The organism is Marinicellulosiphila megalodicopiae (genome assembly GCF_045862395.1).
Taxonomy (GTDB): Bacteria; Pseudomonadota; Gammaproteobacteria; order Pseudomonadales; family Natronospirillaceae; genus Marinicellulosiphila; species Marinicellulosiphila megalodicopiae.
Window position 1 is genome coordinate 403,701 of record NZ_AP023087.1, and the last position, 57,671, is coordinate 461,371.

Annotated in this window: 52 protein-coding genes and 1 pseudogene (1 of these 53 only partly in view); 22 read left to right on the plus strand and 31 right to left on the minus strand. The window is 35.5% G+C overall.

The window, feature by feature from the left end; translation table 11 throughout:
• A protein-coding gene (gene traF, locus TYM08_RS01695; RefSeq protein ID WP_422381245.1) for a conjugal transfer protein TraF crosses the window boundary here: on the minus strand, window positions 1–1,057 show its 5' portion. Its footprint begins 704 nt before the window's first position; 1,057 of the gene's 1,761 nt are visible here — the first part of the coding sequence; it begins with the start codon at window positions 1,055–1,057; the stop codon falls past the left edge of the window.
• A 405-nt stretch (window positions 1,058–1,462) separates the two neighbouring features.
• On the opposite strand from traF, the gene TYM08_RS01700 reads away from it, so the two are divergent.
• From TYM08_RS01700 to TYM08_RS01760, 13 genes are all read left to right on the plus strand, one after another.
• Window positions 1,463–2,062, plus strand: a complete 600-nt coding sequence (locus TYM08_RS01700; protein WP_422381246.1) for an LPP20 family lipoprotein — start codon at window positions 1,463–1,465, stop codon at window positions 2,060–2,062.
• Between the two features lie 80 nt (window positions 2,063–2,142).
• Complete coding sequence (locus TYM08_RS01705; RefSeq protein WP_422381247.1) at window positions 2,143–3,360, plus strand: flagellar assembly protein T N-terminal domain-containing protein; 1,218 nt, start codon at window positions 2,143–2,145, stop codon at window positions 3,358–3,360.
• 162 nt (window positions 3,361–3,522) lie between these two features.
• Window positions 3,523–5,358, plus strand: a complete 1,836-nt coding sequence (locus TYM08_RS01710; RefSeq protein ID WP_422381248.1) for an extracellular solute-binding protein — start codon at window positions 3,523–3,525, stop codon at window positions 5,356–5,358.
• The gene (locus TYM08_RS01715; RefSeq protein WP_422381249.1) at window positions 5,359–6,444 is read left to right on the plus strand and encodes a microcin C ABC transporter permease YejB; all 1,086 of its coding nucleotides are present in this window, start codon (window positions 5,359–5,361) and stop codon (window positions 6,442–6,444) included. It abuts the gene before it with no gap.
• A complete protein-coding gene (locus TYM08_RS01720) occupies window positions 6,444–7,472 on the plus strand; it encodes an ABC transporter permease (protein ID WP_422381250.1) in 1,029 nt (342 codons plus the stop codon). Before TYM08_RS01715 ends, TYM08_RS01720 begins: the two co-directional genes overlap by 1 nt.
• Window positions 7,469–9,052 (plus strand): ABC transporter ATP-binding protein, encoded by a 1,584-nt coding sequence (locus TYM08_RS01725; protein WP_422381251.1) that lies wholly within the window; start codon window positions 7,469–7,471, stop codon window positions 9,050–9,052. The genes TYM08_RS01720 and TYM08_RS01725 overlap by 4 nt, the downstream gene beginning before the upstream one ends.
• A 10-nt stretch (window positions 9,053–9,062) precedes the next feature.
• Window positions 9,063–9,806 (plus strand): sulfate transporter CysZ, encoded by a 744-nt coding sequence (gene cysZ, locus TYM08_RS01730; protein WP_422381252.1) that lies wholly within the window; start codon window positions 9,063–9,065, stop codon window positions 9,804–9,806.
• 101 nt (window positions 9,807–9,907) lie between these two features.
• Window positions 9,908–11,500: an ABC-F family ATPase gene (locus TYM08_RS01735; RefSeq protein WP_422381253.1), complete on the plus strand. Its 1,593-nt coding sequence runs from the start codon at window positions 9,908–9,910 to the stop codon at window positions 11,498–11,500.
• A gap of 82 nt (window positions 11,501–11,582) precedes the next feature.
• Complete coding sequence (locus TYM08_RS01740; RefSeq protein ID WP_422381254.1) at window positions 11,583–12,071, plus strand: AAA family ATPase; 489 nt, start codon at window positions 11,583–11,585, stop codon at window positions 12,069–12,071.
• 154 nt (window positions 12,072–12,225) lie between these two features.
• A complete protein-coding gene (locus TYM08_RS01745; protein WP_422381255.1) occupies window positions 12,226–13,812 on the plus strand; it encodes a cation:proton antiporter in 1,587 nt (528 codons plus the stop codon).
• A 91-nt stretch (window positions 13,813–13,903) separates the two neighbouring features.
• On the plus strand, window positions 13,904–14,875 hold the full coding sequence (locus TYM08_RS01750) for an IS1595 family transposase (RefSeq protein ID WP_422381256.1): 972 nt from the start codon (window positions 13,904–13,906) through the stop codon (window positions 14,873–14,875).
• A 148-nt stretch (window positions 14,876–15,023) separates the two neighbouring features.
• Complete coding sequence (locus TYM08_RS01755) at window positions 15,024–15,305, plus strand: helix-turn-helix domain-containing protein (RefSeq protein ID WP_422381257.1); 282 nt, start codon at window positions 15,024–15,026, stop codon at window positions 15,303–15,305.
• Between the two features lie 370 nt (window positions 15,306–15,675).
• A complete protein-coding gene (locus TYM08_RS01760; protein ID WP_422381258.1) occupies window positions 15,676–16,224 on the plus strand; it encodes a 1,2-dihydroxy-3-keto-5-methylthiopentene dioxygenase in 549 nt (182 codons plus the stop codon).
• 161 nt (window positions 16,225–16,385) lie between these two features.
• Here TYM08_RS01760 and mtnA read toward each other — a convergent pair whose 3' ends face one another.
• The 7 genes from mtnA to TYM08_RS01795 form a co-directional block, all read right to left on the minus strand.
• Window positions 16,386–17,408, minus strand: coding sequence for an S-methyl-5-thioribose-1-phosphate isomerase (gene mtnA, locus TYM08_RS01765; RefSeq protein ID WP_422381259.1), 1,023 nt, complete (start codon window positions 17,406–17,408; stop codon window positions 16,386–16,388).
• Between the two features lie 191 nt (window positions 17,409–17,599).
• Complete coding sequence (locus TYM08_RS01770; RefSeq protein WP_422381260.1) at window positions 17,600–18,595, minus strand: adenosine deaminase; 996 nt, start codon at window positions 18,593–18,595, stop codon at window positions 17,600–17,602.
• 148 nt (window positions 18,596–18,743) lie between these two features.
• Window positions 18,744–19,379: a flavin reductase family protein gene (locus TYM08_RS01775; protein ID WP_422381261.1), complete on the minus strand. Its 636-nt coding sequence runs from the start codon at window positions 19,377–19,379 to the stop codon at window positions 18,744–18,746.
• A 226-nt stretch (window positions 19,380–19,605) separates the two neighbouring features.
• On the minus strand, window positions 19,606–20,811 hold the full coding sequence (locus TYM08_RS01780) for a hypothetical protein (RefSeq protein WP_422381262.1): 1,206 nt from the start codon (window positions 20,809–20,811) through the stop codon (window positions 19,606–19,608).
• A 558-nt stretch (window positions 20,812–21,369) separates the two neighbouring features.
• Complete coding sequence (locus tag TYM08_RS01785) at window positions 21,370–21,990, minus strand: hypothetical protein (RefSeq protein ID WP_422381263.1); 621 nt, start codon at window positions 21,988–21,990, stop codon at window positions 21,370–21,372.
• A gap of 237 nt (window positions 21,991–22,227) precedes the next feature.
• Window positions 22,228–22,356, minus strand: a complete 129-nt coding sequence (locus TYM08_RS01790) for a hypothetical protein (protein WP_422381264.1) — start codon at window positions 22,354–22,356, stop codon at window positions 22,228–22,230.
• The gene (locus tag TYM08_RS01795) at window positions 22,341–23,333 is read right to left on the minus strand and encodes a hypothetical protein (protein ID WP_422381265.1); all 993 of its coding nucleotides are present in this window, start codon (window positions 23,331–23,333) and stop codon (window positions 22,341–22,343) included. The genes TYM08_RS01790 and TYM08_RS01795 overlap by 16 nt, the downstream gene beginning before the upstream one ends.
• A 417-nt stretch (window positions 23,334–23,750) precedes the next feature.
• On the opposite strand from TYM08_RS01795, the gene TYM08_RS01800 reads away from it, so the two are divergent.
• Genes TYM08_RS01800 through TYM08_RS01810 form a run of 3 tightly spaced genes read left to right on the plus strand, consistent with a single transcriptional unit; the run spans window position 23,751 to window position 25,175 of the window.
• A complete protein-coding gene (locus TYM08_RS01800; protein WP_422381266.1) occupies window positions 23,751–23,897 on the plus strand; it encodes a hypothetical protein in 147 nt (48 codons plus the stop codon).
• A 32-nt stretch (window positions 23,898–23,929) separates the two neighbouring features.
• Window positions 23,930–24,244: a helix-turn-helix domain-containing protein gene (locus TYM08_RS01805; RefSeq protein WP_422381267.1), complete on the plus strand. Its 315-nt coding sequence runs from the start codon at window positions 23,930–23,932 to the stop codon at window positions 24,242–24,244.
• Entirely contained in the window at window positions 24,222–25,175 is a 954-nt protein-coding gene (locus TYM08_RS01810; RefSeq protein WP_422381268.1) for a reverse transcriptase family protein, read from the plus strand. Before TYM08_RS01805 ends, TYM08_RS01810 begins: the two co-directional genes overlap by 23 nt.
• A gap of 118 nt (window positions 25,176–25,293) precedes the next feature.
• Here the strand turns inward: TYM08_RS01810 and TYM08_RS01815 are convergent, their stop codons facing one another.
• The 15 genes from TYM08_RS01815 to metE form a co-directional block, all read right to left on the minus strand.
• On the minus strand, window positions 25,294–26,082 hold the full coding sequence (locus TYM08_RS01815; protein ID WP_422381269.1) for a sulfite exporter TauE/SafE family protein: 789 nt from the start codon (window positions 26,080–26,082) through the stop codon (window positions 25,294–25,296).
• Complete coding sequence (gene cmoB / locus TYM08_RS01820; protein WP_422381270.1) at window positions 26,075–27,100, minus strand: tRNA 5-methoxyuridine(34)/uridine 5-oxyacetic acid(34) synthase CmoB; 1,026 nt, start codon at window positions 27,098–27,100, stop codon at window positions 26,075–26,077. Before cmoB ends, TYM08_RS01815 begins: the two co-directional genes overlap by 8 nt.
• Window positions 27,097–27,822, minus strand: a complete 726-nt coding sequence (gene cmoA, locus TYM08_RS01825; protein WP_422381271.1) for a carboxy-S-adenosyl-L-methionine synthase CmoA — start codon at window positions 27,820–27,822, stop codon at window positions 27,097–27,099. Before cmoA ends, cmoB begins: the two co-directional genes overlap by 4 nt.
• A gap of 14 nt (window positions 27,823–27,836) precedes the next feature.
• The gene (locus tag TYM08_RS01830; protein WP_422381272.1) at window positions 27,837–28,880 is read right to left on the minus strand and encodes an FAD-binding oxidoreductase; all 1,044 of its coding nucleotides are present in this window, start codon (window positions 28,878–28,880) and stop codon (window positions 27,837–27,839) included.
• A gap of 1 nt (window position 28,881) precedes the next feature.
• Complete coding sequence (gene ribA / locus TYM08_RS01835; protein WP_422381273.1) at window positions 28,882–29,487, minus strand: GTP cyclohydrolase II RibA; 606 nt, start codon at window positions 29,485–29,487, stop codon at window positions 28,882–28,884.
• Between the two features lie 183 nt (window positions 29,488–29,670).
• A complete protein-coding gene (locus TYM08_RS01840; protein WP_422381274.1) occupies window positions 29,671–30,207 on the minus strand; it encodes a thioredoxin domain-containing protein in 537 nt (178 codons plus the stop codon).
• A gap of 181 nt (window positions 30,208–30,388) precedes the next feature.
• Window positions 30,389–30,982 (minus strand): hypothetical protein, encoded by a 594-nt coding sequence (locus TYM08_RS01845; RefSeq protein ID WP_422381275.1) that lies wholly within the window; start codon window positions 30,980–30,982, stop codon window positions 30,389–30,391.
• A gap of 175 nt (window positions 30,983–31,157) precedes the next feature.
• Complete coding sequence (locus TYM08_RS01850) at window positions 31,158–36,410, minus strand: DNA repair ATPase (protein ID WP_422381276.1); 5,253 nt, start codon at window positions 36,408–36,410, stop codon at window positions 31,158–31,160.
• A 144-nt stretch (window positions 36,411–36,554) separates the two neighbouring features.
• Complete coding sequence (locus TYM08_RS01855; RefSeq protein ID WP_422381277.1) at window positions 36,555–38,609, minus strand: hypothetical protein; 2,055 nt, start codon at window positions 38,607–38,609, stop codon at window positions 36,555–36,557.
• Between the two features lie 117 nt (window positions 38,610–38,726).
• Complete coding sequence (locus TYM08_RS01860; RefSeq protein ID WP_422381278.1) at window positions 38,727–39,338, minus strand: SPFH domain-containing protein; 612 nt, start codon at window positions 39,336–39,338, stop codon at window positions 38,727–38,729.
• A 25-nt stretch (window positions 39,339–39,363) separates the two neighbouring features.
• A complete protein-coding gene (locus TYM08_RS01865; protein WP_422381279.1) occupies window positions 39,364–40,002 on the minus strand; it encodes a hypothetical protein in 639 nt (212 codons plus the stop codon).
• Window positions 40,003–40,024: 22 nt separating this feature from the next.
• Window positions 40,025–40,336 (minus strand): hypothetical protein, encoded by a 312-nt coding sequence (locus TYM08_RS01870; RefSeq protein ID WP_422381280.1) that lies wholly within the window; start codon window positions 40,334–40,336, stop codon window positions 40,025–40,027.
• Window positions 40,337–40,392: 56 nt separating this feature from the next.
• Entirely contained in the window at window positions 40,393–41,088 is a 696-nt protein-coding gene (locus tag TYM08_RS01875) for a PspA/IM30 family protein (RefSeq protein WP_422381281.1), read from the minus strand.
• A 35-nt stretch (window positions 41,089–41,123) separates the two neighbouring features.
• Window positions 41,124–41,558 (minus strand): DUF2170 family protein, encoded by a 435-nt coding sequence (locus tag TYM08_RS01880; protein ID WP_422381282.1) that lies wholly within the window; start codon window positions 41,556–41,558, stop codon window positions 41,124–41,126.
• Window positions 41,559–41,807: 249 nt separating this feature from the next.
• Window positions 41,808–44,126, minus strand: coding sequence for a 5-methyltetrahydropteroyltriglutamate--homocysteine S-methyltransferase (metE, locus tag TYM08_RS01885; RefSeq protein ID WP_422381283.1), 2,319 nt, complete (start codon window positions 44,124–44,126; stop codon window positions 41,808–41,810).
• 124 nt (window positions 44,127–44,250) lie between these two features.
• On the opposite strand from metE, the gene TYM08_RS01890 reads away from it, so the two are divergent.
• Complete coding sequence (locus TYM08_RS01890) at window positions 44,251–45,135, plus strand: LysR family transcriptional regulator (protein WP_422381284.1); 885 nt, start codon at window positions 44,251–44,253, stop codon at window positions 45,133–45,135.
• Here the strand turns inward: TYM08_RS01890 and TYM08_RS01895 are convergent.
• Window positions 45,132–46,532, minus strand: coding sequence for a coniferyl aldehyde dehydrogenase (locus TYM08_RS01895; RefSeq protein ID WP_422381285.1), 1,401 nt, complete (start codon window positions 46,530–46,532; stop codon window positions 45,132–45,134). The two genes, TYM08_RS01890 and TYM08_RS01895, sit on opposite strands and share 4 nt — an antisense overlap.
• 89 nt (window positions 46,533–46,621) lie before the next feature.
• On the minus strand, window positions 46,622–48,217 hold the full coding sequence (locus TYM08_RS01900; RefSeq protein WP_422381286.1) for a methyl-accepting chemotaxis protein: 1,596 nt from the start codon (window positions 48,215–48,217) through the stop codon (window positions 46,622–46,624).
• A gap of 231 nt (window positions 48,218–48,448) precedes the next feature.
• Here TYM08_RS01900 and TYM08_RS01905 point away from each other — a divergent pair, with 231 nt between their 5' ends.
• The gene (locus tag TYM08_RS01905) at window positions 48,449–50,479 is read left to right on the plus strand and encodes a histidine kinase dimerization/phospho-acceptor domain-containing protein (RefSeq protein ID WP_422381287.1); all 2,031 of its coding nucleotides are present in this window, start codon (window positions 48,449–48,451) and stop codon (window positions 50,477–50,479) included.
• Entirely contained in the window at window positions 50,480–51,637 is a 1,158-nt protein-coding gene (locus tag TYM08_RS01910) for a response regulator (RefSeq protein WP_422382802.1), read from the plus strand.
• Here the strand turns inward: TYM08_RS01910 and TYM08_RS01915 are convergent.
• The 5 genes from TYM08_RS01915 to TYM08_RS01935 form a co-directional block, all read right to left on the minus strand.
• Entirely contained in the window at window positions 51,627–52,124 is a 498-nt protein-coding gene (locus tag TYM08_RS01915; protein WP_422381288.1) for a tyrosine-protein phosphatase, read from the minus strand. The two genes, TYM08_RS01910 and TYM08_RS01915, sit on opposite strands and share 11 nt — an antisense overlap.
• A gap of 83 nt (window positions 52,125–52,207) precedes the next feature.
• Window positions 52,208–53,281: an ACR3 family arsenite efflux transporter gene (arsB, locus tag TYM08_RS01920; RefSeq protein ID WP_422381289.1), complete on the minus strand. Its 1,074-nt coding sequence runs from the start codon at window positions 53,279–53,281 to the stop codon at window positions 52,208–52,210.
• A gap of 2 nt (window positions 53,282–53,283) precedes the next feature.
• The gene (locus TYM08_RS01925; RefSeq protein WP_422381290.1) at window positions 53,284–53,757 is read right to left on the minus strand and encodes an arsenate reductase ArsC; all 474 of its coding nucleotides are present in this window, start codon (window positions 53,755–53,757) and stop codon (window positions 53,284–53,286) included.
• A gap of 25 nt (window positions 53,758–53,782) precedes the next feature.
• Window positions 53,783–54,118, minus strand: coding sequence for a metalloregulator ArsR/SmtB family transcription factor (locus TYM08_RS01930; RefSeq protein ID WP_422381291.1), 336 nt, complete (start codon window positions 54,116–54,118; stop codon window positions 53,783–53,785).
• A gap of 150 nt (window positions 54,119–54,268) precedes the next feature.
• Window positions 54,269–54,718: an MBL fold metallo-hydrolase gene (locus TYM08_RS01935; protein ID WP_422381292.1), complete on the minus strand. Its 450-nt coding sequence runs from the start codon at window positions 54,716–54,718 to the stop codon at window positions 54,269–54,271.
• Window positions 54,719–54,849: 131 nt separating this feature from the next.
• On the opposite strand from TYM08_RS01935, the pseudogene TYM08_RS01940 reads away from it, so the two are divergent.
• Window positions 54,850–55,775, plus strand: a pseudogene (locus TYM08_RS01940) (IS30 family transposase).
• On the opposite strand, the gene TYM08_RS01945 reads toward TYM08_RS01940, so the two are convergent.
• Entirely contained in the window at window positions 55,754–56,125 is a 372-nt protein-coding gene (locus tag TYM08_RS01945; protein ID WP_422381293.1) for an ATP-binding cassette domain-containing protein, read from the minus strand. The pseudogene TYM08_RS01940 and the gene TYM08_RS01945 sit on opposite strands and share 22 nt — an antisense overlap.
• Window positions 56,126–56,391: 266 nt before the next feature.
• Here TYM08_RS01945 and TYM08_RS01950 point away from each other — a divergent pair, with 266 nt between their 5' ends.
• Both TYM08_RS01950 and TYM08_RS01955 read left to right on the plus strand, forming a co-directional pair.
• Complete coding sequence (locus TYM08_RS01950) at window positions 56,392–56,610, plus strand: hypothetical protein (RefSeq protein ID WP_422381294.1); 219 nt, start codon at window positions 56,392–56,394, stop codon at window positions 56,608–56,610.
• Window positions 56,611–56,901: 291 nt separating this feature from the next.
• Window positions 56,902–57,324 carry a tetratricopeptide repeat protein gene (locus tag TYM08_RS01955; RefSeq protein ID WP_422381295.1) on the plus strand — a complete coding sequence of 141 codons (423 nt, stop codon included), beginning with the start codon at window positions 56,902–56,904 and terminating at the stop codon, window positions 57,322–57,324.
• The last annotated feature ends 347 nt before the right edge of the window (window positions 57,325–57,671 follow it).

A 57,671-nucleotide genomic window follows, 5' to 3' on the forward strand; every position in this document is an offset into this window, starting at 1 on the left:
TATCTTCAGATAAGGTAAGTTCACCGCCAGAAATATAGTTGCCATCATAGTTTTCAATCTGTTCAGAACTTTGTTGAGCAGCAGTGACTTGCAGGTCAACTTCCGTTGCTTTTGCTGCAAGTTCATTTGCGTAATCTTCTAGTTCGGTTACTGCTGCATCACGTTCAGCTGGAGTTTTGGAGAACCACGTTGCTTCATCCCAAGATGCAGACTCTGGCGGGTTTAACATGATTTCATTAAGTTCAGCAGTCAAAACTACAACTCCTGACAATTCAACGGTAACATCCGATGCAATTTCGACCATATTTTCAAAATCATCAATAACATCTAACAAAATCTGGGTATCTTGACCGCTTAAATCAATTTTGACACCCGTTAAAAGGTCGTTGTGGATAAATGCAGAGGCTCCCCATTTTTTAGAGGGTACAGCTGCAGCAACCGCAACGCCTGCATTTGCAATTAATGGTCTACCTGATAATGCAAGTAATCCGACATTTGCGTCTGACACTACCACTCTGGCTCTGACGATTTCGGTATTCATCAAATCCATGTTGGCTTGTAAATTGTCATTTGCACTAATTAATGCCGCTATTTCAGCATCAATATTGACCACTTCATCATCGTCTCGGTCTTCGGCTAATTTAGCGCCAACGGCTATAGAAGCATCAGAAACCGCTGCAAAGCTGCCTGTAATTGAAGCGTCGCCTTCACCAGAGATTAAAGTCGAAACAATGGATACATCATAATTTGAAAAAATTTCATAAGATGACTCAAAATAGTCTCTGGACGTTTGCAGCAATCTTGATGAGTCATCAAATGAGACTGTAGCAGAGGGAAGCATGAACCCAATTCCTTTATTGCCAGCATCCGCTGCTAATAAGGAGGGGTTGAAATAACTTGATGCATAGGTTTGCGCTGACGCAACACCTGTGCCGCCCATTGCTCTTGACGCACTGTCGTTTGAAGCAAACGGCGTAGCAAGCGAATTGGAAATCAATAAGGAACAGCAGCTAAAAATTAAACTGATTCGTAAAGACATTTTAAGAATACTCGACATAAATATGGCCTGTGGAAACAAAGATATTACTCTAAGACTAGTGCTGTTTTGCTCGATGTAAACTGCTTAAAAAAAGCAAATTTGAGTACTAGTGTCGGTAAAATAAATTTTGAAACACTAATAAAGGCATTACGACGACAGATTGACTCTAACAGTTTAATCAACGTCAATTCCTTCATAAATACAGGCCGTTAAAATTTCAGACTAACACTTTTGAAAAATGCTGTATCAAAATGTTACAAACCCAACTCACATAATTACAAAGAAATATATTTAGTTGTGCATTAGGTAACATTGTAACTTCGAATTTAATCAGAAATCATCGAAATTAACCCTAAATCATTTGGCTAACTGGCCGATACAAATAAAAATAATGATGCAAATTTAATCACTAGGGAGTGATCCATGTTTCAAATTCGAATAATCAGCCTAATTGGCATGGCATTGATACTGACTAATTGCAGTTTCTTTAACGCCAAAAAGAAAAAACAAGAATCCTTAAATAGCATCGTTCAAGAGGTGCAGATGATAAATGAGAAATTGCCAGATATGGAGCCAATGGTGATTCGGGTCGTAGGTTATGGTGCAATAAATAAAATGACCAAAAATGTCTCAGACGTTCAAATGCGATTATTGGGTATGCGTGCATCAAAACTTGATGCATTAAGAACCATGGCAGAGCGAGTATATGGTACTCAAATTTACGGTACATCTACTGTTGAAAATCTAGTAATTAAAAATGATCAATTTCGATCTTATGTAGACACATACATTTTAGGTGCTCGAGTAGTGGCCCAAGAAGACATGGCAGATGGCAGTTTTCAAACCATTTTAGAGATGGTGCTTGATCAAGGATTTAGAAACTGTATTACTTCAGAGCAACATTGGAAGAAAAACGCAACCTGTGCATCTGAAATGGTTCATGACGTCAATGTGTTAAACAGCGATCGATTAAAAGAGCAGGGTGTAAATACAAAGGATTCGGGTTTGTATTTTATTGAATGACTAAAAAGCAATATTATTGGATAAAAGTGCAATTCAATTCGATTTAATGAATCAGCGATTTAACGTAAAAGGTGAAGGCAATGTGGCGAGTAATAACAGGATTGTTAGCGCTAAGTGTTTCGTTTTTAGCAATGACGAAAGAAGATGATTCCTATAAATGGGTTGAAGCACAAGGCATGGCAGCTATTGAGTTAAATCAACTACAAAGTGCGAAAAATCGAGCCTATCGAGATGCGTTAGCCAATGCATCATTGCAGGTAAATGCCAATATCAAAGGCAGTCAAATACTAGAAAATTCAAGTATTTCGGTTAATTCTTTGACCGTCAATTCAAGCGCTAAAATAGAAGAAGTACAAATCCTTGAACAGTATGAGTCTAATGGTGTGTACATAGTAAGTATTCGCGCAAAAGTAGCCAAAGCTCAATATTGCCATACCCATGTGGCCAATAATTATTCTAAATCAGTTGCCATCACGGGTTTTGAATTGATTGATCCAAAACAAACCACATTGGGACACCTTGGAAACGTCGATCAACAACTAGCCAGTGCCATCAGTAATCAACTTAATCAAAGCGGCAAAGTACAAGCGTTAAATGCAAACCACCTTAAAATTAATCCTAATATCCAAACGGCTCCTTCAAACTTTAATGCCCAACTTCAATTAACCCAAAGTCAAGACGCTGCAACCATGCTAGGTACACAATACGTAGTGTCTGGTGTGATTCGTGATTTAAGTATGGACAATCAAGATGCGCCATATGCGCGCAAATGGGATAAATTACTAAGCAAAGTCAAAATCAGCAAAGCATCACGCACACGACATTTTGTGTTTGATTTGTATGTGCATGATGGCTACAGCGGCGCATTGTTGTTTCAATCTCGCTACAGCGCCCAAGGTATTTGGAATATAAAGCATAATAAAAAAGTCGGGTTTGCCACGGGGGTGTTTAATAAAACCGATTATGGTCAGCAGGTTACGGCATTAATTTCAAAGGCCAGTGACGACATAGCGCAAGTGATTGCTTGCCAGCCTTATGTGGTTAAAATTGAAAACACCAAACAAAATCTTTTGTATTTAGATGCGGGCGCGCAATCTGGTTTAAGACCAGGAGATGCCGTGAGTGTGTACAAAACTTCGCAAATATTTGATCGTGATCAAAATGCCCAATGGCAATTGACAGACACAAAAGTCATGGCGGTGATCAAACAAGTACAACCACACTTTGCCATTGCAGAATTACCCATGGATGCAAGACAGTTAAATATTCAAATGGATGACGTGATTTTTGCGTGGTAGTGCAACAACTACGCATTGATGATTTTATAAATATTTACGTTTCTAATCATTTCACATATAGTTTGAGCGCTTAAAGTTGCTTTGAAATGTATGTGAGTGATTACTTCGCTTTGCAAATCACATTCAAAACAATCTCAATAATCTTAACGGGAGGGTGTGAAATTGAAACTGATTCATCAAATTACTGCGACAATATTTACAATTGTACTATCTACCAATCTTCTAGCTGAAGAATTCCACGACATAAGAATCTTCAAAGGTAAATCCATCGCGCTTCGTGGCGAGCCGCTTTATCAAGAGGATTTTACTCACTGGCAATATGCTAATCCTGATGCACCCAAAGGCGGTGAAATGCGTTTGGGGACAACTGGCACATTTGATAATTTCAATCGTTATGCCCAGCGAGGCTCAACACCAGCAAATATAGATGATTATTTGTATGATACGTTGATGGTAGGCAATAACGATGAATATTCCGTGTTATATGGATTAATAGCAGAATATATCGAATATCCGTCTGACTTTTCTTGGGTGATTTATCACATCAATCCTAAAGCAACGTTTCAAGACGGCAAAGCCATAACTTCAGAGGATGTGGCTTTTTCGTTTAATTTATTTATGAGTGATGGTGTCCCGCAATTTAAAACTTATTATGAAGGCGTAACTGTTGAGGTATTAGATGAATTAACCGTTAGGTTTAATCTGCCTAAAAGAGAAAAATCACTACTGTTTAGTAATGCTGGGTTGACTATCTTACCTAAACATTTTTACCAAGATAAAGATTTCTCGGAACCATTTAGCGAGCCTCCATTAGGCAGTGGTCAGTTTAAAGTCAAAGAGTATGAAATGGGCTCATATATTATTTATGAACGTGATAAAAATTATTGGGCAACCAATCATCCTACTAATAAAGGCTTGTCTAATTTTGATTTTTATCGATACGATTATTTTTTAGATGCTGATGTATTATTTGAAGCTTTTAAAAAAGGGGAATACGATTTTAGATCTGAAAGTATTGCAAAAAAATGGGCAACCGGTTATGTCGGTGATCAATTTGAGAATGGCCTAATTGTAAAAGAAGAGATCACACATCAAACACCCATGGCGAATCAATCTTTTGCATTTAATATAAAAACAGAAGTATTTAAAAATAGTAAAGTTCGTGAAGCGTTAGGATTATTATTTGATTTTGAATGGTCCAATAAAAATTTATTTTATAATGCTTATGAGCGAAACTATAGCTTATTTATGAATACAAAATATGCCGCCAGTGGCTTACCAAGTGCTAAAGAATTAGAAATTTTATCGCCTTTTAAAGATCAATTACCTGCTGAACTTTTCACAGAAGAATTTAAGAATCCTATCACTAAAGGCGATGGCAATATTCGCGATAATATGCGAAAAGCGTTAGAGCTTTTAAAAGAAGCGGGTTATTCATATACAGAGAGAAAATTAGTAGACAGTAACGGTAAGCAGTTTGAGTTTGAATTAATTATATATGGCAAAACCATGGAGCGAGTGGCAATACCCTTTAAAGAAAACGTTGAAAAAGTCGGCATTAAAATGAATATCCAAGTGATGACCGATAGTGCGCAATACATTAACAGAATGCGTGAGCGAAAATATGACATGGTTGTGGCCCATTTAGGTGGTGGCGCTTTTCCGTCAGAAGATTTATTTTTTGAATGGCATACTGACTATTTAGATTCTACTTATAATGCAGTCGGCACCACCGATCCGTTAATTGACAACTTGATACAAGGCATTGCAGATAATCAAAACAACGAAGAAAATTTATTGGCATACGGTCGGGCGTTAGATCGTGTGGTAATGTGGAGGCATTATTCAATTTCGCAATGGCATATTTCAAAATATCGAGTGGCATATTGGAATAAATTTTCACGTCCTGATGTGACACCAAAATATGCATTAGGATCGGAGTCTTGGTGGTATGACACTCAAAAAGTAAAAGCATTAGAACAAGCGAAATCCAATTAAATGTTAGCGTATTTACTTCGTCGATTAATGCTGGTGATTCCGACTTTTTTTGTAATCATCAGCATTAATTTTTTTATCATTCAAGTAGCCCCTGGTGGCCCGGTTGATCAATACATTGCACAGCAACAAGGTATTGGTGATATTAATTTACTAAAAGATCGGCTTTCAGGTGAAAATGCTGATGAAGTAGTAAGTAATACTAAAACAGATGGATATCAAGGCGCAGGTGGTTTAACCGATGAAGAGTTGTTGTTAATCAAACAGCGTTTTGGATTTGATGAGCCGTTGCTTGTTCGTTATGGCATTATGTTAAAAGATTACATGACATTTAATTTTGGCGACAGTTTATTTCGTGGCAGTTCTGTTGTTGAATTAATTGTCGACCGTTTGCCTGTTTCAATCACATTAGGTTTATGGTCAATGTTAATTGTGTATTTAATTTCCATTCCATTAGGCATTAAAAAAGCCTTAACTAACCAAACTAAATTTGATTATTACAGTACGTTGGTATTGTTAGTTACCAGTGCGATTCCTAGTTTTATTCTGGCGATTTTATTAATTGTGTTATTTGCAGGTGGCTCATACTGGGATTGGTTTCCGCTACGTGGATTGGTGTCTAATAATTTTGATGAATTAAGCACCTTTGCACAAATCAAAGATTATTTTTGGCATATAACCTTGCCTGTTATTGCGATGGTGTTAACCAGTTTTGCAGGGTTAACGATGCTGACTAAAAATTTATTTTTAGAAGAGATTTCAAGACAGTATGTGTTAACAGCGCGCGCAAAAGGGTTAACGGAATCCGCAATTTTATATAAACATATTTTTAGAAATGCGATGTTATTAATTACCTCAGGATTACCTGCAGCGGTTGTGAGTATTTTCTTTGGCAGCTCGCTTATTATTGAAATTATTTTTTCGTTAGATGGGTTAGGTTTATTGTTTTACGAAACTACGATACAGCGAGACTATCCCGTTATTTTTTCTACATTATTTGTATTTACATTATTGGGTTTAATTTTAGGTATTATTAGCGACTTTATGTACGCAGTGATTGATCCTAGAATTGATTTTGAGGCTAAATAATGAAATTAAGTGTCATTAATCAAAAGCGTTGGCAAACCTTTAAAAATAAAAAAATCAGCATGATCTCGTTATGGGTATTTGTTGGTTTTTTTGTTTTAACATTGTTTGCAGAGTTAATTGCAAATGATCAGCCGTTATTTATTTCAACGGATAACGGTACGTTTTTTCCAATGTTTAAAGAGTATAGCGAGTTAGAATTAGGCGGCGAGTTTGAATTTCCTGCGGATTATACCGACCCTTATTTATTAGATATTATTCAAGAAAATAACGGCAGGATCATTTGGCCGTTAGTGCGTTTTCATTATTCAACTATTAATAAAAATACACCCACAGAAGTGCCCAGTCACCCAACAACCGATAACTGGTTAGGTACTGATGATAAAGGTCGAGATGTATTTGCGGTGATACTGTACGGATTTCGCTTAAGTGTATTGTTTGGTTTTAGCGTGACGATTTTATCGGCAATTATTGGTATTTCGTTAGGTGCATTACAAGGATATTACGGCGGTTGGTTTGATTTGATTTTTCAAAGATTTATGGAAATTTGGTCAAGCATGCCAACATTATTTATGTTGATTATTTTAGTCAGTATTATTACCCCTTCGTTTGGTTGGCTGATGTTTATCACTTTGTTATTTGGCTGGATGGGGTTTGTGGGTGTCGTGCGTGCCGAGTTTTTTAGAAGCCGAAACTTTACTTATGTGTTAGCTGCAAAAGCCATGGGCATGAAAGACTCGCGTATTATTTTTAAACACATTTTACCTAATGCGATGGCGGCCACAATGGCGGGAATGCCATTTGCTTTGGCAGGTTCCATTACTATTTTAACGTCCCTTGATTTTTTAGGATTTGGTTTGCCGGTGGGCTCTGCTTCATTGGGCGAATTATTATCTCAAGCCAAAGCAAACTTACACGCACCGTGGATTGCATTTGCCAGTTTTGGCTCGTTAGGTTTGATGTCAATTTTATTAGTGTTTATAGGTGAAGGGGTGCGCGATGCGTTTGATCCAAGGAATAAAATTTTATGAAATCGATATTAACATTTGAAAATTTTTCCTTAGCGTTTTCTCATCAAGCACCTGTTGTGGATGATATTTCATTTAATGTCGAAACAGCAAAAATTACAGCCTTAGTAGGCGAAAGTGGTTCAGGTAAATCGGTCACTGCTATGAGTGTGTTGCGATTATTGGAAAACGCCAATCATATTAATTACCAAGGCCGTATCGATTTTGATCAACACAATATTTTAGAATTATCTAATAAGCAACTGCGTGGGATTCGAGGTAACGATATTGGTTTTATTTTTCAAGAACCGATGATGTCGCTTAATCCGTTACACAGAATTGAAAAGCAAATTGGTGAAACGTTAATGATTCATCAAGGGTTAACAGTTAATCAGTCGCGTCCTAAAATTATACAATGGCTAGAAAAAGTAGGCATTCGTGATGCGAGCGCAAGGTTACAAGATTTCCCGCATCAATTTTCTGGAGGCGAACAGCAACGCATAATGATTGCCATGGCATTAATTAATGAGCCTAAATTATTAATTGCTGATGAACCTACAACCGCATTAGATGTCACGATCCAAGCGCAAATTATTGAATTATTACAATCATTACAACAAAGTTTAAATTTGACTATTTTATTTATTACTCACGATTTATCTGTGGTGAAACGAATTGCTGATAAAGTGGTAGTGATGCAAAAAGGTAAAATAGTCGAACAAGGCAATACCGATGAAATTTTTAACCATGCGCAAAATGCTTACACACAAACATTAATTAATACCCGATTAATTGATTCGATATTTGATGTTGATAAAAAACAAGACAACTTAATAAGTTGTGACAACTTTAATGTGTGGTATCCCATTAAAAAAGGAATTTTTCAAAAAATAGTTGCACATAACAAAGCGGTAAATGATATTCAAGTCACCATTGAAAAAAATACGTCAGTCGCGATTATTGGCGAAAGTGGTAGTGGTAAATCAACCTTTGCAAAAGCATTAATTGGCTTAGAGTCCTTTGATGGCATCTATCAATTTGAAGACAGACAAATTGAAAATAAAAACAAACAGGACTTTGCTGATATTCGTAAAAATATGCAAATGATGTTTCAAGACCCGTTTGGTAGTTTGTCTCCAAGAATGTTGGTGGGTGATATTATTGCAGAAGGTTTGTTAATACATAAAATAGGAGACACACAAACTCGCGCAGAAAGAGTCAAACAAGCATTAATAGATGTTAAGTTAGATCCGCAAATGGCAACGCGATATCCCCATGAGTTTTCAGGTGGGCAGCGCCAGCGTATAGCATTGGCGCGAGCGTTAGTGATGCAGCCTAAATGTTTGATATTGGATGAACCCACTTCAGCACTAGATAAAACCATTGAAAAAGATATCATCGTTTTACTCAAACAATTACAAGATAAGTATCAACTAAGTTATGTGTTTATTAGTCACGATTTAAGTGTCGTTAAAGCCTTTTGTGAATATATTTACGTGATGAAACAGGGTAAAATTATTGAACACGGAAAAAATCAAACATTGTTTGATTCGCCGCAACATCCTTATACACAAACTTTATTACAAGCTGCGTTTTTAAACTGAAATTTTTATTATGAATCAATCTGCACTACACGTTTTTCTTTCGTCTTTTTCTTTAGCCTTTCACAAACCATTACGGATTTTTGTGTGGTTGCCACTTTTAATTAATATTATCTTATTAGCTACTGCGACATATTGGCTGATTGACTGGATCTCTGATTTTAATCCGTTAGCCAGTTTTGCAACCGATAACTGGTACGGCTGGATTGTAAAAATTGCTCAAACAGCGATTCAGATTTTGCTTTATATTTTATTAATTCCCATGATGTATTATTCATTCACGATTTTAGCTGCCATTTTATTAAGTCCATTTAATGGTTTGTTAGCAGAAAAAACAGCCGTTCATATTGTTGAACATCAAAGTGAATCCACGTTTAGTCCATCGGATATTGCGCAAATTACTGTGCAATCTTTTGCCCGAGAAATGCAAAAAATTATGTATTTTTTACCTCGTGCGATCGGAATTTTAATTTTAGGTTTTATTCCTATTATTGGATTGGCCGCTCCATTTTTATGGATTGTTTTTGCTATTTGGATGGCTGCTTTACAGTTTTTAGATTACGCCGCTGATAATGAAAATATTCAGTTTAATCACATGCGAATCATATTAAACGAGAAACGCGCTAAAACGTTTTCATTTGGTTTGATCATTTGGGTGACCATGATGATCCCTATATTAAACTTTATATTAATCCCAGTTGTTGTCATCGCAGCGACGCGTTTTTGGTTTATGCACTTTCATCCAAAAAATCAGTAAATATCAATCCTTCTTTAACTTTGTAATATAAGCAAGGATGCTTTAAAATTGCGCGCATTTTTAAACCCTCTAATCTTAAACTCTCTAAATAGGTCCTTCTTGTGATTTCAACCGCTAATGTCACCATGCAGTTTGGCTCAAAGCCATTATTTGAAAATATCAGTGTTAAATTTGGTAACGGTAATCGTTATGGTTTAATCGGCGCAAACGGTTGTGGTAAATCAACCTTTATGAAAATCCTAGACGGATCGTTAGTGGCGTCTTCTGGTAACGTTTCCATCAGCCCAGACGAACGTGTGGGTAAGTTGAATCAGGATCAGTTCGCTTATGAAGAATTCAGTGTTTTAGACACGGTAATCATGGGGCACAAAGAGCTTTGGGCAGTCAAACAAGAGCGCGATCGCATTTACGCTTTGCCTGAAATGAGCGAAGAAGACGGCATGAAAGTCGCCGATCTAGAATCTGAATTTGCTGAAATGGACGGTTACAGCGCAGAAAGCCGAGCGGGTGAATTATTATTAGGTGCTGGTATCGAAATTGATTTGCATTACGGTTTAATGAGCCAAGTCGCTCCTGGTTGGAAGCTACGTGTATTATTGGCACAAGCGCTTTTCGCAGAACCTGATATCTTGTTACTTGATGAGCCAACCAACAACTTGGACATTAACAGTATTCGTTGGTTAGAAGACACATTAAATCAGCGTAAATCCACAATGGTAATTATTTCCCATGACCGTCACTTCTTAAATTCCGTCTGTACAAACATGGCTGATATCGATTACGGTGAATTACGTGTTTACCCTGGTAACTATGACGATTACATGATTGCATCCACGGCTGCTCGTGAAAAATTAGTGAACGAAAACGCGAAGAAAAAAGCACAGATTTCTGAATTACAACAATTCGTATCGCGCTTTTCTGCAAACGCATCAAAAGCAAAACAAGCCACGTCTCGAGCTAAACAAATTGATAAAATTCAATTAGATCACATCAAACCATCAAGTCGTGTTAACCCATACATTGTTTTCCAACAAGAGAAAAAATTACACCGTTTAGCTGTGACAGTTGAAGGGTTAACTCATGGATTTGACGGCGAAACATTATTCTCAGGTACCGACCTGATGATTGATGCTGGCGAACGAGTTGCGATCATAGGTGAAAACGGCGCAGGTAAAACCACACTAATGAAATTGTTAGTGGGCGAATTAGAACCCAATGGCGGAACCATCAAGTGGGCTGAAAATGCAACAAAAGGGTATTACGCACAGGATCACGAACATGAGTTTGACGCGACTAAGAATCTACAAGAGTGGATGGAACAATGGCGTACAGAAGAGCACGACGAACAAATCGTTCGCTCAATTCTAGGTCGTTTATTGTTTAAAGGTGACACCATCGAGAAAAAATCTACCGTTTGTTCGGGTGGCGAAAAAGGTCGTTTATTATTTGGTAAGTTAATGATGCAAAGCGATAACGTTTTAGTACTGGATGAGCCAACTAACCACATGGATATGGAATCCATCGAGTCCATTAACCAGGCGTTAGACAACTACGAAGGCACATTGTTTTTCGTATCTCATGACCGAGAATTTGTATCGTCACTTGCAACCAGAATTTTAGAAATCAAAGACAATAAAATTCACGATTTCAAAGGTACATACGAAGAATATTTAAAATCTCAAGGCATTAATTAAAAACTACTTTTAATTAATACTAAATAAGGCTGCTTAATCATTTAAGTGGCCTTTTTTTATATTTTATAAAAAGGAAAATATTATGACAAAACTTTATATTTTAAACGGGTTTATAGGATCTGGAAAAACAACATTTGCCAAAAAAATTGAAGCCCAATCCAATGTACAAAGGTTCACAGTTGATGAATGGATGTTGCCATTGTTTGGTGAGGCTGATATGGAGCGTGATGTATTTGATTCAAAAATTGAATTTTTAGAGGCGCAATTTAAAAAAATGGCTGAGAAATTTTTAAATAATGGCGTGGATGTTATTCTTGATTTTGGCGGATGGAGTAAAAACGAACGTGACCAAATGCGACAATGGGCAAATACAATTGAATGTGAATTAAATATGGTCTATATCGATACTTCATTTGAAATATGTAAAGAGCGCGCTTTAAAACGTACCGAACAAAAAACAGAAAACAACTATATGTTTGATGAACAAACTATTGATACTTTATTCGGTTTTTTTGAAACGCCAAAGGCAGATGAAAAATTTCATAAAATCGTTCAAACAATTTTGAAATAATAAATCCGTTTAAGGCTGATTTAATTAAATTCTTGATCAATAAATAGACTCTGATTATTGCTAGGTACCTATAAATACTTTCGATCAAACCTAGCTCATCTCTAGATCCATTGTTACACTGTAGTTACTTCAAATTCCTTCTCTTGAGTTTTCTATGGATCTATACCTAATCATTTTAATTGCATTTATTGCTGGATTTGCTGTTAAGCAAATTGGTTTGCCCCCTATGCTTGGGTATTTGTTTTCTGGATTTGTGTTATTTAGATTTTATGGTGAGCAAATAGATGCCAGCTTGTTTGACGTACTGGCAGATTTGGGTATCACGCTTTTATTATTTACTATTGGTCTTAAAGTTAAAATTAAGGATTTAGTCAGTACACCTGTTTTAGCAGGTGCCATTGCCCCAATGGGTTCAATTATTGTAATTATAAGTGGCTTATTTACTTTAGCCAGCACTGCAACTGCATGGTTATTGTTTGATGTCTCAATTGGTATGCTTGCATTAATTGCGTTTAGTTTGAGTTTTTCATCAACCATTTGTATTGCAAAAATATTTGAAGAAAAAGGCGAGTTAAAAACCCGTCATGGAAAAGTTTCATTAGGTATTTTAGTTATTCAAGATTTTGCAGCGGTTATTTTTTTGGTTGTGGCAAAAGGCTCTATTCCTGAAATTTGGGCAATTGGGTTATTGTTGATTATTCCTGGTCGGATATTGATTTCTGAAATTTTAAACCGTGCAGGTCATGCCGAATTATTACCCTTAGCGGGGTTCTTTTTGGCGCTAGGTTGTTATTCATTATTTGAGTTTTGTGGAGTAAAAGGAGATTTAGGTGCTTTATTGGTGGGTATGTTAATCAGTGGACATCCAAAATCTGCCGAGCTTTATAAATCATTAATGAATTTTAAAGATTTCTTTTTAATTGGATTTTTCTTAGCAATTGGATTTAGTGCGCTTCCAACTGGTGAAACCTGGTTATTAACGGGTCTTCTAGTAATGATGATTCCGGTGAAATTTGTGTTGTTTTTTTCCGTTTTGATTTTAGTAGGCCTACGTGCAAGGGCGGCATTTTTATCCTCTCTAGCATTAATGAACTTCAGCGAATTTGGTTTAATCGTGCTTGATATTGCGACGGATAAAAACTGGATAAGCGATCAATGGTTGGTTGCTATGGCATTATCGATCAGTGTGTCGTTTATTATTACAAGTGTGGTATTTAAATTTGCCCATGTGATGTTTGTTAAATATAAACCTTTGATTGTGTTTTTTGAAAGAAAACAAACCATTACCGATATTTGTACTAATCCACCTATTGGTGCAAATGTTTTGATTGTGGGAATGGGGCGTGTCGGCAGCTCAAGTTATGATTCATTAAAAATTGTATTGGGAAATAAAGTGTGGGGTGTGGATGCGGACTCTGATCGTGCTCAGTCTCACAAAGAAGCTGGTAGAAATGTGGCCTTAGCCGATGCGGAAGATGGAGAATTTTGGGGAGTGATTAACCTCAATGAGGTTAAATTAATTATGCTTGCATTACCAAGTATGGAAGACATGAAAAACGTCATTATCCAACTTAAAATGAAAAACTATACAGGTAAAATTGCAGCAGTAACACAATACAGTGATGATGCGAAAAAACTTGAGCAATATGGTGCTGATACAGTTTTTAATTATCAAAAAGAAGTTGGGCAGGGTTTTGCTCAGGAAAGTATCGCATTATTGGTTCATGTGGATAACCAATAATAATTTTGGCTATGTTTAACATTTTTGTTGCTACTAGCAAAATTCATTTCACGATCTATCCTAAAGTTATACCTTAATGATAGATCGAAGTATGAACCGCCAACAATTTCAAAAATTAATTAAACAAGCCGCTAAATTAGACCCGGTACAAAAACAAAAGCTTGCCCAAACACTAACATTGCAAGAAAACCCCATTTTAGAGCGCCTAGCAAAAGAGTGCATTTCTCATGGAAAATGCATTCATTGCGAAAGTGAGCGTTTGCGAAAATACGGCAAAAGCAACGGCCGCCAGCGGTTTTATTGTAATCATTGTAAAAAGACTTTTGTTTGCACAAGAGGCAGCGCGTATTTTTATCAGCATAAAGCCGATGACTGGCAAGCCTATTTAGAGCACATGTTGGATCAAGACAGCATTCGGGTTTGTGCTAAAAAAGTGGGCATCAGTTCGGTGACGTCTTTTAACTGGCGCCACCGTTATATGAATGCAGCCGAAAACACCTTTGAAGACAGGCTTGAAGGCATTATTGAGGCTGACGAAACATACTTTCGAGAATCTAAAAAAGGCGACAAACATCTTAATCGACCAGCGCGAAAACGCGGCACAAAAACCTCAACAAAAGGGCTTAATAATACAGATTGGGTGGCAGTGTTGACCGCTATGGATCGGAATCATCACGAGTTTGATCATGTTTTAAAACAGGTAACCGGTGACGAAATCGAGATGAATTTAGGCTCAAAAATTGTGGATGAATCCATTTTATGTACTGACGGCCAGCCTGCGTATCATCAAATTTGTGAAAATCATCATTTGCATCATATTGTGTTAACTAATGCGCGCACTAAAGAAGGCGTGTTTCATATTCAAAATATCAACAATTATCACTCACAATTGAAGCAGTGGTATTTAAAAATGCATGGGGTGGCGAGTAAGTATTTACCGAAATATTTGGGGTGGTTTAGGATGTTGGCTTGGCATAAATATCAGGTGTTTTCTGAAAATTTAAATGAGCAGGAAAAATTGTTAGAATTCAAGCTGTTGCAGATACAGCAACATAATTTTTAAACATAGCCATAATTTCGTTCTAAAATGTGGATAAGCAAATAAAATCTAAGTTTATCCACAGTATTTCCTATCTCACAAACTATTTAAAACAGACTATACTCATTAAGAGTTTAATTTAAATATCTATCTACATAAAAAGGGAATCGTTATGTTGCCACAAGTTACGTCCATTGAGTTGCAAGAAAATTTAGCCCAGTTTTTAAAAAAACAGCGTAAAACTCAAAATATATCAAGACGAGAGCTTGCTTTGACAAGCCATGTACCAGAATCCACAATAAAACGTTTTGAAAATACTGGAAATATTTCTTTAAGACAATTTTTAATGCTATGGAATAGCTTAGATAAGCTCGATCGCATTGACTTATTGTGCATCAATCAAGTGTTTGAACCACTTAGTGCTCAAGATGTGTTACGTGGGAATTTTCAGTAGTAATTAATTAACTTAGATTTAAGAAGCCCATTCATCTTCTTAAGTGTAATTGAATAAATTTTCCATCGAGGGATAGTCCTGTAAATTTTGCTCGGCCTAAATTAATTAAAACTTGCCGTTTCACGTATTATATTTATCGCCCTGTTAAAATTAATAAATAAAAACAAGTTATAATTTTCCACAACTCACAACTCACAACCCATAATGAACAGCCAGTTCAAATCTAATCCTATAAATTCTTTGAGTTAATCCATTCGTTTTAATCAGTCTGTTATTTAGCCTATGCGATTGGTCGTTATATTTAGTACTATAGACAAATACAATTTCGAACTGCAAAATTATGCAATTGCAGTATTTACAGGAAAAGCCAATGAGCGAATTAACCATTTTTAACGACAGCGACATTCAAGCTGACACACAATCTTCTATTTTTAACAGCACTGATTCTTTAGAAATTAAAGAACAATTACATAAAGTGGGTGTCACTTTTGAAACTTGGGACACTTATCAAGTAGATGTTAATAACACTGATGCTGTGTTGTATGCTTATAAGGCCGATCTAGATCGAATTCAAGGCAGTGGCGGATATCAAACTGTTGATGTGATTTCATTGGATAAAGGCAATCCAAATGCAGCGATGATGCGAGCTAAGTTTTTATTTGAACATCAACATAGTGAAGATGAAGTTCGCTTTTTTGTGAAAGGAGAAGGGTTATTTTGTCTGCATATTGGCGAGAAAGTTTTTCAAGTTTTATGCACCCAGGGGGATTTGATTTGCGTACCTGCTAATACCAAACATTGGTTTGATATGGGAAGTGATCCAATGTTTACAGCGATTCGCTTTTTTAATAATGAAGCAGGTTGGGTGGCAAATAGTACCGAATCAGACATCGCAACAAAGTTTCCTCTTTTGGATTAGTGGTTTAAAAATGATAAGCGTGACACTTTTAAAACCTTAGGTTTATATTTAGCTGTCCTTGACTATATTTTTATCAGGGATTCAGCTAATGGTGTTTTAACTTAGGTCGTTTTTTCTATTATCTCTAACCTCTAACCTATCACTTCCCTGTGAGCGGTATTTTATAATGTTTTTAAGCAACCATTTAATACATCTTGCGGATAATAAACCCCAGTATCTAACACCCAGCCAGTAACCAAATTAGCAGGAGTCACATCAAAAGCAGGATTATAAACTTTGGCTTGTTTGGGAGCCCATTGGCAAGATCCAAAGCTTCCACTTACACCGGTGACTTCAGAAGAGGCACGCTGCTCAATTGGAATATGTGTCCCACTTTCACAATCTATATCAAGTGTTGTCACTGGTGCGACTACATAGAATTCAACGTTATGAAAGTTAGCTAAAACCGCTAAATTATAAGTGCCAACTTTATTAGCAAAATCGCCATTTGCAGCAATTCGATCAGCGCCGACAAATATTTTATCCACTTTACCTTTTGCCATTAAACTGGCCGCCATATTGTCACAAATTAATGTGTAATCTATTTTCCAATTGCCTAATTCATAAGCGGTTAAGCGGCCACCTTGTAATAGTGGTCGGGTTTCATCTACCCAAACATGAATGTTTTTACCTGCTTGATGGGCGTGTAGAAACACTCCTAAGGCTGTACCTACACCTGCTGTAGCCAGCGCACCTGTGTTGCAATGGGTCAGTAAATTATCGCCATCGTTAATTAATTGCGCGCCAAACGTAGCCATGGCGTCACACATTAAGCGGTCCTGTTCAAAAATACTTTCTGCCGTGATAACAAGCGCATCAACAAATTCCGATTGTTCTAAAGCCTGTTGCATGGCATCCATACAATTCATTAAATTTACAGCAGTAGGGCGGGCAGCGCGACAATCACTGATGGCTTGAGTTAATTCCATTTTGGATGTTCCTCGTTCAGCTAGCATAGCAATTAATATACTGGCAGCAATGCCAATGGCAGGTGCGCCTCTGATTTGCAAAGACTGAATCAAATGAATCATTTCTCTTATTGATTCGCATTCATGCCAAACTTGTTCGTGAGGCAAAAGGTATTGATCCAATATTAATAATTGGTTGTCTTGATATTTAATACTTGCAGCAATCAAAGCTTTCACGATGGTATATTCCCAAATAAACAAAGCAGAGATTTTAAGGATTTGTTAGTTAGATGTATAGGCGAATACAGACGTTTGGGAATAAATTAATTTTTCTAAGGAAGTGTTGGTGAATGAGCGCTTGTTTTTAATATTAATTTTTAAAACAAGCGCCTTATTTTTTAGAATTGTTGAGTTTAGAATTGTTGAGTTTAGAATTGTTGAATTTTGCGTATCCATTTTGATTTGTCTGCATCACTTAAAAAACTTGCATTAAAACTGTTGATTGCAAGTTGTTTAATTTGTTCATCACTTAAACACAAAGCCTCATCTAGGGCGTAAAAATTATCGTTTAAATAACCACCAAAATAACTGGGGTCGTCTGCATTAACAGTGACGCACATACCTTTATTTAACAAAGAAATAATATTATGTTGTTGCATATTATCAAATACACATAATTTAATATTTGATAATGGACACACAGTTAAAGGCATTTGAGTATTAATTAAATGCTCAACTAATATTTCATCTTCAACACAGCGTACACCATGATCAATACGTTGAACGTTTAAGTCATTTAATGCGCTCCAAATATATTCAGCAGGACCTTCTTCGCCTGCATGTGCTACACAGTTTAAACCTAATGTTTTTGCCTGTTTAAATACAGTTTGAAATTTTTCAGGGGGATTACCTGCCTCGGAACTATCAAGCCCTACAGTGCTAATCATATTTAAAAAGGGTTTTGCTTGTTCTAATGTTTTTATCGCATCATCTTCATCTAAATGACGTAAAAAACACATAATTAATTGGCTTGATATGCCCATTGTTTCTTGGGCTTCGTTCATTGCTTTTTTAAAACCATTCATAAATACTTTAAATGGAATATTACGATGAGTATGGGTTTGCGGATCAAACATTATTTCGCAATGTTTAATATTATCTTCTTGGCATTTTTTAAAATAAGCAATCATCAGTTGATAAAAATCGTCTTCGTCTTGTAAAACCGCAGCTCCCAAATAATACAAATCTAAAAACGATTGTAAATTATCAAAATTATAAGCCGCTTGAATTTGCTCAATGCTATTGTAAGGCAGTGGTACATTGTGTTTTTTTGCAAGCTGCATCATCAAAGCAGGCTCCAGTGATCCTTCAATATGTAAATGTAATTCTGCTTTAGGAATGTTTTGAATCAGTGAGTTTTTCATCGGTGTCTCTTTTTTAATATTTCCTTAAGTATTATCGTATTTAGCTTATTATTCAACCTCCAACCTCCAACCTCCAACCTCCAACCTCCAACCTCCAACCTCCAACCTCCAACCATTAACCTTTAACAACGTAAATTAAAGTGAAAGATTAAATAATTAATGGTTTTGGCTGAACCCCAGATTTTGCATAAGCTAATCGTTCTAAACGATGTGTCGTGTGGTAATTATCCAACCCTGAAACAGCAACTGTGTTTAACTGTTCAATATCAATGTATCCATCATTTTGAATAACATTATCTTGCACAATCACTTCTACAATTTTACCAATAACTAAATGGGTGTTGTTGTATTTTATTTGAGATTGCTCTACTAACTCTAAACCAATTCTGACTGTTGATTGTTCAACATAAGGGGCGGCAATAGTATTACTAAAAATCGGTATTAAACCTGTTTCATCAAATTCAGATTCTGTTTTAGCATATCGCGCCGAGGTTTGATGGGCCTGTTTGTACATAGATTGGGTGACGTTATTTAACGTAAAAAATCCAGTTTCAATAATATTGCTTAACGTATGACGCTCAACACTGTCAGGTCGATTTATAAAACCCATCAAAGCAGGGTCAGCACCTAAGTGAAATACCGAACTAATAATGGCAAGATTATGCTGATCGTTTTTATCGATGCTACCAACTAAATTGGCGGACTTAAAACCTGAAAGAGAATTAATGAAATTCACTTTAAAGCGATGGTCCATGTTTTCGATGTCAGGTAGTGAAAAGTGCATAGTGAAAGCCTATTTGTATGTGAAAGTGGTTATTATTTTAGTCATTTTGTTTTACGTGGAATTTTGAGTATTGGATGTGATATAGCTAAATCCATTAAGTTTTGAATGGTGGAGTATGTTTATTTTGATTTTGATTTTGATGTAGAGTCGTTGTTTGTATATTCCAGCTAATTGAAAAATTCAGAACTAAAAAGCGACGCATTCATAAATACGTCACTTCTATTATTTATTTATCTAATTTTCTAATCCATTTAATAATTTTTCTATCGAGTATTTTTTTACGAATCTGACTATCAATTAAATAATTATCAGCCTCGCCACCGTCAATGGGATTATTCACAACTTTAACATTGGCCTGTGTAAATAAATCACCTGTATCAACTAACATTGGTGTCATCGCGCCGCCACCTCCGAGCAATAATACATCGCCGTTAAAATATTCTAGTTGATCGGTAAATGTGCGCTCGCCTGTGAATGCACAATTAATATCTAAGTGATGTTGTACGCTAGCTAAATGACCAAAGGTATCGTAATCACGATAAAATAATTCGATATCGACATATTTAAAATCAGATAAATCGGTTTTTGCTAAGCCAAATACATAGCTGGCACTATAGGCATTTTTACCCAAAAATCCGGGTACACCTAAAATGGTGAGTAATGTTTGTTTATTAGTGAGTCCCATAAAAATAGGGCTGTCTTGTTCTGGATAGTATCGTGCTAATGATATGACTGGGTCGAATCCTTCAAGCACATTTAAATAATCGACACCTTGGGATTGAGCCATTTTAAAATCATCACAACTTTGCATATTATGAATTTGAGTTTCTATATCATTGGAATACAAAGCGCCCGTTGAAAACACACCTACAAAATCATCAGGATAACGATTAACCGTCGCAATAGCCGCCATACCGCCACCTGTTATGCCTCCGACTACCACCTCTTGATTACCTGCATTAATCACATGATCTTTTAACCATTTAATATCTTCAACGCGTTGATCCAGTCCCCATGTTTGCATAATTGAACAGTCATTTTGTTCACAAATACTCGCATCGCCAAACAACATACGATCTTCAATGACCCACACTTCAAACCCTGCTTTTGCCAACACAGCTTCAAAGCTGTCTAAATATTTTCCTGTACTGCTGATACTTAAATGATCAATCGTCACATTAAATGATGAGGCTAAAATCACGATAGGTAATGCTTTTTTGTGTTTATGCTTATATTTATTTTTATGTTCGCGTTTAATTTGTTTAGTGCTGAATTGATTCAACACATTATCGCCATCTTGCCAATTTTGCTCGACAATAGTGAGAGGCCCTTCTTTAGTTTTGAATTCGTCAATCAGAACAGGTTGCGCCATTGCAGATAAACTGACAAAACATAATGTAGCTATTGAACTTATAAGATTAATTTTTCGCATAGTTGGTCCCTTTTGGAAAATAATGAATGAATGCATAAAAGTGAATAACAGCTTTTATATAACAGTTTTTATACACCTAAACATCCTAGCACAGGTTTTTTGATTTTTTCTGAAATTTTTATTGTGCTAGTTAAAACACAATAAGTTGGTTTAATAGTTATTGAACTCTATTTCAATTGAGTATTTGCAACGCAATGGAGGGTTATGAACGTTTCACATAAATATACTTAAATGTTTATTCACAGCAAAAAAAGATGCGCTTATTATTTAGTTTTTAACTTCTTTTGTTCCAGAAGTGATCACAAAAACCAAAGGTTTAGGGATTATCGTATCGTTAAAAAACGAATGCCCGACATGCTGTAAGTAAACGATGCCGCCTGTTTTATGGATGGCGACACCACAACCCGCCCCCGGTACTTCCGTGCTGTTTGGGTTTGTGTGAATTTATTAGTTATGGATTTGATTGAATATTAAATTTATTTTTTATAGCGATAATGTTTAAATCAACAAGTTTAAAACAGATTTTGTAGAGAATAAATTTTAATTTTATTGTGTATATTACTGATATTCATGAGTTAAATAATTACTAAAATTTAATAAATCTGAAATTAGATCAGTTAAGTAACTTTGCTCAATAGTAATATGTGTTCTTGCAAAATACTCAATATCTAAATTTTTATTTTCTGAAATTATTTTCAACTCTTTGATTTTTTTATCTAAATCAATGTGTCCTCCAGCATGAATAATTAAATTCCTAATAGATTGTGCTTTTTTTATATTTTGCCATTCTTTTGAGTTAGATGGGAAGTTGATTTTTGAGAATTTTGAAATGTATTTTTTTGCACGATCAATTCCTTTTCCATCAATATCGAATGGATTATCCACTATATTTTCATCCTCCTTAATGCTGTCACTAAGTTGATTTAGAAAATCCTCAAATAACGCTAAAAGCATAACAAGGTATGAACGTCTCTGAAGTTGAGGGAATTCTGTAGATAGTTTGCCATATAAATCTGTTCGATTATTAAATCTATCGTCAACATCTGTATCTTCGACTTTTAGACTAGCTTCATATCTATTCAGTTCCTCTGGCCATAATCGTTGTGAAAAATTAATTAATTCAGAAAAATCTATAATGTCATTATAAAAGTACGCTATTTCTTGGATGGGTGTTTTCATTGAAATTCCTTGAAAAATAAAAAATGAATAACTATCAATCTACTATTGGAATACAGTCCTGGCTAAAATTTTGAAGGCAGTTATCAATCACATTAAAATATCCACAATTTGATCGCATGCTGGCCTGTAATGGGATAATTTAATTCAAAAAATAATGCCGAATTTTTTGGCAATACAATGGGGGTTATGACGAGCTAAAGCTCGGCCTACGAAATGATCCAAAACCGTAGGTCTGCCTCAGGCTGACAAACCATCCAACTCAAATTTCTGCAATCGATTATTCTGCAATTCCGCCACATAAATACTGCCCTGTTTATCCACCGCAATATCATGGGGGACTTTTAACTCACCTAACGCGCCCCCCAAACACCCCAGCGTTTTATTATTTCACCTGTCAGTGACATCACAATCACCTGACTTCTAAGATCGTTTTTTTGACCGTGAAGAATGTCGCCACCATCCACCACATACAGTAATTGATCAGGCCCAACTTGCACTGAAAACGGCCTACCAAGGGCTACATCATCCCATGATGCCACCCAGTCACCCTCTTTTGAAAACACTTGAATACGAGCATTAGCGCGATCAGCAATGTATAGCTGTCCTTGATTATCTTGAGCAATGCCATGAGGTAAGTGAAACGATTGTTTGTCGATGCCCAGTTTACGTACTTGCCAAATTAACTTTCCCTTGGCATCAAACTTAGCAACACGACTATTTATATAACCGTCCGCCACGGTAAAGTCGCCGTTGTCACTCACCACAATTCCCGTTGGCATGGCAAAATAATAAGGGTTGTTTAAAAAGGGTAAATTAAAATAGTTAAAAATATTCAAACGATTACGAATTTTAGCAAGCTTCGGTCGGTGTAGGGTAATGCTTCGGTTAAGTTGTTTTATCAATGAATAGTCTTTGCCAAAGCTCATTAAAAGTGTGCCGTTACTATCAAATTTAAACACTTTGTTTAAGGTGGTATCACTGATCCACACATTGTCTTGGTTATCAATTGTAATACTATGAGGCGCTTTAAACTGGTTGGCTCCCCATTTAGTTTTGACTTTTTGCGTTTGCACATCAATCACAAATACCACAGGCTCAGGGATGATTGTATCGTTAAAAAACGAATGCCCGACACGTTGTAAATAAACGACGTCGCCTGTTTTATTAATGGCCACGCCACAACCTGCACCCGCTACTTCTGTGCTGTTTGGGTTGGGCCAGATGATACTGGCTTTGCCTTGCGTGAATTTCTTTATGCTTGGCTTTTGTTTGAATATTGATTTTGTTTTTTTTGTTGGCCAGAGTAGAAGTAGGGTTGTGATAACTATTAAGGTGTAGATCATCTTGGTCTCTTTAATATTAATTAAGCTTAAATGTAATAATTGGAATACCTAATAACACTGAGTTTTTTGATAAACAACTATACAACTTTACATTTTGACTCTGTCCATTTAGTATCGTCTTATTGCTAAGAATGAGAGCGATGCCCATTACTGCTGAGCTTTATAGCTCGAGGAGATTTAATTCTCTACCGACATCACCCACAGTTGTTCATACGCTACACAGTTAACTTGAATATAATTGCACAGTATATTGTGTAAGTTACTTGAGATATACCTTGAAGCATATGTAACGCATTTGTGAGTACCACGCAGTAGGCGAGAATCCACTGCGTGGAAAACGAGGATCATAGCCAAATACTCTCACTACTAATCACGGGCGAGCCAGACCAATTCGGTTTGGATGATTAGGAGAAAAGTATGAAAAGTACAATTAGCAATATTTGGCTGGCACTTGTCCAGAAAAAACCAAAAAAAGACTCTATGTGGAAATGGTTTAAGCTTGCGATAGTAATCGCGAAACTAATCGTTAAAATAGTAGAGTTGATTATGGGGGATGACGGATGAGTGTTTCCTTAGTTTTTAATTTGGAATAGAAAATGATAAATAGAGCTGTAAAAATCATAAGGCAATATAATGAGTATACTCAACTTGAGCTTTCTGAAATTTTAGGTGTTTCCAAACTGTATGTATCTGAAATTGAATCAGGTAAAAAGCCAATGGATAGTGATATCCTCTTAAAGTATTCAAATTTCTTTGATGTTCCCGTTTCTTCATTAATATTTTTTTCTGATTCAATAAAAAATAAAAAAAAGAATAATATTTCTAATAAAGTGCGTGTTGGTTTAGGAAGTAAGTTGTTAGATGTAATGGAATGGGTAGTTGAACGAAATGAATCAAAAAAGAAAGTATAAACTTAAAATTGACTCTAAAAATAAATCGTACGCTATTAAAGATTCTATATTTTATAAGCTAAATAGCAAAAAGAAATTGGCAGAAATATTACATACTACTTTGCCTAAATTGAATGCATTACGTAGTAATGAAAATTATCATGAGTTTATGGATCATAGTGGTAAAAAACCTAGATTAATACAAAAACCAATTAATGATTTAGAGGTTATACACACAAGGATAGCAAGTCTATTAGTCAGAATTACTACACCATCATATTTACATTCAGGTGTTAAATTAAGATCCCATATTACCAATGCTTCAAGTCATCTCGATTCTGAAGATGTAATGACTGCTGATATTAGATCATTTTATTCTTCAACTAAAAAAACACATATCTATAATTTTTTTCATAAAACATTAAAAGCTTCTCCTGATGTATCGGGGTTATTAGCTATAATCTGTTCATTTAATGAATTCGTTCCAACTGGAAGTAGATTGAGTATGCCTATAGCATTCTGGGCTAATTATCCAATGTTCACAAAGATTAACAATTTGGCATTGTTACATAAATTGAATTTTTCTTTATATGTGGATGATTTGACTTTTTCGGGCTCTACGATACCTCAAGATTTTGAATTAAATATTAGAAATATTGTTAAATCATACGGTCATAACCTACACCCAAAAAAAACAAATTTTTATAATAAAACACAATTTAAAATAGTCACTGGTGTTGCTATTAAAGATGGTAAGCTATTTGTTTCAAATAAACTGCATAAAAGCATTTTTCAAGATATTGAGTTATGGAAGGCAGGTGGGATGTGCTATTTTGAGGATTTGCATAATAGATTAGTTGGTAAGCTTAATTCTCAGGCGCAAATTGATCCGAAATTAAAAAATAAAATAATATCAATTAGAAAAAAAATAAGAGAAGAGGAAGGGGCTTAATTTTTGGATGATACTGATTCAATTCAACCAACTATGTAATACTGTGACGAGCTAAAGCTCGACCTACGAAATAATCCAAAACCGTAGGTCAGCATTTATGCTGTCAAACTATCAACTCTTAAACCACAACCTTAATAATCAAAGCAATCCCAGTCAAAATCGTCACGATCTCAAAACTGCGTTTTATAAACTGGTTGTTTTTAATTTGTGACAACCTTGCACCTGTATAACCTCCAATGAGTGATCCTATAATTAGGGCAGGCAACCATGTGTATTGAGGCTCTGTGGTGATCGCTAATGTTACGGCGCCACTGGCATTCCAGAAGATGCCCACTAACACTAATGAGAACGCGACAGCTTGTTTGTAGCTTAAACCAAACCATGACACCAACCAAAGTGTGACAAATAATCCTGTACCGCTGGTGAGTGATCCATTTAAAAATCCTAAAAAGAATAACCCCAAACCACCTAATAAAAACCCAAAAAAATGTTGGTTTTTTAAATCGGCGGTTAAACCTAGTTTGGGTTTGAATATTGAGTAAACCCCTAAGCCTATGGTTAATATGCCTAATAAAAATTGCGCGAGTTGTTCGTCGATCTTTACTATGGTGAACGCACCTAACATGACGCCGGGTATGCCGAAGGCTAACATTAATATGGTGAGGGTTTTGGTTAGGTGTCCACTTTTTAAGTGGGCGATGCTGGCGCCGAGCCCTAAAAAGACGGAGGCTATTTTATGGGTGGCAAGAGCCGTTTGAAATGAAAGCCCTAAAAATAAAAGCGCGGGTAATTGAATTAAGCCTGCACCACCGCCTGCTAATGCAGATAGTGTATTGGAAACAAAAGCGACTATTAATAAAATAATAGAATCGAATAAAACCACAGAATCAAATGCAATCTCAAGCATAGCGCTTTAATCGTCCGCTGGATTTTTTTGCAATTAATGTTGCACGCTTTGGCGCTGGGTGACCTTCAATTGTTAGATCGGGATTAGTTGGATCTAAATAATCTTGTAACGAGGTGCCAGGTTTAAATTCTGTTGAGCGTTGTTCGTCGGTGCTGGTTTGATTTAAATCAATACACTGCACGTCTTCAAAGCCCATTTTTTTACACCAGCTGATTAGTGTGGGTACGCTTGGTAAAAACCAGATGTTATTCATTTGCGCGTAACGACCTTCAGGCACTAATACTTCACCAAGTTGCCCATCGATTACCATGGTTTCTAACACAAGCGTACCGCCTGTTTTTAGTGTGCTGTGTAAGTGTGCGATATGATCAAGGGGCGAACGTCTGTGATATAAGACACCCATTGAAAAGGTCATATCAAATAAATTTAAATTCTGTGGAATTTCTTCAAGGGTAAACGGCAACACACTGACTGTGGGTTCTTGTAAGAAGTGGTTAATCAATTGAAATTGGCAAACTGATAACCAAGCAGGATCAATGCCCATTACGGTTTTTGCACCGGCGGCTTTCATGCGTAAACAATGATAACCATTTCCACAACCTACATCTAAAATATTCAGATGAGACAAATCACCCAACTGATTTACAATGCGCTCCCATTTAAAGTCAGAGCGCCATTCGGTGTCGATCTTTTTGTCGAACAACTCAAACGGCCCCTTACGCCAAGGCATTAATCCTTGAATGTAAGTATCTAGGGTGTGTGTGTCTTGTTCATTTAAATCAGTTTGTTTGCCTACACTTACCCAAGACTGATCTAGTAGTTTGTGATCGGTAATTTGTGTAAATGGATTGTCTAATAACTTCATCCAACGACGTAGGTTGCCATCATTATGGGTGGCCATTTTATTGTTAATGGCGATTTCTAATTCTGGTTTGTAATTGTCGTATTCTTCTGGAAGTGCGTCTAAAAATTTTTGAAAACTGATCATGTTGGACTGGGTCATATTAGAGTGGCTCATTTGATGGCCATGATTGAACAAAAGTTAAGGCTTTGAAACCAAATATGAGGGTGCGCAAAACCAATGGTTTGTAATCGGCTTTCGTGTGTTTGCCAAGTCTCGGCAATTAATACGTTTTCAATGGCGCTGCGTTTTTGTGCAATTTCTAAATCGCTATATCCATTTGCGCGTTTAAATTGATGATGGTTTTCAATCATTAATTCATTTAACGACGAGTCTGCAAAATCTAATTTTTCAGAAATAATTAACACACCACCTTTTGGCATGGCGTGATAAATTTTTTCTAACAACGCTTGGCGTTTTTCAAGTTTGATAAATTGTAATGTAAAATTTAAGACAACCACACTTGCATTGATAATTTCTATTTCAGAAATGTCGGCCAATTTAAATTGCACCGGTAACATCGACTCTTCGCTGTTGATGTTCACTTCGCACTTATCAAGCATGGCTTGTGAGTTATCAACCGCAATGATGTTACAGCCAGTTTGTTTGACGTTGTGACGCATTGATGCAGTCACCGCACCTAATGAACAACCCAAATCGTAAAGATTGGAATTGGGTTGGGCATATTTTCCCGCCAGTAATCCGATCATGGCAATAACATGACTGTAGCCTGGCACCGAACGTTGAATCATATCAGGAAACACATTGGCGACTTTTTTATCAAACGTAAAATCTGCCACCTGTGTGTGAGCATGTTGATAGATGTTGTCTTTACTCATAATCGATTGCTCTTTTAAACTTGAATATCTGATTCATAGGGTAGGTCTTCAAAACTATCAACACGAATATTGCTGCGATCCATTTGACTTAATATGCATTGAATTTGCATGTTGCGCACCATGTCAGGCGCACCACAAATAAACGCGCCAAATGGTTTTAAACTTAAGTGGTCTTGTTTGATGATGTCTTCTAATTCGCCGACACGCATGGTGTTGTCTAACTCAATATTTAGGCTGTTGCGTCTGCAAATGTAATTTAGTTTTAAATTGTCGTGTTTTTTAGCAAGGCGGTTAAGTTGTTTTTGATAATAATGAAACTCAGGTTCACCTTGAGCAATATACAAATGCATGTCTTGTTCGTGTTTGTTTTTTATGGCCTGTTTTAAAATGCCCACTAAAGGCGCTAATCCTGTGCCTGTCCCAATTAATATTAATGGCTTGTCGTAAATAAACGGATGATAAAAGCAATCGCCGTTGGCATTTGATATGGCAAATTTACTGCCGACTTTTGCGTTTTCAAATAAATAATTGCTGACTTTACCATTTAGTTTTTTACTAATATGCAATTCAATGACACCTTCATCTTGAATGCTTGCAATGGAATAACTGCGCTCACCAAGTGGTGAATGAATATTAATAAATTGGCCAGCTTGCCATGTTATGTTGCAGGTAAATTTAATACTAAACACACGATCATTTAAGGATTTTTTCTCAATGACGCTTGCGCTGTTTACATTTACTTTTGCCGCTCGCATGGTAAGGTTTGTATCTTTTGAAAAATCAGAGCCTTTGCATTGGCAGCTTAAAAATAATCCCATTGAAACCTGTTTGGCATCTAATCCATAGATGGAATTATCAGGCGCGCTGACATTAGCTTGTGCATTTGAATCAGATCGCTGGTGATTAAAATCAAACTCATCGCATTGTAAAACACAGGCATGGCAATTACCTTGGCGGCAACGACTTTGAATGTTTAGCCCTTGGCTTTCAATGGCTTCTAAAGCTGTTTTGTCGTCACTAAATTCAATACTGTGATCTTGATAATTTATGGTGCGCATTTTACCAATTCATTTTGTGGCCAGAATCGGTTTTGGCTTTTAAGTACGATTCGTTATCGTGTTTTAAATGCACATGCGTCTGGCGAATCTGGTTTAAGGTAATCGGGCTATTTGCAAAGATTGCTGCTTTTTTAGGATTGTTGGTCATCAAATCAATTTTGCTGACATTTAATGCGCTTAGCATATCAATAGCACATTGAAATTCACGCTGATCTTCTTCAAAGCCTAGTTTTTTATTGGCCTCGAAAGTGTTTAAGCCTTGGCTTTGTAATACATACGCATCAATTTTGTTATATAAACCAATGCCACGACCTTCTTGGCGCAAATATAAAATAATTCCGCCAGATTGCGCCATTGCATCAATGGCTTCATCTAACTGTTCACCACAATCGCAACGTGAAGAATGAAAAACATCACCTGTTAAACATTCAGAGTGAATGCGCACTAACGGGCAATCTTGCGCAGAATCGGCTTGCTTAAAAATTAAAGCAACATGTTCTTCATGTGATTCAAATCCGGTAAAACTCACGATTTGCGCATCAACATGGCTTTGTTTGCCCACTTTTAATGCAACGCGGGCTCTAACTTCGACTTTTGAGGGGATCATAACGACCTAAGAATAAGTGAATAGAGTGATAAATGGGGGGAATTTCAACAAATTATAGCCCCAAATAAAAAGGCGCGTATTTTAGCAGTGTGAGCGCTGGGCGTATAGTGACTTATCGTAACTGGAGGATATGAAGATTAGGCTGCTTTGTGGGTTGCCCTAAAGGACAGTCCACATGGAAAATCACTCACGATCATAAATCGCTGTGCGTACCAGTAAGCTCGGCAACCCGCTAATGCCTGTCGTATGACCCAAAACTTGACCATTTTTAATAAACAAAATTGTCGGTGTCACCTGCACACCCCATAATTTAGAGATGATCTGGTCGTCATCATTAATGGTTTTAATGTTGGATTGCTCGCCAAAATGTCCAACCAACTCCGAGTTTTCACCGGACGCCATAGCAATCGAAACAACCGGATAGGTTTTGACTAACTGTTTCATAGACAAGGTGGTGACTTTACAAGGAGTGCACCAAGTGGCCCAAAAATACACAACCACTAATTGGTCTTTTGACAGCAAAGTTAAATCAATTGAGTTGCCTTCAATATCAATATATTCACTTTGCGGAATATTAGCAGTAGGTAAAGTTTGGCCACGCCAATAATCTAAAGCGAAGGCAATTGAGAAAAAAACCAATGCAAAGATCAGAAAGTGTTTCATCACTTTTAATAGTTTGGTTTTAAATGATGGTGATTTTGGTTGTGCTGATTTATTCATAAGTCTGGATTGATTCTTTGTTTAATCATGATTAGATATTTGAATGTGGATAATATTACATTTGAGTTTTAATTGCTTTTTATCGCAGGATTAATATTCAATTAAACTCGGATACTTTTTAGAATATTTAATTGAAAAATTGAAACTAGTAATCCTAGTTATGTATATTGTTGTCACTTGATTATTTTCGCGCGAACGGAAATTTGTGGTTTAATTCTTCATAAAATGAATAACTCTCTGCATATCCTGAAAATGTAGACTCATCTTTTAAACAAAATCCCATAATATAGAGTTCATTTGACTTAAGTGAGCTTTGAGGAGGTGATGATGATTTAACCTTATAAGGCATTTTAGGGTGAGACTCACTAAATATATTATTAAAGTCTACAGAACCATAATCAAAAGACTCATCGTTTTTATTTAATCCCTCTGGATATAATTTTTTATAATCCACTTCTGATAAAATTAGATAATTTTCTTGTCTAATACCGGTTTTGTGTTTTTTTAATGTCATATAATTATTACCAGAATGCGAAAAATGACAATATCCCAATAAGAATCGATCATCCTTATATTTAAAATCTAAATCGAAGTGACCATATTTTTTTAAAGGTAATTTTAAAATATTGTCATAAAATTCAATCAGTTTCGTTTCTCCTGTTTCGTTATCAATATAAGTAACAGACTCAGGCTTCTCTGTTAAAAACTCAATATAGACAGCACCTTTACAGCTTGTTAGTAGAGCAATGTATATTAATAGGCTTAGTTTTTTCATTGTGTAAATCCGTATTTTTTAAATTTGAATAGTTCAAGGAATTGTTAATGTGATGAATTAACTAGGGTGCTAGATAGTGGATAAAGTTCCGTGAAGGTAGGATTGTTTTTAAAGTAAGAAATGAACTTGCCTACATGACTGTAGGCAAGAGTGGAGTTTTTTTTCAAAAAACTAACTAGTCAGGTTTTTTAGGTTTTTTCTCCCCCAAGAAAAAAGCATCCGCCTTTGTCTTGCTCGTTAAACTTTTTTCTAAACTAGAGATCTGTTCTCCTAAATGTTTAACACGTTCCCAAATATCATGGTCCATATCTAACTTATGCTTCATGGCACTAACCACTGGTAATAAAGACGTGGTAATCGCATCGCCCATAGAATTTAAAACTTTGTCCATTCCAGGTACGGGTTGATTGATTACTTCTACGTGCATGCTTGCTGCGCTTAATAATTGTGTTAAGTGTTTAAGCTCTTGAGTGATGGGCAATAAATTATTTGGTTTTTCAATTAACATTGATTGATTAATATTAATTAAGCCATCGTTAATTTTAGCCACTTGGTTAGCAAGTTTGGTGGCTGAGTCAGCTTCGTCGCCACCCATACTTTGAATGCGTGCATAATCTTGTTTGATTTGCTTCCAACGAATTTTTTCGTCATCAGTCAAACTATTATTAAGCTCGCCTAACTTTAATAAGTTTTCTTCAGCGCCTGTGGTTAGGGTTTGTGCTTCACCTACATAATGATCTCGAATCAAGTCGTTTAATTCTTTCTCATTCATAATGCCGCTTATTTTCTCGGCCATTTTACTCATGTTTCGATAACTGCCTTGTAATTTAAACGAAGGCTCTATTCTATATTTGTCATCTTGAGCGGCTGAAATAATATATTGCTGATTGACTTTTAGTACCACTTCTTGCACTTTATATAATTTTTTAAGCACGTCTAAAATTTCTTTTACTTCTGCTGAACTATATCCGTGTTCTAATTCAGTGGTGGCTATATTTTCACCTTCAGCCATACGCATAAACTTGTATACGTCTTCTAAATTACGCGTGGCTAATGGTGCTAATATTGAGTTGGCGGTTAAACAGTTTTCGATGTAACTCATTGAGAATTGTTTTTCGCGTCCACTTAATACATCACCTAAGTTATAAATGTCGGCACGGTTAGCCAGCATGTCAGGAATTTTAAATGACTCACCCGATTCTGTATAAGGGTTGCCTGCCATAATCACACAGAATTTTTTACCGCGTAAATCGTATGTTTTACTTTTACCTTTCCATACACCGTCGATACGACGTGAGCCATCACATAAAGAAATAAATTTTTGTAAAAATTCAGGATGCGTATGTTGAATGTCATCTAAATACAGCATGACATTGTTACCCATCTCTAAACCTAAATTGATTTTTTCTACTTCTTGTCTGGCGGTGGCATTGGGTGCTTGTGCAGGGTCAAGTGACATCACATCGTGACCTAACGATGGGCAGTTGATTTTCATAAAAATCAAACCCATTCTGCTGGCTACGTATTCCATTAATGTGGTTTTACCGTAACCCGGAGGAGAAATCAGTAATAATAAACCCATTAAATCGGTGCGTTTGTTCTCGCCGACTGTGCCCATTTGTTTGGCTAAGTTATCGCCAATAATCGGTAAGTACACATCGTTAATTAATTTGTTACGCACAAATGAGCTTAGCGGGCGTGCTTTAAAGTCTTCTAAGCGTAATGCTTTACGTTCATGCTCAATGACATTTTGACGTAACTGCAAAAAGTTTTGATAGTTAGGCGCGGTAATATTTGTATGATGATTTAAGCGTTGAGTAAATTCGTCAAGAGACAAATCAATGGATTGCTCCTTGATTAATTTATGCTCGCCCATTAAACCTGATACTTGTTGCTGTAAATTAATTGAGTCAGCTTTAAAACTTAACTGTGCTCTGCAAATAATTATCGCAATGGCTTCGGGGATAAATCTTTTTAAGCTGTTTTGTTCCGTTGAATCAATAAACGCGGTTAACCAAGTTGCTAATAACGCCCACTGCTTATCAAGTGAACTTGATAATTCACCTAATGTTTTTTGGTATACATCTAAATGTTTGATGCGTTTTAAGTGCGCTTCTAAATCATTAACCAGTGATTGTGCATTTTGGCTACAGCTAAATATTAAGTCAGGTTTGGATAATTCATAAGACAAATAATCAGCAGTTAACTGTAAGTCTTGATCGTTAATATCTAATTCATAGTCTGAAAAATAAGCGTGTAAATTCGTGAGAATTTCTTCGCGAATTTTTATGTAGGCTTGGTTACTGCTAAATGTTTTAGATAATAACTCGGCGCTTTGTGCACGTACTGGCCATAAAAAATCCACAGACTCTGTTTGTTTTGCAAAGTGATGCCAAAAAATAATAGCCAATGCACGAGGTTTAGGCGGGTAACGTAATAACCCACAATCTTTACGAATGGCTAATAGTGCAAATAATATTTTAGATGCATCATAATCGTGAATGCCTTTTTCGTAACCTTCTTGGTAGCGTGTGGCGCTAAATTGTTTAACGATTTTTAAAAGTGTGGCTTCATCGGCATCAAATAATTTATTTAAATTTAAATCATTCTGCTGTAGTTCGGCCGCATTCAAAATTGTATACGCTAAATATTCAGCACGATACACTTCTTTGGTTTCAGACACATAAGACTGATCCCAAAACGATTGTAATTCAATTAACGACTCGTCAGTAACCGGATCAAAATAATCAGTGCCTGTTAAGTGTAAGGTCATTTCATCATTTTTAGGAATAATCGTTAAATCCACATTTTGTGTGTTGACACTAAAACGATGTTTGCCTAATTTGATGATGTTGCCACCATCTTCAAAAATATCTTGTTTGTCACGTTGGCTACGCACAGACTGATCTTTGGCAAACTTAAGTTTACTGTCGATATCGTCTGCTCGAACACTGTCGCCTAAGTCCCGTAATTGTTCACAAAGACTGCGACACTTAGATACCATCGAGTCAGAGGCAAAAAACGTGTTGATTTCGTCTTGAGAATTGAACTTGGTGCTTCGACGTTGTACCGACTCAACAATACGTTCAGCGGCATTAGACAAATTATGAATTTTACGCTGTTGTTCATCTAGCAACGATTGTTTTAACGCTTCAAAGGTTTCATAAACCTGTTCGCGTTTTGACAAAATGTCAGACAAAAATTCATCGTATTCACTAAAGCGTGTTTCTAACTCTTCTAACTGTGCAAGTAATCGAGTTAATTGCTCATCACAATTTTGCGGTGTGGTAGCTAGCGTTTGAGCATTGGCAATAGATTGTGAAAACAACGTAAATTGCGCTGAAAACTCAGAAATGGTTTCGGCAGAACCTAATGTTTTTAGATGTTGTTTAGCCAACGCTTTGCTTTGGTTTAACTTGCCGTACACTTCAGAAATCGATTCTAAAATAGCGGTGCGAACGGTCGCATCGTCTACTTTTAATGAGCTTAAGGTTGAGGTTAATAAATCTAACCCTTTGGTCATTTCGTCTAATTCATCTAATACCGGTTGTAATTGCACAACGGTTTCAATGGATTTTAATTCAGCAGAAAACTCTGCTAAACGAGTTGTATATTGATCAAATGCATTGTCTTGACTTAAAAAACGCACTGCTTTTTTTGAAATGTCATTTTGTTGTGTGTCTAGTTTTTTATCAAAGCTGTTTATTTGATTCACATCAATATAACGTAATTCTTTGATTGTGATTAAGTGTCCTTTAAAGGTACTTAACTGATCTAATGCTGTGACAAAATCCGAAGGTTTATTCCAATTAAATCCTCTAATTTTAACAAGTAACGATTCAAGTTTTGTTTTAGCTGAAACAATCGCTTCGTTTGCTTTATTACGAATGGTCTCAACTTTTTCAAACTCGTCTAATACTAACTCTGACGTGCCTTGTATTTCTTTTATTTTTTTATAAAGTGGCGGTAGTGCTTCGTTTTCAATCCAGTAATAGGTGTCAAATATTGACTCGCATAATTGAATTAAATTTTCATAAATCAAAGAACTGACTTGTTCGTCTCTGGACATTTTAACAATAGAATACATGTCTGAAATAGCACGAACTAATTCTGCATTGCCAATTTTACCTAATACTGAATCGTTATCAGGTTGTGAGAAATTATATTCGTCACTTGAAAACGGCGTTTGCCAAATTTGCATTGGGTGATTACGTGACGGCTCGCTGCTTTCAGTTGAAAACAAAATACCTTGGCCGTTATCAAATAAACAAAATCCATGTCCAAATAATGGCGTTGAAATTTCTTTGCGAATTAAATTGTAGTTAAATAAACCCACTTCGCCTTCGTCTTCACGATAAAACGTATATAAAAAATCTTCGCCGTTAGGGGATTTTTTACAAGACTCAAAACTCATGCCGTCGGCATTGCTACCAAATGATTTGGTTTCGCCGCTTTGTAAATAATAACCACCTGGAAATATAATACCGTGGTCTTCAGGTAATTGAATACATGCATGTCCTATTGCATCAATTCGATTTACTTGGTTATTTAATGTATTAAACACAAAATAACGGTAATTGGATTCTCGATAAGGTAATACTTTTAAAACGATGATTGTGCCAAGTTTTGCATATTGAATATTAGCATCGGCTAAAGATTGGTTTTTGTCGTCCACATCTTCTTGGTAAATGCCTAATCCGTCTTCAGTATTGTTATCGACCTTAATGGTTAAATCGCCATTAATGGTTTCTATGTATAACTCGTCTAAAATACTGACGTGGGAATGATTGCCCGTTATGTGATTGTCACGAGTGGTTTGAGTCCATTCAAAGTCGTGTGTGTCTGGTTGTTTATAATCACGTTCGCCGCGATCATCAATATAAGTAATGCTTTCGTTATTCAGTAACCAACGAAATACGCGTAAGTCGCTTGTGGTTTTACCAATTTGGAAAAACGCTAATAGGTGTTTACCTGTATTTAATAACTTTAATAATTTAGCACTTTTGTAATAGCTGTATAATTCTTCAAAATCTTTTTTAAATGTTGAGTCATCTAAAAATGAACCTGCAATATTTACAGGTTCAACTTCAAATCCGTCTGTTTGTTTTAATTGATAAAGACCAAATACATCAGCAATGGTGACTTGTGATTTTAATCCAATAAATACATTGTAACCAAAAAGTAACGTATCGTTTACCTGTACAATGTCGCGGGCTTCACAATTGTTTTCAGTGCGTACACGTACTCGCCCAATCACTTCAAGTGATGTTTCACCAAACTCTTCTAAACGTAATGTGTTTAAAGATTTGGACATTGAGTCTAGTTGCGCGGCTTGATCTTGTAATCGTTTTTTAATTAAATCGTAAGCGCCACCTTCAGTGACTGCTTTTTCGACATCCGTATTTTGTTCTGAATTGACAGCGACCACGAAAAATCCCTCGTTATTTCTTTGATTAAATTGCTCTGATTTTTGTCAGAGCAGGGTGGTTAATTTTTTGTTTTTAATTACTTAAAATAATCGTCATTCCCGATAAAAAAATCGAGAATGACGTTATAAGTAGTGGCAATAAAATTAATCTTCGTCAGTCATTGATGTCATTAATTTTTTAACTAATGCCTGTTGCTCAATGGTGCCGCTTTTTACTACGTGTCCTAAAAATGCGCTAACCGTTAGGTTTTGCAAGTTACCGCTGCCTGCACTTAAGCCTGCTACGATATCTTTTAAATCCCCTACAAAGCTTTCATCGCCACTCATGTGGCCTTCAATTGCTTTGGTGACAATTTTAGATTTGTCTGCAACGCCATCAATGGATTTACCAACGGCTAATGCGTTAACAAATTTCTCGAAGTAATCGCCGTTACCGCCAACAATATCAATGTTTGCATCACGTAATGCAGTCCCTAATACCTGAGCTTGGTCGTGTGCAATATCTACATTAGACTTAATACGTTCCATTGTTTGTTCATGAGTTAAATCTAAGTTCATACGGAACTCTTCATGAGAGCGAGTATCTTTGTCCATTTGTTTCATGGCTAAGAATTTCTTCTCTAGACCTTCTGCTTCTGCGCCAAATTTATCTGCAATGTTTCTAGCTTCTGCTTCGCCCATTAATTTAACTGCGTGTGCATCGGCTTCTTTCACTTTAGCAGCGGCAATACCAATTTTCTCATCACCGGCTGCTTGTGCTAATAAACGCTCTTGTAATACTCTAGCATCTGCTAAGCCTGCTTTTTCATCGGCGTCTGCTTGTGCTTCTTTTACTTTCGCTTCTGCTAAACCAGGTGCGGCATTAATAGCTTCAATACCCATTGCTTCATTTTGTTTTGCCTGTGCTTCTTTTTCAGCGGCTTTTAAATGACCTTCAGCCAATAACACTTCTTCTTTTGCTTTGTGTACGGCTTTAATCTCGTTTGCTTCGGCTGATTTAATTTCTTTAACTAAAGACTCTTGGGCCTCAGCTTCTGCTTCAATAATACGTGCTTCTTTTTCGCGTTGTGCTAAAGACACTAAACGTACTTTTTCGATTTCTTCTTCTTCAACGGCTACTGTTTTTTCAACAATGACACGTTCACGAATTACATCGGCAATGTTTTTCTTTTCAACTTCTAATGCTTTTTCTTTTTCAATTCGCTCTAATTCAACAGCGCGTTCACGTTGAACCATTTCTAATTCTTGCGCACGTTTAACTTGCTCGCCTTCTGTTAACACAATGCGTTCACGATTTAAGCTGGCCACATCCACTTCGCGTTTTTTGTTTTCTTCTGCGATTAGAATTTTTTCTTCAGTTTCAATTCGTGCGTTTTCCGACTTTAATAATTCTTCTTGTTGAATTTTTTTAGTTTGAGATTCTTCGCGCGCAATCACCGATTGCACTTCACGATGTTGTTTCGCTTCGGCGTCTTTTTCTTGGCGCTCTAACTCTAAAATCGTTTCGCGAGTTTCAACGTCTTTCTTTTTAATTTTCATTTCTTCTTCGCGTTGATGCTCATTGGTTTCAATATGTTCAATGGCCGTTAAACGTGTGATTTTACGAATACCCTGTGCATCAAGTATATTATCGCGATCTAAACTTTCAATTGGGGTTTGTTCTAAGTAATCAATCGCAGCATCTTCTAGCACATAACCGTTTAAATCTTGACCAATGACACGAATAATATCGTCACGAAATTTATCGCGCTCTTGGTATAAATCAATAAAATCTAATCGCTTACCGACTGTTTTTAATGCTTCAGAAAACTTAGCACTGAATAAATCTTCCATGGTTTCTTGTTCGGAAGCACGCTCACAACCAATAGCCTGCGCTACTCGTAACACGTCCTCTTTTGTTTTATTTACACGTACAAAAAATGCCACTTTAATATCAGCACGAATATTATCCATACAAATCAAACCGTCTTTACCGCGACGATCAATCTCAATGGTTTTTAATGAAATATTCATGATTTCTTTACGGTGAATCACAGGTACCACTAAGCGACCTGTAAAGGTAACGTCCGGCTCTGATCGAGTTGTGTTGACGATCATGGCATTACCTTGATCGACTTTTTTATAAAAACTTGCGTATAGGAAGAATATTCCAAATATAAATGCCGCAAATATGGCTGAGGCTAATAGTATAAATTCCATTGAATGGCTCCTGGTTTAAAGTTTATTTTTAGTTGGGGTTAGTTGAGTTTAAGTTTTAGTGTAAAGTAGTCGTTTAAAATAGTCGTTTAAGTTTGATTTAAATTGTGTTCGTTCCTTCTATACTGGTGATTTTCCAACATCTTGCACTTCTAAAATGTTGACTTTTTTTAAATTTTCAATTGGTGTTTTCACTAGGTAATCAATAGCAATATCTTCTAAGACATAGCCATTTAAATTAGATCCAATTGTCTGGTAAATATCGTTACGAAATTTATCGGGTGTTTGAAATAACTCGATAAAGTTTAAACGATGACTTGCTGTTTTAAGTGCTTCTGAAAATCTCACACAAAATAAATTTTCTATGGTTTCTTGTTCGAAAGTGCGCGTACAACCTATCGTTTTCGCCACTTTTAATACGTCTTGTTTTGTATTGTTAACACGTACAAAAAATGCCACTTTAATATCAGCACGAATATTATCTAAACAAATCAAGCCGTCTTTTCCACGACGATCAATCTCTATGGTTTTTAAGGATATATCCATGACTTCTTTATGGTGAATAATAGGAAGCACTATACGTCCTGTAAATTCCACATCTGACTGAGTACCTGTTAAATTGATGACCATGGCAGTACCAGAATCGACTTTTTTATAAAAACTTGCGTATAGGAACCAGATTCCAAATATACACGCCGCAATTATGGCAAACACAGAGAGTATAAATCCCATTGTATGGTTCCTAGTTTTAAGTTTTTTATAGATTATTTTCAAATTCTTTATTGCTAATCACTTGGTACGAATTATCTTTTTCTTCATAACTAATAGGTCGAACGATATCGCCTTTTTTGAATTCGTTAGTTACCTTTGCACGAATTCTGACGATAATGTCATCCCCTGAGTTTGCAATCACACCTTGACCAAATTCTTCATCAACACTTTGCGAAGTAACTCGACATTCATAGCCTAAAAAATCAATATTGGTTTTTGCGCGATTTTCAGCGGATAGCTTTTTTAATGGTTGAATTAATTTTGCAGTAATTGGGATTGCTACAAAAAAACTACCGATCAAAACTGCAGTGCTGAATATAAATTGTAAAAATGACGTAGGGATGAATGGAGCAATATAATTAGAGGCCACATAAGTAAATACCCACGCAATAAATATTAATAAGGTCAATACAATTGTAAATGGGACACCCGATAAGCCTAGTGTGTGTAACAATCCTGCAAAGCCAGGTATATCTGTGTCTACTTCTAAATCAATGTCTACTGATAACACATCAATATCCACTGCGCCTAAAATAGTAAAAATCCACAGCACCATCATAATGCCAAGAAAAATGCTATAGATACCAGTAGGGTAACTACTTAGTACAATCCAAAGTTCATTCATGCTCACTCCTATTTACGCTTAATTATTGTTCGGCTTCGTTGATCAATTCTTGTTTTATCTTATTCCTAATGGCAATTCGATCAGTTGGCGCAAGTTTATAACGAATTGCTAAAATCTCATAGTCAGATTGTGACAAGCTGATACTTAATCTTGGTCGAACTGGTTTTTTGCGAGGTAATTGAATGATCTCTCTAATGTAATCAGAGGGGCTTAAGTCTTTTTCGATTGCTTTTATGCGCAATTTTTTTGATTGAGCCTGCTCAAGTTCAAATACAACCTGGACAGCCTTAATGTTTTTATCGGAGACTGACCAGGATGGGGCATTTTTTTTCACGTTAAAAACCTAATTTAGTTGTTTTATTTAGTTGTTTGATTTAATTGTTTAATAGTTTAATTGTTTGATTTTGATTGTTTGAGTCGATCCAATACCGAATTAGGAGAATGTTTATCGTTGATAATTCCTGCTTCTTCTAAACGTTTTTGCAAGCTTGCTTGGGTAGAAGATTCGGCTAATTCAATGTTTGCCGTCGCTAAGTCTTCTTTATATTGTTGTCGTTCACGAATACGCGCTAACGATTCAGTAGCATTGTGCAATGACGCATTAGAGTTATTGGTTCCTTTACCTGCTAATTCATTGGCTTTTTGAACTTTGTCGGTTGTCTCTACTAGCTTTAATTCACGCTCTAATGATTGAATATTGCTCTCAGATTTTGCTATGGCTTTTTTAAGTGTCGTGATTTGTGATTCAAAGCTGGTTAACACTGCCTGATTTGCATCTCGATCTTGTTCTAAAGTCGATATTTTTTCGGCAATATCTAACGCTAATGCTTCGTCGTTTTTATCCAATGCTTTAAATACATAGGCTTCATTTTCACTTATGTGTTGAAGTATTTCGCCAAGTTTACGTTCAACGGCTATTTTTTCAGCCACAACATTAGCTAGGCTGTTTTTAGCATCATTTAGTGCTTGTTTCGCATCACGAATTTCTTGATCTAAAATTCGAAACGCTTGGGTGTCTACTATGGCTTCGCCAATTTCAGATGCGCCACCACGTACTGCTGTAATTAATTTTTTGAAAATACTCATATTGCTCTCCAGTTAGATCTGTATGATTTTTAGGGTTATGCACTTAATTGGTTAGATGTTAAATAATCACCCACGGCTTCAATAGCTTCTAATACATTGTCACTTAGTGTCTCAATTTCTTTAATTAAATCGCTAATTTTAGATTCTGGTGATAACGCGCCGAACATGATGTATTGATCGCTTATTTTTGAAAACGCCGATAAAGGAATCGAGACATTTAAAATTAACATCGCTTCAAGCAAATCCGCTTTTCGTTCAATTTTGATTTCGCTATCTGAAAATAAATAAGTAATCACCAAAATTTGACCCGCATCAACAGTCATATAGATTGGTAATTCTTCACGGTCATTAATGGTAATACATGCAACGCTGTTATCTGATTCAAACATATCAATATTCAAAAAACTGCCATCAGCTAATGCAGTTTGATTAAGTGAATCTACAAGATTTAAAAGTGTGGGACTTTTCATTTCAAGCACCTATGTTATTTCGATTTCGGCATATTATGTTTTAAGACATATTATGTCAATTAAGGAGTGTATAAAATGACTAATGGCAGATTTAGTAGGTAACGAAGGGAAGGTTAAGATATTGAGAGTTAATACAATGGAGTCATATAACAGGCGCCATACAACAGGCGATAAGCTGATATACAAGGGTTAAATGCAATACTCACCTTAATAGTAAGTATTGCGCAAATGAAACATGTGTTTTGAATGTCAACTTAAGTTAGCCAATTTAAACTCTTTACGAAGTGCTTTAGCAGCACTCACCATTGTTTTCAAAGCGGGAATCACTTCTTCCCAATTTCTGGTTTTTAATCCGCAATCTGGATTAATCCACAATTGATCAGCGTTAATGGTTTGTGTCGCTTGTTTGATTAATGATTGAATTTCCAATTGATTTGGTAAATTTGGTGAGTGGATGTCATAAACTCCTGGACCAATATCATTTGGATAATCAAATCGTTTGAACGCATCAAATAAACTTAAATCCGATCGTGATGCTTCAATGGTAATCACATCGGCATCAAGTCTTGCTATGTGTTCAATGATGTCATTAAAATCGCTGTAACACATGTGAGTATGAATTTGTGTGTCATCTTTTACAGAATTAGTCGTTAACTGAAATGCATTCACTGCCCAATCTAAATATTCTGGCCACTTATGTTTGCGAAGTGGTAGCCCTTCACGTAATGCAGCTTCATCAATTTGAATGATTTTAATGCCAGCTTGTTCTAGCGCCAGCACTTCTTGTGCAATGGCTTTGGCAATTTCAAAACAGGTTTGACTAATGGGTTGGTCATCACGCACAAACGACCAATTTAATATTGTAACTGGGCCGGTCAACATACCCTTGACGGGTTTATCGGTTAAAGACTGAGCATAAGTTGTCCATTTTACAGTGATGTCATGTTTGCGGCTGACAGTATCATAGATGATGGGAGGTTTGACGCATCGTGAACCATAAGATTGTACCCAACCGAATTGACTAAAAACGAACCCATTAAGTTGCTCGCCAAAATATTCAACCATGTCATTACGCTCTGCTTCGCCATGTACTAAAACGTCTAAATCAATCTCTAATTGAATATCAACACAATGCTTAATTTGTTGATGTATTTGCTCAATATATTCTGATTCTGAAATCGTATTTTTCTTAAATGCTTGCCTAATAGTGCGAATTTGTTTGGTTTGCGGAAACGATCCAATGGTGGTGGTTGGAAACAAAGGTAAATTCAAGTGCTTTTTTTGAATGTCTTTACGTTTTATAAATGATGATGCTCGATTAAAATTTTGAACGGAATTTTTTGTAGTTGAAGCTGTGGTTGTAGTTGAAGTTGAAGTTGAAGTCGAAGTCGAAGTTGAAATTGCAGTTTTGCTATTTTTATTTGCAGTATTTTTTGAGTTCTGTTGATCAGTTAAATCAAATTCATTTGTGTTGAGTCTATTTTTAATTGTGGATAACTCTTGCAATTTTTCAACGGCAAAACTGAGTTTGTTTTTAATATGTGGATCAAAATTAAGCTCTTGCTCAAGTGCAACAGGCACATGGAGTAATGAACAGCTTGGCGCTAACCAAAGTCTATTATCTAAATGTTGTCTGATTGAATTAAGTTCAGTTAAATAATGATCGTGTTCTTTTTTCCAGATATTCCGACCATTAATGATTCCCAAACTTAATATTTTGTCTTTTGCTATTCGCTCACTTACTTGTTTTGCTTCGTTTAATTCCAGTGCGTCAATATGAATCACATCTGCAGATAGTGACAAAGCCAAATCTAAATTGTCTTCAAGTTTACCAAAATAACTGGTAGCAATAATTTTCACTCCGGTTTGTTTTAATTGTTCAAATGTACTTTTAATAGCGTGTTGCCAGGGTTTTTCTAAATCGGTTGCTAATATGGGTTCGTCAATTTGAAAATATTGCACGCCCGTTTGTTTGATTTGCTCAATTAATTGAATAAACGATTTGGTTAATTCGGGTAAAAAATCTAAAGCTTCCTGTTGAGAATTATTTTTGCATAGATGCAGATAACTAACAGGGCTTAATAAAACTTGCTTAAGTTTAGTCACTGGAATGTCAGAGTGATTAGTTATGTTTTTAATTTGATTAATATAAAAATTAGCATTGGCTTTAAAGTCTATATGGTCGGTTAATTCAGGCACAATGTAATGGTAGTTGGTATCAAACCATTTTAATAAAGATCCTGCCTGTGTGTGACAGCAACTGGATTTGGTTGCTTGTCCACGAGCAATGGTGAAATATTGATCCAGCTTGTTTTCAATATGAGCTGTGCGTTGTGGAATATGATTTAAAGCAAAACTTAAATCTAATACATGATCATAAAAGGAAAAATCCCCAATAGGTATTAAATCTAAATCTTTTTGCAGCAAGATATTTTCTAATTGTATTTTATAAGCTTGTTCAAAAAAATCTGGTTGGCTTATTTTGTTATTCCAATAGTCCTCAAGTAAAAATTTTAGTTCGCGTTGTTTACCAATTCTTGGAAAACCTAAGTTATGAATAATAGTCATGTGTTTGCACCTCAATAATGGATGACTAAATATTAGTATGGTTAATTGATGAATAATAATGGTAATATTTCATTTATTGATGAATATTATTCATATAATTGATTTGTGTGTTTTAGGAGGACTCATGATTGAAAGACAGCACTTACAAATAATGCGAGAAATTGAGCGTCAAGGCTCGTTAACTAAAGCCGCTGACGCATTATTTTTAACTCAGTCGGCACTTAGTCATAGTGTGAAAAAATTAGAAGACAGCTTGGGTATCAATCTGTGGCAAAAAAAAGGCCGTCAAATTCAGATGACTCAAGCAGGTATTGCCCTTTTAAAATCTGCTGAAAAATTATTACCTCAATTTGAAAAAATTGAAGACAATTTAAAATTGATGGCTCAAGGTGAAAAAGGTATTTTGAAAATAGGCATGGAGTGCCACCCTTGCTATCAATGGTTGCTAAAGGTCGTTAAACCCTATTTAGCCAAATATCCTGATGTAGATGTGGATGTTAAACAAAAATTTAAATTTGGAGGCGTAGGCGCATTATATAATCAAGAGATTGATTTATTAGTCACCCCAGATCCGATTCAAACAAAAGGCTTAATTTTTATTCCAGTATTTGAGTACGAACAATCGTTAGTAGTGGCAACGGATCACCCGCTTGCACATAAACGATTTATTACCCCTGAAGATTTAATCGAACAAACATTAATTACTTATCCGGTTGAACCATCGCGATTGGATATTTTTAATTTATTTTTATCTGTGTCAAATTGTTTGCCCAAGCAACATAAAACGGTTGAGGCAACTGATATTATGCTGCAAATGGTAGAAGCTAATCGCGCTGTGGCGTGTTTACCAAAATGGTTAGTTAAACAATATCAAAAAGAAATGAATATTAAAGCAATAAAATTGGGAAAATCTGGTTTACAAAAAACATTATATTTAGGCTGTAGAGCAGAAGCACAACCTATATATTTAGAAGATTTTTTACAATTAGCAAAACGTACAAAGGGTTAATTTAAAATATAATTTAAAATACGTTTTAATAAACCATGGCGATGTTGTGGGTAAGCAAGTATAGATGAACTAAATCGCCATTTTTTATGAATAGATTTAGCATGGCTGAATGTTTTAAAACCTTCAATAGCATGGTAGCTCCCCATTCCAGAAGGGCCAATTCCTCCAAATGGCAAATCGTCTTGTGCAACATGAAGTAAAGAATCGTTAATGCAAATGCCACCACTATGAGTTTGAGTTTTTATTTTATAGTGAGCGTGTTTATCATTTGAAAATAAATATATTGCCAAAGGGTGTGGACGCTCGTTAATAAACTCAATAGCTTGATCAAGATTATCTACACAATGTATCGGTAAAATCGGGCCAAAAATTTCTTCTTGCCATACTAAACAATCCAATGGAGCATCCACTATAAGGGTTAATGGCATTAATCTATTTTCAAGGGATGTTTCAGTATTGAATAAAACATTTTCGCAACGAATAATTTTTGCGCCTTTGTTTTTTGCTTCATCAATATAGTGGGTGAGTCTGGCTAAGTGTCGTTGATTTAAAATGCTGGTGTATTCATTAAATGTCGTTTGGTCTTGATAAAAAATATTAAATGCAGCTTGAATAGACTCAATACAGTCATTTAATTTGTTTTTGGGCAGTAATAAATAATCGATTCCAATACAAGTTTGACCTGCATTTGTCAATTTCCCAAAAATTATTTTTTGCGCAACTGATTGAATATCAATATCTTCAGTAATCACTAACGGCGATTTTCCACCAAGCTCTAACGTAACGGGTGTTAAATTTTTACTTGCCGCAGCCATCACCGATTTACCAACTTGTGTAGAGCCTGTATATAATAAATGCGCAAACGGTAGCTGGCTAAATTCAATGGCAACATCTATTTCGCCCTCTACGATTGCTACCTTATTTTTTAAAGTAGTATCAATAATATGTTTGATGACTTTATTAGTATTAGGTGTAAATTCAGACATTTTTATCATGCAGTAATTACCTGCACTTAACGCTGCAATTAACGGCCCTAGGCTTAAAAAAATTGGATAATTCCATGGCACAATAATGCCAATGACCCCTTTAGGTTGGTAAAATATATGATTAATGCCAGGAAGATATAACCAAGATGTATGACGAGATTCAGGTTTCATCCATTTTTTTAAATGTTTGATCGAGTAATCAATAGATTGAATGCAAGGTAAAATTTCTATAATTTGTGTTTCAGTTTCACTTCGTTGACCAAAATCTTTTGTCGCAGCAATGTATAAATCAGCTTGATTATCAATTATGGATTTTTTGAGTTTTCTAAGAAGAGTAAGGCGTTCTTTGTATAAAGGATGTTTGTTTTTATTAAACCCTTCATTTAAATATTGAAAAATAGTGTGTAACAAATGAACTCCAAATGTTTAAGGACTCTTTGATTTAGAAAGATTTATCTTTCTAGATCAGAGATTCCTTGATTAAATCACGTCGATACCGATTATATTTTAAATCGCAATAACATACTGTTCAATTCTGATACTTCTTGATTAATTAACACAGCATTTGATTTCACAGATTTAGAAATTAATTGAGTATCATTTGCGGCGTTTGCAATGTTATTTATATTTTTATCAATCTCTAATGACACTTGAGATTGTTGTTCTGACGCCGATGCAATTTGAGTATTTAATTGATTAATCTGTTCAATAGCACTGGTAATATTAGTTAATGATTGATTGGTATCTTGTATTTGAACGGCACTGTTTTTAGACGATTCGGTACTGCTTTTCATTACATTTACCGCTTTATCCGCTTGGTTTTGTAATCGTTCAATGATGCGTTGAATTTCTTCAGTTGATTCTTGTGTACGTTGGGCTAATGTACGCACTTCATCTGCCACAACCGCAAAACCACGACCCTGATCTCCCGCACGAGCAGCTTCAATGGCTGCATTTAATGCAAGTAAATTTGTTTGCTCGGCAATACCTGTAATCACGGTAAGTACATTTCCTATTTCTTGACTGTCTTCGTCTAATTGATGCATGACATGTTCGGCGCCTGCAAGATCATTGGATAAGTTATTAATATTTTTTACCGATTGATCGACATTCGTTTGGCTATTGGTTGCTTGAGTGGTTGCTTCATTTGCACTGATCGATGCCTGGTTAGCGTGTTTGGCAACTTCTTCGACTGTAACGGTCATTTCATTCATTGCGGTAGCCACTTGATCTAACTCAGAGGTTTGCTTGCTAATTTGTGCATCAGCATGATCTGCTGATTCAGTTAATGCTAAGCTGCGTTTTTCAACAGTCTGACTTAATTGAGAAACACCATGCACTAATCCGCCTATATCTGATATGACTTTATTATACGCGCTGAACATTGTGCCAATTTCATTATCACTACTATCGGCATCAATTTGTTTTGAAAAATCACCATCAGATAAGCTCGTTAATTGTGTTTGAAATAAACGAATTTGTCTCATTAGCCAATGAAGCCCTAAGAATCGACTGATTAACGCAATAATTAATACACCAATTGAAAATAACAAGGTCAGCATTTGTTGCTGTTTTAGGTTTTGGCTGTCACTAAGGGCAATTAAGCCAACGGTTGCATCCATAGTCGTTAATACTTCAATACTTTGAGTTTGCAATGAAGATAACAATGCGGGGTCTTGGCTGTTTAGATAGTTATTAATGGTTTTAACATAGCCTTGCCATAATGATTGCACATCGAGTAACCCTTGTTTAATTTGTTCGGTTTGGGGAGCAAGGATGTGTTGTTGCGCATTACCTTCTAATAAGCTTTTGTGGGAAGACTCAAACAAAGAAATAGTTTTATTCATTACGCTTTGATCTAGTGCTTTATTGCTAACAAGTAACACTTCTTTGGCAAGGCGTTGACTTAACATGCGTTGGCGCCCTGCAATATCCACCGTTTGAGCGCTTGAATTCATGGAGAAATACAAAGTAAGCAGCGATGCCCCAGTTAATATAATGATTAGCGCAAAAGACAATGTAAATTGCGCATTGATAGTTTTAAACCCTATAAAACGTAGAGATTGATTAAATAGATTAGCTAGTTTATATCGCATAAAAGGCTCCGTTTGCCTTAGTGAATGTGATGCCCACAAGGAAAGCTCCTTCAAAAAAAGTAGGCTTAAATTGAGTGTAGACAGTTATTTGAATAGTTAAAAAGATAATTAGTATAAAAATAGTAAAATTCTGATGCTTGACTAAACTAAGAAAGCGTTATTGATGATTTTTACAACTAAAGATATAAAAAGGCTACTTTTGAACTCTAAATTAATTAGGCAAATTGATACATGCTAGAGAATGCAAATCAGAAGTTAGAAAACAAAGTGACTAAAAAATCGATTTCAATATTATCGATGTTGATCACCAGTTTTTTATTTGTATCTATTATACCTTTGATTTTATTGATAGCGGTGACATACCCTAGCATCAAACAAGGTTTCGATCAGTCAATAGAAGAAGAACTGATAGAAATATCCACAATTAGCAAAAAATCCCTAGAAAAATGGTTTGATGAATTAACTGATTCGGTAACTTTTGAATCTACAACAAATACAACTCAAAAATTTGTTAGCCAGTTACATCAGTCTTATTTACTTAATAATGCGCCATTAAACCAATATACACGATCCAAATTTTGGCGAAGTTTGAGTGATGAGTACCACGAATATTACACGCATTTCTCATCCATGCATGCTGATTTTTATGACATATTTTTGATTGATATAGACGGAAATATTTTATATACCCTAGCCGGTGAGTCCGACCTTGGTACTAATCTTAATACTGGTATTTATTCTGATACTTTATTTGGCAAAACATTTCGACAAGTCATGCATACTAAGCAAGCAAAATTTAGCGATTTAGAATATTACGCCCCATCGAATAATGTGGTTTCTGGTTTTATTGTCAGTCCAATTATAACATCAAATAATCAAACAATTGGCGCATTTGCATTGCAAATTAATTTTGAATCAGCAATGCAGTTATATTCCAATACACAACATTCTTCCATGGTTAATTATATTGTGAATGCTGATCGTTATTTAAGAAGTTCAGTTAGTGATTTTGAGAACAAAGATATTCTTAAAAGTAAAATTTATAATGAAATTACATCAATAAATTTTAAGGAAATTGAAAAAGAGCTCGTTGCTAAAAGAAATTATGTAGGTGTTAATAATCGCTCGGTAATTGGAGTGGTGCATTCGCTTGATTTATTAGATGTTAACTGGAAATTTGTGTATGAGATTAATAAAGAAGAAGCTTATGATTCGATAAGAAATTTTAAAACGACTTTTTATTGGTTGCTGATTTTATGCCTGGTAATGATTGCGCTACTTTCCTATTTGATAGGTAAAAAAATAAGTCGACCAATTCAACAAATAAGTAACGAAAGCAAAAATAGAACTTCAGGAAAATTTAATCACATTGAATGCGAAAACAGCGCCACTGAAATTAATCAATTGGCGACTAATTATAATGCCATGTTAGATAGGCAAAATAATTATGAAACAATGTTAAAGCACAACCAAAGTATGGCAATAAAGTCGTTACTAGAACTAGAGAATATAAAATTTGCGTTTGACCAGCATTCCATTATTTCAATTACCGATATCAAAGGAAATATTATTTCAGTTAATGACCGGTTTGAAAAAATCAGTGGATACACACAGTTAGAACTCATCGGTCAAAATCATCGTATGATTAATTCAAATTATCATAGCAGTGATTTTTGGCGTGAATTTTATATATGCATCAGTAAAGGCAATATATGGCACGGAGAAATTAAAAACAAAGCAAAAGATGGGCATTATTATTGGGTGCAAAGTACGATAGTGCCATTTAAAGAGGGTTCAGGACGCGTTGAACAATACATAGCAATTCGAACCGATATCACCGATCAAAAACAAATCCAACTTGAATTGAAACAGTCTAAAGAGTTGGCAGAATCGGCCGTCATTGCAAAAAGCGAATTTTTAGCCAGCATGAGTCACGAAATACGCACGCCAATGAATGGTATTCTTGGTATGTTGAATATAGTAAAAAGAACAACATTAACTGATGAACAAAATCATAAAATTGAACTTGCATTAAATAGCGCAAATGGATTACTTGTGATTATTAATGATATTTTGGATTTTTCAAAAATAGAAGCCGGTAAGTTAGATATTGAAGAAATAGAATTTGATTTAATTACATTATTAGGTGAAGTTACTGAATCTGCTGCAACAACAATAAAAAATAAAGATATTAAATTGTTGCTGGATTATTCCGAAGTAGAGCAGAATTTATATATTGGAGATCCAGGGCGCATTAAATAAATTTTATTAAATGTAGTAGGTAACGCAATAAAATTTACTCAAGTAGGAAGTATTCAAATTGTCGCCAAAACAAATGTTGTTTCTAACAATCAATTTAAACTGTCATGTTCTGTTATAGATACTGGAATTGGAATTGAAGGCAATAAAATTGGATTGTTATTTGAAAAATTCACTCAGGCAGATAATTCAACTACTCGAAAATATGGTGGGACAGGGTTAGGGCTTTCTATTGTTAAGAAGCTGACTGAATTGATGGGCGGCGGGGTCAGTGTTGAAAGTGAAGCTGGAGTAGGGAGTAAATTTGAATTTGATGTATTGATTAAAGGTGAAGTTGATTCGCAGTTTAATCAAGATTTGATAGATAAATACTGTGAAATAAAAGTGGCGGTAGTCGTTGAGGATCCCTCTAAGCAAATTAACATTGAACAACAGTTTTCTCGTTTTGCTGTCAATGTGAGCAAATATAATAATTTTAATGATGTGATTCAGAGTGTTGAATCTGAACAGTACGATTTAATATTAATCGATGAAACGTTTGTTATTGATAACAATGGTTATGATGAATTATTGAAAAAAAATAATAATAACTCATTTAAGATTGTTGTATTAACTTCGTTACATCAAAAACAATCAGGTTTGCATTATCAATATAGTTATCCAAAACCTACCATTTTAAAAGATATTATTTATTGTTTAGATTTAGTGCGTAATGTGGATAATAAACAAGGCAACCTGATAATAGAAAATGAACTTATTCAAGATAAGTCAGATCAAGAAAAAATAAAAGTGTTGTTAGTGGAAGATAATTTTGTTAATCAACAAGTCGCTTTAAGTTTATTTGAACAGTTAGATTGCGAAGTCGATATTGCAGAAAACGGACAACAAGCACTTGATATATTGAACAAAAAAATAAATTATTTTGATATTGTATTTATGGATTGTCAGATGCCTGTTATGGATGGTTATACCGCGTCGCATCAAATAAGATTAGGCAAAGCAGGATCTGAAAACTCTGAAATTGTGATTGTCGCACTTACAGCCAATGCCATGAAAGGCGATAAAGAAAAATGCATCGCCTCTGGCATGACCGATTATTTATCCAAACCTATTGATGAAAATGAGTTAACAGAAATAGTAAATAAATACATCAAACGTTAAATTGCTCAATATAAGCCACTTGCACGTCATGGGTAAATGCACTGGGTCTTAAGGATTTAATTGTATCAATGGTAGTTTTAAAATCTGCGCCACGTTCTAATAATATTTTTGCCGCAACCACTCCAGTTCGTCCCGATCCACCTTTACAATGAATCACAATCGATTCGTTATCATTTAAAATGGCGTGAATTTCATTTTGATATTGTTGCCATAATTTTTCAAATACCGCTTCGGGTGCACCTTCATCAACAATGGGTAAATGAAACCATTGCATTTCTAGCTCATCGCAGATTTGACTTAACTCGGTGACAGCTAATTCATAGATCTCATTTTCTAACATTAAAGTAATCGCCGCAGTTGCCCCTGCTTGGTTTAATTCAATTAGAGATTGTTTTAAATCAATATCTTTTGTGCCAGGGCAAGGGGTTAACAATAACTGCCCTGTTGAATTAGGACAATCAATTGAATAAAAAGGATGCTGTTTCATTTTATATTCCTATTAGTAATCAGGCTTGGTTGTGTTCAAGCCTGTTTTTTCTTAAAGCGGTTTGTATTCAAATCTTTTTATTATCAAACCTGTTTATTATCAAACCAATGCCCAGTTCGATTAACGAAAGCAACTAAAGTTAACATGACAGGTACTTCTACTAAGACACCCACAACAGTGGCTAATGCCGCGCCTGATTGTAATCCAAATAATGATATTGCCACTGCAACGGCCAATTCAAAAAAGTTGGACGTACCAATCATGCTTGATGGCGCAGCAATATTGTGCGGCAGTTTTATGAATTTTGCAGCACCGTAAGTGATTGCAAAAATACCATAGGTTTGAATCAATAATGGAATCGCAATAAGCACGATTGCAAGTGGATTGGCTAAAATGGTTTGAGCTTGAAATCCAAATAATAATACAACCGTTGCCAATAATCCTGCGATAGAAATGGGTTTGACTGAATGAATAAATTGATCTAATTTCGTAACAGCTGTATCGGATTCAGGTGAATTGGAGTTAGATAATTGGTCTGTGTCTTTTTTATTATCTAACATTTTTCGAGTAACAATGCCCGCTACTAATGGAATAACCACATACAACACCACAGAAATAAATAATGTTCCCCAAGGTACAGTTACATCACTGACACCTAATAAAAATGCAGTGATCGGCGCAAAGGCAAAAATCATAATAATGTCATTGACCGATACTTGTACCAATGTGTAATTTGCATCCCCTTTTGTTAAATGACTCCAGACAAATACCATTGCTGTACATGGAGCAACACCTAATAAAATCATCCCCGCAATATATTCAGTTGCGGTTTGTGGATCGACAAAATCCACAAACAAAACTTTGAAAAATAACCAACCAAGTAATGCCATCGTAAAGGGTTTAACTAGCCAATTAATGATCAAAGTTAAGATGATTCCTTTTGGTTTTTTGCCAATGTCTTTAATAGATGAAAAATCCACTTGAATCATCATTGGATAAATCATCACCCAAATAAATATAGCAACGGGAATATTTACATTTGCAATTTCTTGAGCGGCAACCCATTGAAATAAACTAGGAAATAAATTACCAAGTAGCACTCCAAAAAAAATGCACAACCCTACCCATAAAGTTAAATAACGTTCAAATAAGCCCATAATTATTTCTCTTGTACTAAGTCATTTAAAATAGATTGACGTTGTTGTTTGGATTTAGACTCAAGATCCAACGCTAACAATGTGTTAATTCTTAGTGTGATGGTCTGCATCACTTGCAAAAATGCTTCACGAATTTCTTCTTCGCTGCCTTCAAGTTTTGAAGGATCAGGTAATCCCCAATGAACTTTAACTGTGTCATTAAACCATATAGGACATACTTCGTTTGCGGCGTTATCGCAAACCGTCACGACAATATCAATATTTTCTTTTGCAAAATCATCCCATGATTGGCTAATTAATCCATCGATGCTGATGCCTTGTTGTGCTAAATATTTTAACGACAGTGGATGAACTTCACCTACTGGTTGACTGCCAGCGCTGTATGCTTGTATTTTTCCAGCAGATAAGTGATTGGTGATCGCTTCGCTTAAAATACTGCGACAACGATTATGTGTACAAATAAATAAAATTTTCATAAATGAACCTTTATTAGAAATAGTATTAGCAACAAGTTGGACGATTTTTCATCGCCTTTAAATTTTTTTGAAATATTTTTAATGATTTTAAATCACTTTGACTGGTTGTATTTAATACATCAAGCGCCCATTTAGGAAGTGTTTTAGCAATTGAGTAATACACCCAATGTCCGCGTTTGGTGTCATCAAGTATTGAGCAATTACGTAATTGGGCAAGATGTCTTGATATTTTAGGCTGGCTTTCATTGAGCGCTTGCGTCAATTCACACACGCATAATTCACCTTCCAATAAAATCAACAAAGTGGCGTGTAAGCGAGTGTCATCAGATAGACATTTGAAAAATTGAGCAGTTTTGATCATTATATTAATGCTTATATGCGAATATCCATATATTCGTACTTTAAGAGAATGGAGTCAAGTTATACTTACGTTTAGTGTCATAATCATAAATTGAATGTCTGTTTAATATATCAATTGAATGTCTGTTTAATACAGGAAACTACTGCTTGATTAGTACTTTTTGCAGTTACTAAAACCTGCTTCAAAATAATCTATACTGAACTCTAAAAGATCCATTGCTAAGTTCACGCCTCGTGGCAGTGGATTATCCATTAAATAACAATCTAGTTCATGACTAATATGAGTTAGATAAATATTAAGGCAATTTAATTGCTTGGTGATTTCTATCGCTTCATTTAAATCGTTATGATTATATCCTTTAAAATTTGGTGGATAAGTGCAATCAATAATTACTGTATCGGCTTTATATTGAATTAAAAAATCTAACGTTTTTTTTGGAATTCCTTTGGTATCACATAAATAAGCTAAGCGCTTTCCTGCATGTTCTATACAATATCCATAGGTTAATTTTGAATGGTTTAATGACACAGCCGTAATGATTAAGTCGTCAACTTGAAATGTCTGAAAAGGGTTTTCTATTTTTTTAAAGCGCGGATTCAAATCCGAAGTGCATCATCTAACAAGGTAGAAAAAGAGGTCAGCTGAAGGTAAGCTCATAATCTTTTTCTCCGGCAAGAGATGAAGTGATTATGAGTATAAACCCACAGCTAACCTATGAATAAAGATGCCAGATCTACGCATTAATTAAAAGTGATTTTTCACAAAGAAAAATTGCAGAAATTATTAATGTCAATCAATCCACAATTAGTCGAGAGCTTAAACGCAACACAGGCGAACGCGGTTATCGGTACAAACAAGCACAGATATTGACTGATAATCGAAGGAAAAATGCTTGTAAACCAACAAAGATGACTAAAGAATTGATCTTAACTATAGAGACTAAAATTAGATTGGATTGGAGCCCTGAACAAATCTCAAATTGGCTTCTTAAAGATGAGGCGACACTCATCAGCCACGAAAGCATCTATATTCATATTTGGAAAGATAAGCGTGCAGGTGGTTATTTATACACACACCTTCGTCGAGTTGGAAAAAATATGATAAACGCCGTAATGGAAAATCAACACGAGGACATATTAAAAACCGAATCAGTATTGATGATCGGCCATCCATTGTTGATTTAAAATCCCGCGTGGGTGACTGGGAGATTGATACCATAATAGGAAAAGGACACAGTGGTGCATTAGTTACTATTGTTGAGCGTAAAACAAAATTTACAGTCGCTGCACAGGTAAAAAGCAAAAGTACAAAAGATGTAACAGCGGCAACAATTAGGCTACTAGAACCTTACAAAGACCTTGTTCACACGATTACAGCAGATAATGGAAAAGAGTTTTCTGGACATGAAGAAATTAGTAAAGCACTTAACGCAGAAATTTATTTTGCGCACCCATATAGTTCCTGGGAAAGAGGGTTGAATGAAAATACAAATGGATTAATTCGCCAGTATTTTCCAAAATTCACTGACTTTAAAACTGTTAAGCAGCAAGAGGTAGATTGTGCGATTAAAAAAATAAATACAAGGCCAAGAAAAATACTGAATTATGAAACGCCATATGATTTAATGCATGAATATCAAGCAGCATTCGCTGCATAGATTTTGATGCACTTCGGATTTGAATCCGCGTTAGTTAAAACAGTGAGTCGATTAACTAAATTAAATTGTTGAAAAATAAAACCAAGTTGTTGGCGAATGACTTTTGATTTTTTAACTGGTTTTCCATTTTTTTGAATTGTTTTCGATAAAATTTCGATTGAACTTTTTTTGCCAGCACTTAAAGGCGTTAATGCACTAATCAAACGTAATAGTGTTGATTTACCCGAACCAGATGGGCCAATTAGAGCAACAATTTCACCTTGTTTAATTTCAAAGCTAATATCGGATAACGCATTTTTATCTTTTCCAAACTGCTTGCTAACATGGTTGAGCTTAATAGCAATAGACATAACCTGATCTCATATTTGTATAAATTACCAACTTGTGTAGACAAGTTTAAAATTTATAAATGACAGTTAGGTGATTGAAATATTAATTTTTAACTACGATTAGATGACAGTTTTATTTTAGAATTGGTTATTCGATATTTAAAGTATTCACAGAGTTTATGTAAAAAGTATAAAGTAGGTTTTAACTGGTTGATGTAAATGCAAAAAATTAGACCCATTCAGGTTGAGTGTGTAAAGTGGAGGATTGCTTCAATTTAGTGACTGTAATGAAAAAATTATTAGATTTATTGTTTTACCGACATCGGCGTTTTAAAGGGCAATCTTATTTTAGGCACCATTTTGCATATTCATTTGGAGTCAATGTGATCTTCTCATTATTGTTAGGGGAGTCGTATTTGTCCTATTTGGGTATCTTTCTATTTTTGATGATAATTGATGTGAGTTTGGCTATTGGTGCATGGTTTTATTATCCTACTGATTTATGATAGAAGATTGAATCTAAAAATGTGAGGTATTCTGTGGTAAGTTCAACCATGATGTTTTTGAGTGTATTGTTTAGCGGCATAGGCATTGGTTATTTTATATATGGTAAAAAGCAAAAAAAGATCGTGCCATTTTGTGTGGGTATAGCGCTGTTTGGTTATACCTATTTTATGCCGAATGTAATTTCGATTATTGTAGTGGGAGTTGTGTTAATATTGCTGCCTAAATTTATTAAATGAAGCACAGAATAACTAAAAACAATATTCAGAAAAATTTAAAGGTAAGCAGTAACTATGATGAACACCAAAATATACAAAGCCGTCCACGATCTGACCGAACAACTTATGTTAGCGGCACAAAAAGAAGATCAAAAAAAATTCGACACACTTTACGCCACATTAAAAGCCATTTGTGAAGATAACGACAACAGTAAAAAAGATCACCCGGTTCAATGGGAAACACTAGGCGATTTCACTGACGATTTTGCACTGGCCGTTGAGATTTATAAAATTGCCCTAAAAAAATCCATTGCTATCCACAGCGATGATCACATCGCATCCGTTGCATACTCAATGGCCACCATGCAACTTGAGCTCGACCAAAAAGACGAAGCCATCAAAAGTTTAAAAATGGCAAAAGAAAGCTCACTTAATATAGAAGACAAACAATTAAAAGCCGAAATACATGACCTACTTTATCCATTAGAAAATGATTAATACCAACACAGATGAATGTGCAGGAAAATACAATCTTACCTGCGCGTGATTCATTGCAAAAAAGCACCCGTAGGTTCCGGATTTATTCGGAAAAAATACCTGTAAGTTTGGGATTCCTTCCAAAAAAACTATCCAAGTCATTAAGAAAAAACAACATCCACACGTCGTCCTCGATATTTTTTTATCGGAGGCCCTGCGACTGTAACTAACCAAACAATTTTTAGTATCTTTAAGTTACGGATTTATTCGGAAAAAACTATCCAAATCATTAAAAAAGAAGGTATTACATATTTTTACCTTGGCGTTCTACAGTAAAATCCAAGGAATAATAATGCCTGAATTTAATG

Coding starts and splice junctions, on each gene's coding strand:
- TYM08_RS01845 (WP_422381275.1), bottom strand. CDS start 30,982: ATGAAAAAACTAAGCCTATTAATATACATTGCTCTACTAACAAGCTGT.
- TYM08_RS01815 (WP_422381269.1), bottom strand. CDS start 26,082: ATGCTTGAGATTGCATTTGATTCTGTGGTTTTATTCGATTCTATTATT.
- metE (WP_422381283.1), bottom strand. CDS start 44,126: ATGACTATTATTCATAACTTAGGTTTTCCAAGAATTGGTAAACAACGC.
- TYM08_RS01890 (WP_422381284.1), top strand. CDS start 44,251: ATGATTGAAAGACAGCACTTACAAATAATGCGAGAAATTGAGCGTCAA.
- TYM08_RS01750 (WP_422381256.1), top strand. CDS start 13,904: ATGAACCGCCAACAATTTCAAAAATTAATTAAACAAGCCGCTAAATTA.
- TYM08_RS01805 (WP_422381267.1), top strand. CDS start 23,930: ATGATAAATAGAGCTGTAAAAATCATAAGGCAATATAATGAGTATACT.
- TYM08_RS01770 (WP_422381260.1), bottom strand. CDS start 18,595: ATGAAAAACTCACTGATTCAAAACATTCCTAAAGCAGAATTACATTTA.
- arsB (WP_422381289.1), bottom strand. CDS start 53,281: ATGGGCTTATTTGAACGTTATTTAACTTTATGGGTAGGGTTGTGCATT.
- TYM08_RS01840 (WP_422381274.1), bottom strand. CDS start 30,207: ATGAATAAATCAGCACAACCAAAATCACCATCATTTAAAACCAAACTA.
- TYM08_RS01740 (WP_422381254.1), top strand. CDS start 11,583: ATGACAAAACTTTATATTTTAAACGGGTTTATAGGATCTGGAAAAACA.
- TYM08_RS01915 (WP_422381288.1), bottom strand. CDS start 52,124: ATGAAACAGCATCCTTTTTATTCAATTGATTGTCCTAATTCAACAGGG.
- TYM08_RS01880 (WP_422381282.1), bottom strand. CDS start 41,558: ATGAAAAGTCCCACACTTTTAAATCTTGTAGATTCACTTAATCAAACT.
- TYM08_RS01725 (WP_422381251.1), top strand. CDS start 7,469: ATGAAATCGATATTAACATTTGAAAATTTTTCCTTAGCGTTTTCTCAT.
- TYM08_RS01810 (WP_422381268.1), top strand. CDS start 24,222: ATGAATCAAAAAAGAAAGTATAAACTTAAAATTGACTCTAAAAATAAA.
- TYM08_RS01900 (WP_422381286.1), bottom strand. CDS start 48,217: ATGCGATATAAACTAGCTAATCTATTTAATCAATCTCTACGTTTTATA.
- cmoA (WP_422381271.1), bottom strand. CDS start 27,822: ATGAGTAAAGACAACATCTATCAACATGCTCACACACAGGTGGCAGAT.
- TYM08_RS01930 (WP_422381291.1), bottom strand. CDS start 54,118: ATGATCAAAACTGCTCAATTTTTCAAATGTCTATCTGATGACACTCGC.
- TYM08_RS01830 (WP_422381272.1), bottom strand. CDS start 28,880: ATGCGCACCATAAATTATCAAGATCACAGTATTGAATTTAGTGACGAC.
- TYM08_RS01715 (WP_422381249.1), top strand. CDS start 5,359: ATGTTAGCGTATTTACTTCGTCGATTAATGCTGGTGATTCCGACTTTT.
- cysZ (WP_422381252.1), top strand. CDS start 9,063: ATGAATCAATCTGCACTACACGTTTTTCTTTCGTCTTTTTCTTTAGCC.
- TYM08_RS01905 (WP_422381287.1), top strand. CDS start 48,449: ATGCTAGAGAATGCAAATCAGAAGTTAGAAAACAAAGTGACTAAAAAA.
- TYM08_RS01720 (WP_422381250.1), top strand. CDS start 6,444: ATGAAATTAAGTGTCATTAATCAAAAGCGTTGGCAAACCTTTAAAAAT.
- TYM08_RS01780 (WP_422381262.1), bottom strand. CDS start 20,811: ATGCGAAAAATTAATCTTATAAGTTCAATAGCTACATTATGTTTTGTC.
- TYM08_RS01945 (WP_422381293.1), bottom strand. CDS start 56,125: ATGTCTATTGCTATTAAGCTCAACCATGTTAGCAAGCAGTTTGGAAAA.
- TYM08_RS01745 (WP_422381255.1), top strand. CDS start 12,226: ATGGATCTATACCTAATCATTTTAATTGCATTTATTGCTGGATTTGCT.
- ribA (WP_422381273.1), bottom strand. CDS start 29,487: ATGATCCCCTCAAAAGTCGAAGTTAGAGCCCGCGTTGCATTAAAAGTG.
- TYM08_RS01955 (WP_422381295.1), top strand. CDS start 56,902: ATGATGAACACCAAAATATACAAAGCCGTCCACGATCTGACCGAACAA.
- TYM08_RS01950 (WP_422381294.1), top strand. CDS start 56,392: ATGAAAAAATTATTAGATTTATTGTTTTACCGACATCGGCGTTTTAAA.
- TYM08_RS01795 (WP_422381265.1), bottom strand. CDS start 23,333: ATGATCTACACCTTAATAGTTATCACAACCCTACTTCTACTCTGGCCA.
- TYM08_RS01755 (WP_422381257.1), top strand. CDS start 15,024: ATGTTGCCACAAGTTACGTCCATTGAGTTGCAAGAAAATTTAGCCCAG.
- TYM08_RS01785 (WP_422381263.1), bottom strand. CDS start 21,990: ATGAAAACACCCATCCAAGAAATAGCGTACTTTTATAATGACATTATA.
- TYM08_RS01855 (WP_422381277.1), bottom strand. CDS start 38,609: ATGGAATTTATACTATTAGCCTCAGCCATATTTGCGGCATTTATATTT.
- TYM08_RS01705 (WP_422381247.1), top strand. CDS start 2,143: ATGTGGCGAGTAATAACAGGATTGTTAGCGCTAAGTGTTTCGTTTTTA.
- TYM08_RS01700 (WP_422381246.1), top strand. CDS start 1,463: ATGTTTCAAATTCGAATAATCAGCCTAATTGGCATGGCATTGATACTG.
- TYM08_RS01865 (WP_422381279.1), bottom strand. CDS start 40,002: ATGAATGAACTTTGGATTGTACTAAGTAGTTACCCTACTGGTATCTAT.
- TYM08_RS01760 (WP_422381258.1), top strand. CDS start 15,676: ATGAGCGAATTAACCATTTTTAACGACAGCGACATTCAAGCTGACACA.
- TYM08_RS01860 (WP_422381278.1), bottom strand. CDS start 39,338: ATGGGATTTATACTCTCTGTGTTTGCCATAATTGCGGCGTGTATATTT.
- TYM08_RS01925 (WP_422381290.1), bottom strand. CDS start 53,757: ATGAAAATTTTATTTATTTGTACACATAATCGTTGTCGCAGTATTTTA.
- TYM08_RS01775 (WP_422381261.1), bottom strand. CDS start 19,379: ATGCACTTTTCACTACCTGACATCGAAAACATGGACCATCGCTTTAAA.
- TYM08_RS01875 (WP_422381281.1), bottom strand. CDS start 41,088: ATGAGTATTTTCAAAAAATTAATTACAGCAGTACGTGGTGGCGCATCT.
- cmoB (WP_422381270.1), bottom strand. CDS start 27,100: ATGAGCCACTCTAATATGACCCAGTCCAACATGATCAGTTTTCAAAAA.
- TYM08_RS01800 (WP_422381266.1), top strand. CDS start 23,751: ATGAAAAGTACAATTAGCAATATTTGGCTGGCACTTGTCCAGAAAAAA.